This is a genomic window from Pseudomonas sp. S1(2024), from assembly GCF_046557535.1.
The window spans coordinates 1-51,045 of sequence record NZ_JBKGFP010000067.1 but is presented as its reverse complement, the minus strand read 5'-3'; the positions used below and the strand labels follow the sequence as shown (position 1 = coordinate 51,045).

Here is a 51,045-nt window from a genome sequence, read left to right as displayed (position 1 = left end):
ACCCACAAAGGCCCCCCCCTTGTGACCAGAGTTTTCCCTTCCCCCCCCCCACCCCCCCCCAGGGGCGGCTTCAGTTCCAGGGATGGCGCGGCGGCTTGATGCCGTTAAGCAGGTAGTTGCCGATGATGTGGTATTTCCAGCGCACGGGGTCGTGTAGGGTGTGTACCCGGGCATTGCGCCAGTGACGGTCGAGGGCGTATTCCTCCAGGGTCGAGCGGGTGCCGGCCAGCTCGAACAGGCGGTTGCTGGCGAGTATGGCCACCTCGGTGGTCAACACCTTTGCTTCCGCCGTGCGGATGGAGGCCTCGGCCACGCTCTCCTCGCTGGGTTCGCGTAGCGCCTGGTCGATGGCATCCGCCGCCAGGTCCAGCACTGCCTCGGCAGCGCGCAGACGAATCTGCAGATCGCCCAGTTGCTGGAGTATGTAAGGGTCATCGGTGGCCTTCTCCAGCCCCGAGTCAATCCAGGGGCGGGTATGCCGGCGCACGTAGTCCAGGGTGTCGGCCAACGCTCCTCGGGCCAACCCTGCATCGATGGCCGCCTGGATGAACTGCGAGATCGCCCCGCCAGCCGTGGGGCGGTCGAAGGCTTGCCAGATCGGCACTACCTGGCTGGCCGGCACGCGGACCTGCTCGATCAGCACCGTGCCGCTCGCCGTGGTGCGCTGGCCGAAGCTGGACCAGTCATTGATCACCTTGAGCCCTTCGGTTTCCCGTGGCACGACGGCCAGGTGCGGGCGCCCCTGATCGTCCACGCTGACGATGGGAATCCAGTGCGCCAGCAGGGCACCGGTGGAGAAGAATTTCTGCCCGTTGACCAGGTAGTCGTCGCCAGCGTGAGTGATCCGGGTCTGGAAGTCCGCGACGTGCTTGCCATTGCGCTCGGAGAAGGCATTGCCGAAACGTGTGCCGGACAGGGCGAGATCGAAGAAGAAACGCTTCTGCTCCTCGCTGGCGTCGAAACCGAGGTGGGCGAGGATGACGAAGTGGTTCTGCGGCAACTGGCCGAGTGAACCGTCGGCTGCCGAGATGATCTTGAACACCTCGCCGACGGTGCGGTAACTGGCGCCCAGGCCGCCATAGGCTTGGGGCACGATGATGCTCCAGAGGCCGCTTTGCGAGTAGGCCTCCAGCTCCGCCAGGGGCAGGCGGCGTTCGCGATCACGGGCGGCGGCTTCGCGGCGGAAGTCTTGAGCCAGGGCGTGCGCTGCCTCGATGGCTTCGCGCTCGCTGCCAAGACGGTGGGCTGGGATGCTGGATTGGCGCAGCACGATGGTTTCATCACGCTGCTGCAGGTGGTTTTCGCTCATTGATGGGCTCCTTCAGAAACGGTAGGCGAGGTTGAGGCTGTAGATGAAAGGGTCGACGTCGACGCTGCCGACCTTCTGCCCGTCGATCTTCACGCTGCTGTCGATCCGGGCGTAACGCACATCGCCGCCCAGGCTCCACTGCTTGTCGAGGGCAAAGTCGAGGCCGGCCTGGAGCGCGGCGCCCCAAGAGTCGGAGAGTTCAAGTTTGGCGCCGTTGTCCAGGTGCTCGTCGTAGAAGTAGGTGTAATTCAGCCCCACGCCGACGAAGGGGCGCACCTTGGCGCCCGGTGCGAAGTGCCATTGCAGGGATACGATCGGCGGCAGGTGCTTGGTGCTGCCGACCTTGCCGCCGTTGAGCTGGATGTTGTGCTTGAACGGCAAACCGCCCAGGACGTCCAGCGCCAGGTTGGGGGTAAAGAAATAGGCGACGTTGAAACTCGGGCCGGTATCGTTGTCGATGTCGATCTTGCCGGGGGTGATGTTGCCGGGGTGGGAGGTCGGGACGATCTTGCTGATGCCGGCGCGAATCAGCCAGGGGCTCTCGGCAGCGAGTATCGGGGTACTAAGCCCCAGGAGCAGACCGCCGAGCAGAGCAGGGCGGGACCAGGGTGCGGAGAGACGCATGCAAGGCTTCCTTTCGAAGTGTGAGGTCGATGCCGCCTCCGTGCGTTCGGTTGGCGTGGCACAGTCCTCTTTTCATTTTTCGTGCCACGCTATAAGTTGCTGAAATTAAAGGAAATGTGTCTTTTGTGGAGTGTTTGGTGGGAGGCAGATTTCGTAAGTACTGCTGCTGCACGAACAGGTCATCAGGCACGGCCTTTGGCCGTAGTGGCGCACTGAAAAAATACGCCCACCCGCGAGCCAGGCTCGGGGTGGGCGTGATTGCAGCGGGCGTGGAGAGGTGTTTTCAGCGCTGCTTGGCGCCACCGCCGATCTGCCAGACATAGGGCGGTTCGCTGCCATTGACGTGCCAGTCACCGATGATGCGTTCCTTGTAGATCACCGGGTTGTGCGAGGCGGCGGTACGGGCGTTACGCCAGTGGCGGTCAAGTTGCCTGGTGGTACTTGTGCCAGACGCGCCCAGGGTGTTGAACAGGTCGCTGGTGGCGCGCAGCACCAGTTCCACGGCGGCCACCTGGGCCTGGGCCGATTCCAGTTCGGCGGCGATGTTGGCTTGGCGCTCGGCGGTTTCGTCATTGTCGAAGCGCGCCAGGTAAGCCTGCTGCGCGGCCTCGCTGGCGCGCAGGGTGCCGGCCTCGGCGGCATAGATCAGCCCCGAAGCCCTGCCGATAACCTGCAACACCTGTGGATCCTCACTTACTGCTGCACCATTGCCATGGCTGAACACACGCGAACGCTTGCCGGTTTCCTGGCTGAAATCGCGCACAGCTGCTCGGCCTGAGCCGACGATGACGGCGAGCAGCACCAGTTGGTAGAAGGCCGTCTGGTATTTGAAACGGGTGGCGAAGTCTAAGATGTTCTCTTCCTCGACCACCGCGTTCTCGAACACCGAGGTGCCACTGCCGGTGGTGCGCTGGCCGAAGCCATCCCAGTCGTCGCTCTGGGTGATGCCGGGCTGCTGGGTACGGATTGCCGCGATCACGTCGGCGCCGGTGTCGTCGCGGCGGGCGAACAGGTCGATCCAGTCGGAGAAGAGGCTGCCGGTGCTGTAGTACTTGGTACCGTTGACCACCCACTGGTCACCCTGGCGCGAGACACGGGTGATGACGTCGCCAATTTTCACCGCACCTACCTCCGTCCAGGCGCAGCCCACCAGATCGCCTTCGACGAAGCGTTTGAACCAGACGTGCTGCGGTGCGCTGGCATGGGCATTGAGACGATCCTCGACAAAGGCGAAGTGCCCACGCAGCGCCTGCGGCACGTTGGAGTCGGCTTCGGCCAGTTCGATCAGCAGCTGGAACAATTGCGGCAGTGAGGCCCCCGCACCGCCGTGCTCGACGGGTACGCGCACGGCGCCGAAGCCGGCTTCCTTGAGCCAGCGAATGGGCTCGAAGGGCAGACTGCGGGTGCGTTCGCGCTCCACGCTGCCTTCGGCGATACGCGCGAAGACCGGGCGGAAGCGGGCGGCAAGGGATGGGTAGTCGGTGCCGGTAGATAGATGTGGCACATGGGCTTGAGCGGTCATCGCGGTTCTCCTCGATTGGTGCGATTACGGACCGTGGGGCCCTCGCAAACTCTGTGCCTTTCCAAATAAAACCTTTTAAATCAGATGCTTATGTTTTATCGCCGACACTCAGACTGTACCGTTGGCAACAGCCTGTTGAACGGTTGTTGCCAGGCGGTCAGCTGGGCCTTTTGGCGTCATTGTTGCCTGGCGGTCATTCATCCAACAGCTTGCTTGCGCAGGTGCAGCAAGAGCTGTTTGATAAATCGTTCAACCTATTGATTTAAAACATTTTCATGGGGTGGCACGGTTGCTGCTCAAGTACTCCCGAACGTAGCCCATACGGGCAGGAGGGATGTACATGAGCGCAAGCGTCATCAAAGTCGTGGTGGTATCTGGCAGCCTGCGTGCGCCATCACGAACTCATGGGCTGCTACAGGCCCTGGTGGCAAGGTTGCAGGCAAGGTTGCCGAACCTGGACGTGCATTGGGTGCGTATCGCCGCGCTGGCCGACGTATTGTCGGGCTCGCTCGAGCGCGACAGCGCCTCTGCCGCGTTGCAACCGCATCTGCAGGCGATCGAGCAGGCTGATCTGCTGCTTGTCGGCAGCCCGGTCTACCGGGCGTCCTACACCGGCCTGTTCAAGCATCTGTTCGACCTGGTCGACCATCAGTCACTCAAGGGCGTGCCGGTCGTGCTGGCCGCCACCGGTGGTAGCGAGCGCCATGCGCTGATGATCGATCACCAGCTACGCCCACTGTTCGCCTTCTTCCAGGCCCACACCCTGCCGTATGGCCTGTACGCCAGCGTCGAGGCCTTCGACCAGCATCGCCTGGTCGAGCCCGCGCAGTTCGAACGCATTGAGCGGGTAATCGATACCGTCAACACCTTCTTCCAGATCCCGGTCGCCACGGCGGCCTGACTTTCCGTGCTACAGGAGATATCGTCATGAGCCAACCGATCAAATTTGCCTACTGGGTACCCAATGTCAGCGGCGGCCTCGTCGTCAGCAAGATCGAGCAACGTACCCATTGGGACATCGACTACAACCGCAAACTAGCGCAAATCGCCGAACGTTCCGGGTTCGAGTACGCGTTGTCGCAGATCCGCTTCACGGCTGGCTATGGCGCTGACAATCAGCATGAGTCGGTGACTATCAGCCACGCCCTGCTGGCCGCCACCGAAAAGCTCAAGGTGATCGCCGCGATTCTGCCGGGGCCGTGGACGCCGGTACTGGCAGCCAAGCAACTGGCGACCATCGACCAGTTCACCGGTGGTCGTGTCGCCATCAACGTGGTGTCCGGCTGGTTCAAAGGAGAGTTCCGTGCCATCGGCGAGCCCTGGCTGGACCATGACGAGCGCTACCGCCGCTCCGAGGAATTCATCCGTGCCCTCAAGGGTATCTGGACCCAGGACAACTTCAGCTTCCACGGCGACTTCTACCGCTTCCACGACTACAGCCTCAAGCCCAAGCCGCTGCAGCGTCCGCATCCGGAAATCTTCCAGGGCGGCAGCTCGCGAGCCGCGCGTGACATGGCTTCACGGGTATCGGACTGGTATTTCACCAACGGCAACACAGCCGAGGGGATCAAGGCTCAAGTCGAAGATATCCGCAACAAGGCGGCCGCCAACGGCCATTCGGTAAAGATCGGGGTGAACGCTTTCATCATTGCCCGCGACACCGAGGAAGAAGCCCGCGCTGTGCTGGCGGAGATCATCGCCAAAGCCGACCCGGAAGCGGTCAACGGCTTCGGCAGCGAAGTGAAGAATGCTGGCTCGGCCAGCCCCGAAGGCGAGGGCAACTGGGCCAAATCCACCTTCGAGGATCTGGTGCAGTACAACGACGGCTTCAAGACCAACCTGATCGGCACGCCACGGCAAATCGCCGAGCGCATCGTCGAGCTCAAGGCAATTGGCGTTGATCTGATCCTCTCCGGTTTCCTGCACTTTCAGGAAGAGGTCGAGTACTTCGGCAAGCATGTACTGCCGCTGGTGCGCGAACTGGAGCAGGCGAAGGCCGCATCATTGGCCTTGGCCTGAGGCGCCGCACCATGCACGAGGAACTCGCGGACAACCTGCCGGCCAGCCTGCTGGCCCGCGCGCGCCAGCGCGCAGGAGATGTAGCGCTGCGCCACAAGCACCTGGGTTTGTGGCAGCAACGGAGTTGGAGGCAACTGCTGGCCGAGGTCCAGGGGCTGGCCACGAGCCTGCGCACAGCCGGTTTTGCGGTTGGTGACAGCCTGGTTATCCTCAGCCGTCCACGCCCCGAGGCGTTGCTGGCGAGCCTGGCGGCGCAGTGGCTGGGTGGTGTCGCGGCACTGCTCGACCCGTTGGCCGCAGGCGATGAGCAGGTGACCTTGCTGCGTGAGCTGGGGAGCGCTTTCGTCTTCGCCGAGGGCCAGGAGGAGGTCGAGCGGGTGCGCCAGGCGGGCCTGAGCCCCCGCCTGCTGTTCTACGCCGATGCGCGTGGCCTGTCGGCATCCGGCGTGGATAGCTACGCCAGCCTGGTCGCGCAGCCGCTGCAAGGTGACTTGCCGATCCTGGCCCATGGCGAGCTCCCTGCGTTCAGCTTCCATCGCCTGGAAGCCGGGCAGGCCCAGCAGCATTGGCTCTTGCACGCGCAACTGCTCGATGAAGGGTTGCGCCTGATCGAACAGGAACGCCTGAGTTCGGCCGAGGAAGCCCTTGCGGCGCGTAGCTTCGCCGCCAGCGGGCAGGCGCGCTACCTGCTGGCGCCCTGGCTGCTGGCCGGGTTTCGCCTGAATTTCCCGGAAAGCCTGGCGACCCGTGACAACGACCGCCGCGAGCTGGGCCCAACCCTGGTGCTCGGTACCCACGACAGCTACGGCAGGCTGTTTGGAGTGGCGCAGCAGCGCCTGCCGCTGCCCGGCAGCCTGCTCCGGCGCTGGCTCGATTGGGCCCTGGACGGTCGCGGCGGGGTGCTGCGCAACAGCTTTGGCCATTGGCTGCTGCGCCGGCCGCTGCGCGACGTACTGGGGCTGAGCCGCACTCGAGTGCCGTTGCTGGTCGGCGAGGCCTTGCCAGCTGAGGCCCAAGCGTTCTTCGCCGCCCTTGGCGTTGCACCACGGGCCTGGCCGGAAGCCCCGCTGTGGCAGGCCGCGCAGCGCCTGCGCCCATCCACCGCCTGGCCGCTGGGCCAGGTTCAGCCTGCGTGAGTGCTACCCATGTCGAAACCTCCATTGCTCGAGCTGGAAGGCATCAACCTGTCGTTCCAGGGCGTCAAGGCCATCACCGATATCGGTTTCAGCGTCGCCGAAGGGGAGATCTGCGCGCTGATCGGCCCCAATGGTGCCGGCAAGAGTTCGCTGCTGAACATCATCAATGGTGTCTACCAGGCGCAGCAGGGGCGCATTCGTTTCGCTGGCCAGGAGCGGCGGGCGATGCAGCCGCACGCGGCGGCCCTTGGCGGCATCGCGCGTACCTTCCAGAACATCGCGCTGTTCAAGGGCATGAGCGTGCTCGACAACGTGCTCACCGGGCGCAACCTCAAGCGTCGCAGCTCCTGGCTGGAACAGGCGTTGCGTTTCGGCCGCGCACCCGCCGAAGACGACCGCCAGCGTGCCGCCGCCGAGCGGGTGATTGAGTTCCTGCGCATTCAGCCATGGCGCGACGAGGTCGTCGGTACCTTGCCATACGGCCTGCAGAAGCGCGTCGAGCTGGCCCGTGCGCTGGCCGCCGAGCCACGCCTGTTGCTGCTCGACGAGCCGATGGCCGGCATGAATGCACAGGAGAAGCGCGAGATGAGCCGCTTCATCGTCGAGATCAATCGCGAGTTCGGCACCACCGTGGTGTTGATCGAGCACGACATCGGCGTGGTCATGGATATTTCCCACCACGTGGTGGTGCTCGACTATGGGCGCAAGATCGGCGACGGCACGCCCGATCAGGTTCGCAATGACCCCGACGTTATCGCCGCCTACCTGGGCGTGCGCCCGGCCGCGGCCTAGCCCGAGTACAGGAGCGTTCCATGGAGTTCTTTCTCGAAGTGTTGATTGGTGGCCTGTTGGCCGGGGTGATGTATTCCCTGGTGGCCATCGGTTTCGTGCTGATCTACAAGGCCAGCGGTGTGTTCAATTTCGCCCAAGGGGCGATGGTGTTGTTCGCCGCGCTGACCTTCGTCAGCCTGCTGGAACGCGGTGTGCCGTTCTGGCTGGCATTTCTCCTCACCCTGGCGGCGATGGTGCTGTTGGCCCTGCTGATCGAGCGCGCCGTGCTGCGCCCCTTGGTCGGCCGCTCGCCTATCACCCTGTTCATGGCCACCCTCGGCCTTGCCTACATCATCGAAGGCGCCGCTCAGGCGTTGTGGGGGGGCCAGGTGCATGGCCTTGAGCTGGGCATCAGCGACGAGCCGCTGGAGCTGGGCGGCCTGCTGCTGTCGCAGTTCGACCTGTTCGCCGCCGCCACGGCGGCGACCCTGGTGCTGCTGTTGTCGCTGCTGTTCAACCGTACCCGCATTGGCCTGTCATTGCGTGCGGTGGCGGACGATCCACGTGCGGCCATGGCCATCGGCATCCGCCTGCCCAAAGTGTGGGCAGTGGTATGGGCCGTCGCCGGTTTCGTCGGGCTGGTCGCCGGGCTGCTCTGGGGCGCGCGCCTGGGGGTGCAGTTCTCGCTCTCGCTGGTGGTACTCAAGGCTTTGCCGGTGCTGATCATCGGCGGTTTCACCTCGATCGCGGGCGCCATCGTCGGCGGCCTGATCATCGGGGCCTCAGAAAAGCTCGCCGAGGTCTACCTCGGGCCGATCATCGGTGGTGGCCTTGAAAACTGGTTTCCCTATGTGCTGGCCCTGCTGTTCCTGCTGGTGCGTCCGGCCGGGCTGTTCGGCGAGCGCGCCATCGAACGGGTTTGAGGAGAGTCGAGCATGTTGTATCGAGAAGCTGGCCAGTTCAGCCTGCGTTATGCCGATGACCGTCGGTTTTTCCGCCTGCGCCAGGCTCGCCTGGGGCTGGCAGCCTTGCTGGTATTCGCCTTCGTCGGCATGCCACTGTTGGGCAATGACTACTGGTTCAGCGCCATCCTGATTCCTTTTCTGGTGCTATCGCTGGCAGGGCTCGGGTTGAACCTGCTGACCGGCTATGCTGGGCAATTGTCACTGGGGTCGGCGGCCTTCATGGCAGTGGGCGCCTTCGCCGCCTACAACTTCGAGTTGCGCGTGGCGGGCCTGCCACTGCTCGCCAGCCTGCTGCTCGGCGGCCTGGTGGCGGCGCTGGTGGCGATCATCTTCGGCCTGCCGAGCCTGCGCATCAAGGGCTTCTACCTGTTGGTATCGACCCTGGCGGCGCAGTTCTTCGTGCAATGGGCGCTGACGCGTTTTAGCTGGTTCAGCAATGACAGCGCCTCCGGGGTGATCAGCGCACCGCCACTGATGGTGGCCGGCCATGACCTGTCGTCGCCGGCAGGGCGCTACCTGCTGACGCTTGCAGTGGTCAGTGCGCTGTTCTGGCTGGGCGCCAACCTGGCACGCAGCGAGCTGGGGCGCAACTGGATGGCGGTGCGCGACATGGATACCGCTGCTGCGGTGATCGGCATTCCCTTGCTCAAGACCAAGCTGCTGGCGTTCGCCATCAGCGGCTTCTTGCTCGGCATCGCCGGTTCGCTCTGGGCTTTCACCTACCTGGGTACGGTGGAGCCGCATGGCTTCGACCTGAATCGTTCGTTTCAGATCCTGTTCATCATCATCATCGGCGGCCTGGGCAGCATCCTCGGCAACTTCCTCGGCGCCGCCTTCATCGTGCTGTTCCCCATCCTGCTGTCGAACCTGGCTGCGCTGTTGCCGGCCGGGCTGATCGACGCCGGGCAGGTAGAGAACCTGCAGAAGATCGTCTTCGGCACGTTGATCATCGTTTTCCTGATCAAGGAACCGGAGGGCCTGGCGCGCCTCTGGCAACGTTTTCGCGAGCGCGCACGGCGTTGGCCATTGCGCTACTGAGCGAACCCTCGAAGCGGGCGGGCAGCCGCCCGCGCCCCAAACATTGCCCACTGATTTGCAAAGGATAAACACGATGTCGACCCGATCCGTCCTCGGCCGCCTGGCGCTGGCCGTGAGTCTCGCTGCGGGTGCACTCAACGTGCACGCGGCTAACGAACAATACTTTCCTCTGCAGAGCTACCGCGTCGGCCCCTATGCCGCCGGGGGTACCGGCTTCTTTGGCGGCTTCATCGATTACCTCAAGTACGTCAACGCCAACGGCGGCGTGAATGGCGTCAAGCTGACCTGGAGCGAGTGCGAAACCGAATACGTGGTGGAGAAGGGCGTGGAGTGCTATGAGCGCCTCAAGGGTGGCCTCAACGGCGCGCCGGCTGCCGCCACCAACCCGCTGTCGGTGGGCATTGCTTACGCCACCCTGGATCGCTCGACGGCTGACAAGCTGCCGCTGATCACCATCAACCACGGGCGCACCGACTCCACCGATGGCAGCGTGTTTCCCTATGTTTTCCCGCTGCAACTGAACCCCTATTCGGAGGTGTCGGCCATCGTCAACTGGATCGCCCAGCAAGCCGGCGGCGAGCAGGGCCTGAAGGGCAAGAAGATCGCCACCTTGTACCATGGCTCGCCCTACGGCAAGGAAACCAACGAGGTGCTGCAGACTCTGGCCGACAAGTACGGTTTCGAGCTTACCCTGCTGGAAGTGCCGCACCCGGGCAACGAACAGCAGTCGCAGTGGCTGAATATTCGCCGGCTCAAGCCGGACTGGGTGATCCTGCGTGGTTGGGGCGTGATGAACCCTGTGGCGCTGAAGACCGCGCAGAAGGTCGGTTTCCCCGCTGATCACATCATCGGCAACATCTGGAGCAACTCGGAAGAGGATGCAGCACCGGCCGGCGCCGCCGCCAAGGGTTTCATCTCCATCACCACGCACCCGTCCGGCACCGGCTTCCCGGTGCTGCAGGGCATCAAGCAGCAGGTGGTGGACAAGGGGCAGGGTGACCTGGCCGATCCCAAACGCTTCGGCACGGTGTACTACAACCTCGGGGTGGTCAACGGCATCCTCAACGTCGAGGCGCTGCGCCTGGCGCAGGAAAAGTTCGGTCAGCAGCCTCTGACTGGCGAGCAGGTGCGCTGGGGCTTCGAGCACCTCAACCTGGACGACGCACGCCTGCAGGCCCTCGGCGCCCAGGGCCTGGTGCAGCCGCTGAAACTGTCGTGCTCCGACCACGAAGGTGGCGGTGCGGTGCGTTTCCAGCAGTGGGACGGGCAGAAGTGGAACCTTATCAGCGACTGGGTGCAGGCCGACCGCGCGTTGCTGCGGCCGATCATTGAGGCGTCATCGCACACTTACGCCAAGGAGAAGGGCATCACCCCGCGCGATTGCAGCCAGGAAGGCTGATGGAGCAGGGCTGGCCGAGGCGAATGCCTCGGCCAGTTCGTTCCCTCAAGCATTTATCGTAGAGCGCCTAGCCAAGCTTGAACAAGCGTTGGGCATTACTACTGAAGAACTTCTCCACCACCTCGTCCTTGAGCCCCAGGCGCTGGGCGTCCTCGATGCTCTGGCGGATCGGGCGGAACGTGTAGGACGATCCGAACAGCAATTGCTCGGCGAGGAAACCGTTGGCCGCCTGTACGTAGCCCTCGCTGCCGGGCAGGAACAGGTACATATCCGGCACCAGGTGGATGTTCTCGTAGCGGAAGGCCAGGCCGATTGCCTGTTGCACGTTGGGCCAGTAGCCGTGGTAGACCACGATCCTGAGATCAGGAAAGGCGCGGCCTACAGCGGCCAGGCGCGCAGGGTCGTTGTAGCTTGGGTCCGGCGTGGTCGGGCCGCTCATCAGAAACAGCGGGATGCCACGCTTTTGCAGGTGTTCGTAGATCGGCCAGTACAGCGTATCGTCGGGGTGTCGCGCCGGCTCGGCGAAACCGGGTTCCAGGTCGATGCCGGCGAGGCCGAGTACATCGATGGCGCGGTCGATTTCCTTCAGCGCGGCGTCTATTCCCTGCTGGGCCGGCTCCACCGCGCCGATGCCGAGCAGTTCGGCATGGCCATGGACGATGCCGTGGATCGTATCGTTGGGCAGGTGCTGGCTCGGTGTGTGGCGGCCGACCACAACGGCCTTGTGCAGGCCCGCCTCGCGTACTTCGGCCAGGAAGCCTTCGGGCGTCAGCGAGCGCTCGAAGTGATCGTCCGCGCCACGGGTGCCGACGCGGCGATTGAGCCAACGGGCAACGTCATGTTCGGGCGAGCCGGGTACGCCACCGAAGAAGGGGTGCAGGTAGGCTGGGCGACAGCGCAGGTCGATGACCTTCATGCGACTTTCTCCTTGCCGGCACGCACGTCGAACGCACCACCGGTGAAGGCACCTTCGACGGTGACCTTGACCTTGCCGGGTAGCAGCGGGAACACCAGTTCGGCAAAGCGATAGGCTTCTTCCAGGTGGGGGTAACCGGATAGCACGAAACTGTCGACACCAAGGTCGGCGTATTCCAGCAGGCGTGCGGCGACCGTTTCCGCATCGCCCACCAGCGCGGTGCCGGCGCCGCCGCGTACCAGGCCGACACCGGCCCAGAGGTTGGGCGCGACCTCCAGTTTATTGCGCTCGCCACCGTGCAGCGCGGCCATGCGGCGCTGGCCCTCGGAGTCCATCTTGGCGTAGTTGGCCTGGGCGGCGGCGATGGTGGCATCGTCCAGATGACTGATCAGCTCGTCGGCGGCGGCCCAGGCCTTCTCGCTGGTTTCGCGCACGATCACATGCAGGCGCACACCGAAGCGCACCGTGCGCCCGAGCTTGGCGGCGCGAGCGCGCACGTCGGCGATCTTTTCGGCCACGGCGGCGGGTGGCTCGCCCCAGGTCAGGTAGGCATCGACGTGCTTGGCCGCCAGTTCGTGGGCGGCAGCGGAGGAGCCGCCGAAATACAGCGGCGGGTAGGGCTTCTGCACCGATTCGAAGAAGTTCTGCGCGCCGCGCACCTTGAGGTGTGTGCCGTCGAAATCGACCTTCTCGCCCTGCAACAGGCGGCGCCAGATGCTGAGAAATTCGTCAGAGGCGGCGTAGCGCTCGTCGTGGGCGAGGAAGACACCATCGGCCTCCAGCTCGGTGGCGTCGCCGCCTGGCACCACGTTGAGCAGCAGGCGCCCACCGCTGGCTTGATCCAGGCTGGCGGCCTGGCGTGCGGAAGCTGTGGGATTGCCCAGCGAGGTGCGCAGTGCCACCAGCAGCTTGATGCGCTGGGTGACTGGCACCAGGCTGGCAGCGGTGACCCAGGGATCCAGGCAACTCGCACCGGTGGGAATCAGCAAACCGTCATAGCCGAGCTGGTCGGCTGCCACGGCGATCTGCCGCATGTAGGCGTTGGTGGCGGGGCGGCCACTGGCGGAGTGACCGATGTAGCGGGTGTCGCCCGATGTGGGCAAGAACCAGAAGATATCCAGGCTCATGGGAATCAATCCTTGTGCGGTTGGGCGTCTGGAAGGGCCTGAGGTTCCCGCTCGGAAGCGCACGTGCGGGCAGGCCTTGCGTGTTCGTTATCAGATTGACAATTGCACGGCCCGATCGGGATGGACCTGCGTCTGCGGCCGGCGTCGATTGACCACCAGCTCACCGATGGCGATCAGCCGCGCGCGGGTGATGTTGCGGCTCAGGCCCAGCAGGCTGGCCGTGTGCACCTGGTTGTAGTGGCAGAAGCGATAGGCCGCGCGCAGCAGGCTGTCCTCGACCTTCTCGTGCAAGCCACCGGCTTGCTCCTCGAACAAGCGGTGGAAGGCACGCAGCAATTGCTCGTCGGCGTTCTCCACGGGCAAGAGCTGTGGCTGTTCCTGGCGCTCGATGCGCAGGTGCGACAGGCGCAGGTCGTCGTCCTGCACCAGGCCGTTGCGGCACACCAGCAGGGTGTGGTGGATGACGTTCTCCAGCTCGCGGATGTTGCCCGGCCAGTCGTAGCTCACCAACTTGCGCTCGGCCTCGGGGGACAGGCGTACTTCGCCGTAACCCAGGCGGTTGCAGTAGGTTTTGATGAAGTGGCGGGTCAGCGGCAGGATGTCGCCTGGACGTTCGCGCAGCGGGTAGAGCTGCAGACTGACGACGTTGAGTCGGTAGTAGAGGTCCTCGCGGAAGTTGCCGGCGCCGATGGCCTTGTCCAGTTGCACGTTGGTGGCGGCGACCACGCGCACGTTGATCGGGATGCTCTTGCGCGAGCCCAGGCGTACCACCTCGCGCTCCTGCAACACGCGCAGCAGCTTGACCTGGATGGCCATGGGCAGGTCGCCTATTTCGTCGAGGAACAGCGTGCCGCCATTGGCCTCCTCGAACCAGCCGGCCTTGGCCGCCAGGGCGCCGGTGAAGGCGCCTTTCTCGTGGCCGAACAGTTCTGCCTCCACCAGCGATTCGGAGAAGGCTCCGCAGTTGACCGCGACGAAGGGGCCGTTGCGCCGGCCACTGAGGTTGTGGATATGGCGTGCAACCAACTCCTTGCCTGTGCCGGTCTCACCGATGATCAGGACGCTGGCCTCGCTGGGGGCGACCTGTTGCAAGTGGGCGAGCAGCGCCTGCGATCTAGGGTCTTCGAAGACCTGTGCGGTCGCCCGGATCGAGGTAGCCAGTGTCGGCGAAGGGGGGAGAGTCAGCAGTTGCATGGGAATCCCTATGAATAGAAGGTGGGCGTAGGCCGCGTCTGGTTCAGCGCCCACTCACCCAGCTCATGGAGCTTGTAGTCCAGTGGGTCGTGCAGGCTCTGGGTGCGCAGATTGCGCCAGTAACGGTCGAAGCGGAGCGAGGCGTGGGTGGCGCGCGCGCCGATCACTTCGAACAGCCGGTTGCAGATGTCCAGGCCGGTGCGCACCGCCGCTACCTTGGCGGTGGCTATGGCCAGCGCCAGTTGTGCGCGCTCTTCGGCACCCAGGGCGTGTTCCTTGTGCCAGGCGGCATCGAGCTGCTCGGCAGCACGCTCCACCAGCAGGCGCACGCCTTCCAAACCGACCCAGAATTCGCCGTAATGGCGCAGGATGTAAGGGTCTTCGCTGACGTGCTGGGCTTTGGAGCGGAACCACGGGCGCCCCTCCTTGAGGGTATACTGGCGTGCGTCTTCCAGGGCGCCTTCGGTGATGCCAAGGAAGATGTAGGCAAAATGCAGTTGGGCGATCAGCGGGCGCAGGCACGCGAACGGCGTACTCAGCGGGCCAGGATCGAGCAGCAGTTCGTTCGCCTCCACGCGTACGCGTTCGAAGGTGGCGCTGCCGCTGTCGGTCTGGCGTTGGCCCATGTTGTTCCAGTCGCTGTGCAGGGTGATGCCGGTGCGTGCGCTGGGAATCGCGGCAATCAGCAGCTTGCCCCCGACACCCTCGTCGATCGCCGACGCGATCAGCATTTCTGAATCGCTGGCACCGGAGCAGAAGCTCTTCTTACCGGAGAACTCGAACCAGCCATCGTAGCGCTTGAGCACGGTACGGGTGTCCAGCGGGTTGAGGGCATTGCCCCAGAACCAGTTCTTGCGCGCGGTCTGCTCGAACCAGGGTTGCCACTGATCCGGTCGGGAAAACAGGCGTACGGTCGCCAGCATCAGGTGCTGGAAGCCGAAGACGTGGGCGATGGAGCTGTCGACCTTGGCGAACTCGCGTACCACGCCGAAGGTTTCGCTCCAGCTGGCACCGAGGCCGCCGAACTCAGTCGGGATACTCAGGGCCAGCAGACCGCTCTGACGGATGGCATCGCGCTGTTGCTTGGGCGTGCCACCGGCCTCGTCGCGCTCGACGGCAGTCTCGGCGAACTCTGCTGCCAGCCGGCGGGCGGACTGCAGAGGGCTGAGCACGGTGTGTTGCTGATGGGTTCTCATGCGTCCGCGCTCCTCAGGCAATTTTGCGCAGGGCATGCGCCCGATTGCTGAACACGCCAGCGGCGCGCTCGGCCGCCAGCTCGACACGTGCCTGTAACGCCGGGCTGACGATGCGGTAGTCGGCGAAATCGGCTTCGCTGGCGTAGACGCCGATGGGCAGGGTCAGCGACTGGAAGAAGCTCAGCAGCGGGCGCAACTGGTGATCGAGCACCAGAGCATGGCGTTCGCTGCCACCGGTGGCGGCGAGCAGCACTGGGGTGTCTATCAGTGCGTCCTGGCCGATCAGGTCGAACAGGTGCTTGAACAGCCCCGGGTAGGTGCCGCGATAGACCGGCGTGGCGACGATCAACAGGTCGGCGGATTCGATCTGTTGCAGCTCGTGTTCGACGGTTTCCGGCAACTCCTTGCGCCACAACGCGCTGCCTAGCGGGCGGGCAATGTTGCCCAACTCGATCAGGTGCGTATCGATGTTCAGATGCTGGCCTATCTCACTGACGATGGCTTCGGTCAAGGCCAGGGTGCGCGAGGGGCGGGCGGTGCCGCCAGAGACGGCAACGACTTTCAGTGGGGTGCTCATCCGGTAAGTTCCTGTAGGGCTGTTGGTGTGGACACAAGCCCTTGAGCAAGCCCTGTACCAAGAGCAGAACCCACGTAAAAACTGGGCCACAGGCCTGATGACACAAACAGGCCTGTTGCCCTGGCGGAAGGTTTGTTGAATTGCTGTTGCCGGACGAACAGATGGTCGCCTGTTGCTCTGGCAACAGTGGCGGCAGCAGCAGCGGGTCGAGGGTTGACGGGTGTGGGAATAGGCATGTCGACACCTGAAGCGGGATCGAGGCGCTGGATGCGTCCCGGAAAGCTCTCTTATAGAGATATTTCGCTATTTCTAAAAAGAATAATAATAAATATTTATATCAGATTAGGTTATATAGTGGCTTGTAACGCTGTCTGGACTTGACCTCGTCAGGCAGTGGCCAGATGAAATATACGGGGGGCTGAGAAGTGGGGCGGTACTGTTAATGGGTGAACAGTGGGCTTGTTCCTGCCCGGCCATTCGACTTGTTTCCCTAAATCGGGAAATGGCTGGTGCTTGCCAGGGGGCACGGTTATATCCCACTTCTGGAACTATCGTGCTGTTTCAAGCAATCGATTTTGTCATTTTACGATCCCTCTGCAAGCACCATTGAGCTGCATAAATCAAAGGTTCCAGGGCGCGTCGGGATTTCTCGCAAAAAGCAATGCTGGCGCGTTGACTCTCCCCTTAGGGGGAGACTTTAGACTCCCGGCCCTCGATATATCTGGCCTGAAAACAGCATTTTTTGGCCCGATGAATTTATTCATTCAATGCGGCTTTTGTAGGGAAACAATCAATGAACAATCCCTTGGAATTGGACAGCGTTATCAGCAGTACACAGGAGATTCTTGCGCAGTTGCTGGTGTTGGACCGGGCCGACGTGGCAGAGCACAGCAGTATCGTTGACGACCTCGGCGCCGACTCGCTGGACATCGTCGACCTGAGCTTCCAGTTGGGCCGTCAGTACGGTTGCACCTTGCCGAAAACCAGCGTGCTGGATCACGCGGTAGCGGTGTTCGGCGACGCCACCCGGTTTGTCGAAAAAGGCCGAATCACGCAGGACGGCGTGGCCTTGCTGGAACAGAGCCTCAGCGCTTATGCGCCGGGCCAGTTGCACGCGGGCATGCAGCCGGGCGATGTCTTCTCGGCCACCACCGTGCGTAACTGGGCGCAGCAATGCCATAACGTTTTCAACTACCTCCCCGAGACCTGCCCTGAGTGTGGCGCGGTGCATGCCCAACTCAATGAACGCAAACAAGTGGTGTGTGGCGGTTGCAGTGCTCGTCTGACCCCTCTGGACGGTGACTCGATCTCGCGTCTGTTGGTTGAGCAGTACGCAGCCACCCAGTTGAAGGCTTCGGTGTAGGGGTTGCCTTGATGCAGGCCCGAGAGGTTCTGGTCACCGGCTATGGCCTGGTGGCTCCCACGGCACTGGATGCAGCCTCGCTGTTCACGACGATCAGCGAAAACCGTTCCTGCATTCGCCAGCACCCGGCGTTTGTCGAACTGGGCTTTGCGAGCCCGGCGGCCGGGTTTATCGATGAGCAACAATGGCAGGTGATCGCTGCGGCCTTTCCGGGTGATCTGCAGACCACCTCCCGCCAGGAATGGCTGGCGCATTACGTGGCCCGTCAGGCGTTGGCCCATGCCGGGTTGGCCGACGGCGCATTTGCCCGGGTCGCCAGCGGTATTTTCGTCGGGGCCAATAAATACTGCATGAGCGGTGATTTGCGGGACGCCAGCCGTTACATGGACGATCAGGGGCGGGTCGATCTTGACCAGTACCTGGATAACCACACCCTCAGCGGTGGGGCGTTCGCTCGGCGGGTTGATCAGCAAACCCGCCATCTCGCCGAATGGCTGGGTGTACGTGACCATATCTCCACACATTCCGATGCCTGTGCCGCTGGCACCATGGCCATCGGCAGCGCCTATCGAGCGATCGCCCGTGGCGAGATCGACCTGGCGTTGTGTGGCGCGGTGGAGTTGATGGCCCATGAATTGTCCTACTACAGCTTTGATGGGCTGGGCGCACTGTGCCAGCGAGTGGACTTTTCCCCACAAGAACAGAGCCGGCCGTTCATGCCAGACCGCTGCGGTTTTGTGCTGAGTGAAGGGGCGGCGCTGTTGGTGCTGGAATCCCGCGAGCATGCCGAGCGTCGTCAGGCCCGCTCGCTGGGCCGGGTGCTGGGTTACGCGAATCTGTGCGAGGCAGAGAAAATCACCTCCAGCAGCCGCGATGGCAGCAAGTACGCCGCCTGCATGACCGCGGCCCTGGCCGATGCCGAACTGCCCAGTGCGGCTGTGGACCATGTGAATGTTCACGGTACGTCGACACAGGCCAATGACCGTTGCGAGGCCCTGGGCATGGCGCAGGTGTTCGGCGAAACCCTGGAGCAGATGACGTTCACCGCCAACAAATCTGCCGTAGGGCATTCGTTGGCCGGCAGTGGTGCCATTGAGGCGGTGCTGTCGTTGATGAGCATTCAGTTGGGCGTGGCTTTGCCGACCCTCAATTTTCAGCCGGAAAAATCCGAATTTCCGGAGTTGAAATTCCTTTGCGAACCGTTGCAGCAACCGATCAATGTCGTGCTCTCAAACTCCTTCGGGTTTGGTGGCGTGAACAGTTCGTTGGTGCTGGGCAGGGCATGACATGACCAGATCCAATTCAACTGCTGTTTATATCACTGCAGCGTCGGTACTCAACGCCGCCGGTACTGAATGTGCGCCTCGTGACAGTCAACCTCAGGCCGCGCAACCGCTGGATTTCGACCCGGCACGCCTGGCCCGTTGCGTCGCAGCGCCCGCCTTGCCGGCTGGTGTGTATGACCGCAAATTGTCCCGCAGCCTCGAGCCTCAGGGCGCGCGCCTGCTGTATTGCGCCGGCCGCCTCGCCGAGGCCTTGCGTGAGCTGGAACTGCCCGATGAGCGGATCGCATTGACCGCTGCCATTCCGGAAGTGGATGGCCCCAGCTCGTGCTGGGATGCAGTGCAGGCCATTGGCGCACAACCGGCGGATCTGTTGGCGCAATTCTTTGCCCACACACCGCCGCTGCATGCGCTGATGATGCTCAACAGCAGCGTCATGGCCCACGCGGCTGAGGCCTTGCATTGCAAGGGCCCCATGGGCGGTTTTTGCTCCCAGGGCAATGCAGGACTGGATGCTTTGATGGAGGCCGCCGCCCATCTGAGCGAAGGCCGTGCCGATGCTGCCGTCGTCGTCAGTAGCAGCCCGAACATCACCCCGGCGTTGTACCTGCGTGACGCTACACACCCACCTGTGAACCCCGGCCCGTGGGTTTTCGGCGAAGGTGCTGCGGCACTGTTGCTGACGACCATGCCGGGCCGCGGTGCTCAATCTGCGTTGCGCATTGCCGGGTTTGCCCGTGGTTACAGCGCGCAACCCGAGCGTGGGCTGGCGGTTGGTCGCGACGTCATCGAGCGTGCTTTGAGCAACGAAAAACTATGCCTCAGCGATGTCGGGCAAGTCGTCGCCGATGCACAGGACCCGCAGATTGCCGCGTTGTTCACCCTATCGGGGCACACCCTCGAACACTCCAAGGCGTTGGTAGGTGACTTGGGCGCCAGTGCCTTGCTCAGCGAAATCGCTGTGACCTGGGCACTGGATTGCAGCCGTTACACGCTGTTGCTCGAACATAGCCGAGGTGGGCATTGGGGCGCGGTGCTGCTGGCCAGAACGTCGTCGGACACAGAGACTATGGAGAGTTACCCATGAGCCCCAGACGGATCGTGATCACGGGCATGGGCGCTGTCACCGGCTTCGGTTTCGAGTGGCAGTCCATGTGGCAAAGAATGTTGGCCGGCGAGCATTGCATTCGGCCATGGCAACCGGAAGGCGTCGAGGCGGGTGCGTTCCCTGTGCGTTACGCAGCACCCGTGGATATGGGCTTGATGCCGGCACACTTGAAAGACCATCCTGCCTGGGGATTGTCGCTGGAAAAACGCACCCGTTTTGGTTGGGTCGCGGCCACCCAAGCCATTTCCGACAGTGGCCTGAGCCCCGAACAGTTGCGTGGCGCGGCGGTATTGTCAGCGTCCGGCGCACCTGCTCATCGTTTGCAGGACATGCTGCTCAGCCTGGCGGATGACCCGGCGCAGGCACCGTCCTGGGCTCAATTGATGGCGCGACAGGCGCAGGTCGATCCTGACAGTTCACTGTGTCAGAGCAACGACCGCCTTGCGCGGGTGATTGCCGATGGCATCGGCAGTGAAGGCCCGGTGATCAATATCAGCAGCGCTTGCGCGGGAGCATCCCAGGCCATCGGCAATGCATTCCAGATGATCCGTCGCGGCGAGGTCGAGCTGGCCATTGCCGGGGGCGCCGATTCGGTGCTGAGCCTGGACACCATGACCGCGCTGTATCTGCTCGGCGCCGCCAGCAGCGAGCAGCGTTGGGGCACCGAACTGTGTCGGCCGTTCGACCGCCATCGCAGTGGCTTGATTGCGGGTGAAGGCGGTGGTTTTGTCGTGCTCGAAACCCTCGAACGGGCGCTCGCCCGAGGGGCAACGCCGTACGCCGAAGTGCTGGGTTTCGGCAGCAGCCTGGATGCCTACAAAATCACCGCACCCGACCCGCAGGGCCGGGGAGCGGTGCTGGCGATGCAGGCGGCCCTGACAGATGCCGGGCTGGAGCCGCAACAGGTCGATCTGATCAATGCCCACGGTACGTCGACACCGCTCAACGATGCCGCCGAAACCCTGGCGATCAAGACCCTGTTCGCCGAGCGCGAACATTATCGGCGGTTGCTGGTGACGGCCAACAAATCCCAGTTCGGCCACCTGATTGCGGCCGCCGGAGCACCAGAGTTCATGCTCACGGCCCTGGCCTGCCGGGATGATCGGGTCACGCCGACCCTGAACCTGCATGATGCCGATGAACAATGCGACCTCGACTACTGCGCCCATCAAGCGGTCAAGCGCAAGGTCGACGTTGCCCTGAGCAACTCCTTCGGTTTCGGCGGCCTCAACACTTCACTGGCGCTGGGCAAGTACCGGGAGGCACCGCGATGAAACAGGCGGTCGCGATTGCCGGTGCGGGTTGCGTGTTGCCCAGCGGCTGGGGTGTCGAATCTTTCTGGGCGGCTGCGAACGAGGGGCGCAGTGCAATTACGGCGCTGAACGCCCGAAGGTTCAGCAGCGAACGCGTGGTGGCGTTCGGGCAAATTCAGGATCAGGACCACCAACGCAGCCGACAAGACCTTGCGCAAAACCTTCAGCGTTACTGCACGCCGGCAGTGATCTGGGGTGTCAGCGCGGTACGTCAGGCGTTGGCAGAAGCAGGCCTGGCCGATGAGCAGGCGGATGTCCGTTTCGGTTTGTATTGCTGTCAGGGCGGCTACACCCATCCGTCTCTGGAATCCTATGCCGAGTTGTTGCTCGGCTGTCGGCAGGACGGCGTCGCCGACATGGCGGCGTTCGCCAAACGGATCCTGCAAGACCGTGCCCAGGACCCTTTTCTGGTGCTCAAAGGCTTGAGCAACTGCTTGCTCGGTGTCACCAGCCTGGCGCTGAAACTGGTGGGTGAGTGCAACGCCTATATGCAAGGTGTCGCCGGCAACCTGGCAGCCTTGCGTGAGGCTACGGCCGCTTTGCAGGATGGCCGAATCGACGCGGCAATCGTTGTCGGTGCGGGCAGCGAACTGGACGCCCTGGCGCTGTCCGGGTTGGTCCAGGCGGGGGTCATCAGCGCCAACGGCTCGAACACTCTGCTGCCGTTTGACCTTCGGGGCACCGGCGGCATTGCCGGGGAGGGCGCGGCAGCATTGGTGCTGCGCCGTCGCGAAGACCTGCCGGCCGGTCCTCAGGTGTGCCTCGCCGACATGACGGCCCATGCCACCCTCGGTCGCTTGAGCCTGCCCGACAGCCCAACCGATCTATTGGTGTGCAGCGGCACCGGCGATGCGCACAAAGACCGCGTGTTGTGCCAGACGCTGGCCCTTGCGCGCGCCTCGCACATCACCAGCGGGTTGGCGATAAACGGCATTCTCAGCGCAGCGCCGAGCCTGGTGGATCTGATGCTTGCGCGTTGCGCATTACAGGCCCAAAGCGTGCCGCCGATTGCCGGTTTGCAGCAGCCAGTGGCAAACCTGCCGTTTATTCAGGGCGCGCCCCACGCCGCGAGCCTTGAGCATTGCCTGGTGCTGAACCGCGACGACAACGGATTCAGCGCCGCCTATCAAGTGCTCTACAGCGCAAAGGTCACTCAAGACTGACGCTGACTACCGCCTATTTTTTACTTTCAGGGATATGACAGTCATGGATTATCGCGATTTCGTTCGGCCCAAATTCGTCGGCTTGCTCCAGGCACTGGGCCTGGAGTGTGAGTTTCAGCGCGCCCTCGGTAGCCAGTTGTTCTACCGCAACCCCAAGGGCGACATGGTCACGGTCACCGACTTTCTCGGCGGTTATGGTGCGGCACTGTTCGGCCACAACGACCCACAGTTTGTCGATCAGCTCTGTGCGCTGCTGCGCAGTGACGTGCCGTTCAACGCACAAATGTCGATCCGCGGTGCGGCCGGGCAATTGGGGCGAGAGCTCAGCGACGCCTTCAATCGCGAACTGAAGAACACCGAACGTTACATTTCGACTTTCTCCAACAGTGGCGCGGAGGCGGTGGAAATTGCCGTCAAGCACGCGGAGTTCCGTCGCCAGAAGAGCCTGCAAAAGCAATTCGACGACATCGATTTCACCCTGGCCAGCCTGACCGCCAGCGAACGCGCCTACCGCGAGCTGGATGTGGCCGACCTCGACCTGCCTGCAGGTGTCCTGCCGGCTACCCTGAACAGCGTGACTTTGCGTCAGGTGGTTGAAGCCGTTCGGCAACACAACCTGGCGCAGTTGCACATCGAACCGGTATTCATCGCCCTGCGCGGCAGCTTCCACGGCAAATTGGTCAATACCGTGCAACTGACCTATGGCCGCCAGTACCGCGCGCCGTTTGCCCGTTTTGGTCTGAACGTCGAGTTCATCGACCCCCAGCAGCCCCATCAGTTGCAGGAATTGCCGGCCCGGCACACGCACCATTGGCTGAGCCTGCAATGGGACGGCGAACACCTGAACGTGCTGAAACTGCCGTTCAGCGCGATTACCGCCGTGTTGATGGAGCCGATTCAGGGCGAAGGCGGTATCAACGAGTTCGCGGCCGAGTTCTACCTGGGGCTGCGCAAGCTTTGTAACGAGCAACAATGCCCGCTGGTCATCGATGAAGTGCAGTCAGGTTTTGGTCGCGCCGGGACGTTTCTTGCCAGCAGCCAGTTCAACCTGCAAGGCGACTACTACTGCCTGTCCAAGGCCCTCGGCGGCGGCTTGATGAAAATCGCCGCGACGGTGATCCGCAGCAGCCACTACGAAGGCGAGTTCAGCTACATCCACAGCTCGACCTTCGCCGAGGACGATCCGTCCTGCCATATCGCGCTGTCGGCATTGCGCCGGTTGTTCGCCAATGACGACGCGATGCTCAAAGACATACGCACCAAGGGCGCCTACCTCAAAGCCTCGCTCAATGAACTGAAGATGGCCTATCCGGATGTGATCGCCGACGTGCGCGGGCGCGGCTTGCTGGTGGGTTTGGAATTGCACGACCTGAGTGTCAGCAGCTCGCTGGTACAGGCGTCGGCCCAGTACAACGATGCCTTGGGTTACTTGATCGCCGGCTACCTGTTGCAATTCGAAGCGTTGCGGGTAGCACCGTCGGGCAGCAACTCCAACGTGATTCGCCTGGAGCCGCCAGCCTGTATCACCCTGAGCGAAATCGACGGGCTGATCGGTGCCTTGCAACGGGTCTGTGACATGCTGCGCCGTGGCGATGCGTTGCCGTTGGCGGCGGGTATCTGCGCGGACTCGATTCCCGCCGTGCCAGCCCGTCAGGACGATTTTCGGATGGCCGAGCCCGTTGAAAACATCGATGCCAAGGTCGAAGTCGTCGCCCGGGTAGCGTTCATCAACCACCTGATCGATGCCGATATCCTCGGTGACGTCGATCCCTCGCTGGCAGCCCTGAGCCCGGAACAGAAACGCACGTTCATCAACCGCACCAAGCCTGAACGCCGCGCTGCGCCAGTCGGCCCGGTGATCATTCGGTCGCGCCTGGGCATGGCGGTGGAGTTCACGTTGTACCCGCTGTGCATGGATTCGGATGCCATGGCCGAGTACATCCTCAGCGGTGACCTGGACAGCATTCGCGAAGAAGTCGGCAGGCGTGTCACCGATGCCCGCGCCGATGGCTGCAGCATCGCCGGCCTCGGGATGTACACCTCGATCGTCACCAACAATTGTCAGGCGCTGAAGATTGCCGACATGGCGCTGACGTCCGGCAATGCCCTGACCATCGGCATGGGGCTCGAAGCCATCGAGCAAGGCTGTGTACAGCAAGGCCTGGCACTGCGCGAGCAAACCGCTGCCGTTGTTGGTGCCGCCGGTAACGTTGCCTCGACCTATGCCTCGGTGCTGTCCGCCACCGTCGATCACCTGATTCTGATTGGCAGCGGTCGTGACGGCTCGGTTCGGCGCCTGGAGAAAACTGCCCAACTGATTTACGCCGACGCGGCCCGTTCGATCCTCAAGGGCACAGCCGAACACGACCGGTTGGCGCAGCGACTGCTGAGCCTTGATGGTTTTTGTGACTTGTTGCGCTCACATGGACAAAAAGCCGACCTCGGTTTGCACATCGCCCGTCTGGTGGATGAGCGCCTTGGCGCGAACGCCTTCATCACGGTCACCAACGATCTCGACGCCCTCAAGGGCGCACGGGTTGTCCTGTGCGCGGCCAATGCGCCTCAGCCATTCCTCGGCGCCGAACATTTCGCCGAGCGCAGCGTGATTTGCGATATCGCCGTGCCGCTGAACGTTCATCAAGACATGCCGAGCCAACGCGAAGACGTGCTCTACATGCACGGCGGCATCGTCCAGACGCCGTTCGACGACGGCCTGGCGCCCAACGTGCGGGCATACCTGAAAAAAGGTCAGCTGTATGCGTGCATGGCCGAGTCGGTGTTGATGGGCTTGTCTGGCATGAGCCAGCACGGCTCCTACGGCGATATCAGCCGTGAGCAAGTTCAGCAGGTCCGCGCACTGGCCGCGACCCACGGCTTCACCCTCGCGCAATTCAAAACTCAAAACTCGCTTTAAGGAGCGGTCATGACTCAGAAAATAGCCGTCGTGACCGGCGGCAGTCGCGGCATTGGCAAGTCCGTCGTGCTGGCCCTGGCCGGCGCGGGTTATCAGGTTGCCTTCAGTTATGTCCGTGACGAGGCGTCAGCTGCTGCCTTGCAGGCACAGGTCGAAGGGCTCGGCCGGGAGTGCCTGGCTGTGCAGTGTGATGTCAAGGATGCGCAGAGCATTCAGGCGTTTTTTGAACGGGTCGAGCAGCGTTTCGAGCGTATCGACTTGTTGATCAACAACGCCGGTATTACCCGTGACGGTTTGCTCGCCGCGCAATCGTTGAGCGACATCACCGAGGTCATCCAGACCAACCTGATCGGCACGTTGTTGTGCTGTCAGCAGGTGCTGCCCTGCATGATGCGCCAACGCAGCGGGTGCATCGTCAACCTCAGTTCGGTGGCCGCGCAAAAGCCCGGCAAGGGCCAGAGCAACTACGCCGCGGCCAAAGGCGGTGTAGAAGCATTGACGCGCGCACTGGCGGTGGAGTTGGCGCCGCGCAACATCCGGGTCAACGCGGTGGCGCCCGGCATCGTCAGCACCGACATGAGCGAAGCCCTGGTCGGCGCCCATGAGCAGGAAATCCAGTCGCGGCTGTTGATCAAACGGTTCGCCCGGCCTGAAGAAATTGCCGACGCGGTGCTGTATCTGGCCGAGCGCGGCCTGTACGTCACGGGCGAAGTGTTGTCCGTCAACGGCGGATTGAAAATGCTATGAGCCAGGCACGCACGATTGTGATCACCGGCGCGGCCAATGGTATTGGCCGCGCCGTCGCGGAAAGTTTTGCAGCCCAGGCCGAGCACCTTTTGATCTTGCTTGATCGGGATCTGGCAACCTTGCAGAGGTGGGTCACCGAGGGCGAATTTGCCGCTCGCATCGAAACCCATCAAGCGAACATCGCCGATCTGGCCAGCCTGCAACTTCTGTTCAAGGGCCTGGCCAACCGGGTCGGCTTTGTCGATGTGCTGGTCAACAGCGCCGGGGTTTGCGACGAGAACGAGCCCGAAGACCTCGACAACTGGCACAAGGTGATTTCGATCAACCTCAACGGCACCTTTTACGTCACCTCGTTGTGCCTGCCACTGATGGCGGATGGTGGGCGGATCGTCAACATGTCGTCGATCCTCGGCCGAGCGGGCAAGGTCCGCAACACCGCTTACTGCGCCTCCAAGCACGGCATCATCGGCATGACCAAAGCCTTGGCGCTGGACCTGGCGCCACGGCGAATCACCGTCAATGCCATCCTGCCCGCCTGGATCGATACCCCGATGCTGCAAGGCGAATTGGCGGCTCAGGCGCGCATCGCCGGGATCACCCACGAGCAAATCCTGCGCAATGCCAAGAAGAAGTTGCCCCTGCGGCGCTTCATTCAGGGCGACGAAGTGGCGGCCATGGTCCGTTATCTGGCGAGCCCGCAGGCGAGTGGTGTCACAGCGCAAAGCCTGATGATCGACGGCGGTGCCGGGTTGGGAATGTAGCCATGGCTCGACTGGGATTGAACCGCGGCCTTTTGGCCGCGCTGGTCAGCCTCGGCTCGCCGGTAGCGATCGCCGAGTGGTTGCCGGAGCATCATGAAGCGGAGATCGGCGTTGCCACGGCCGTGCGTCTGCACGGTGACGACCAGGTCACGCAAAAGGCCGTGTACCTCAAGTTCAGCCTGGAGGATGCTTGGGACAGCGGCTACTACAAGGCCAAGGGCCGAGCCCGTTACGACTTCCGTTATGACGGCAACAACCCCTACAGTGCGCAAGCCCGGGACGATTACCGGGCGACCGCCGATTGGCGGCACCTTTACTGGGGGCTCTACGTTGGTGACGGCGAGCTGACGGTGGGCTGGCAGCAGGTGGTGTGGGGGCGTGCAGATGAATTACGGGTGCTCGATCAGATCAACCCGCTGGACTATCGCGAGGGGGTGATCGGTCTGTTGGAAGACAGCCGCATCGCGGTGCCGATGATTCGCCTGGTGCAGCCGGTCGCCGAGTGGGAGCTGGAAGCGCTGGTGATCACTGATTTCGTGAAAAACCAGGCGCCGGCCGTCGGCAGCGAGTTCGATGCACCGATTTTTGCCACACCCGATCCGCAGATGTTTGTGGTCGATTCGCGGCCCGGCTATGACGGTCACAGTGGCTTCGGTTATGGCGCCAGTGCCAACGGCCGGATCGGCACGGTGGATGTCAGCTTCGTTGCCCTCAACGCCCGCCAGCAGGACCCGGTTTACGCCGTCGAAGGCCAGACCGAAGAGGGCCTGATTCGCCTCGAACGGCAATTCCCGCGCTATTCCATGGGCGGCGCCAGTGTGGCCATCGATGCCGGCCACAGCATCGTGGTACGCAGTGAAGTCGCCTACTTCGACAATTGGCGCGTCACCAATCCTTACCGCGCTTACGGCAGCGACCAGACGGCGATGACCAAGTCGCTGCTGGGCGTCGATTACCTGTTGCGGGACTGGCTGATCTCGACGCAGTGGCAACATCAGCGGCTGCTCGACTGGCAGCCCGGCATGGTCCAGGACAAACGCGACGACCTGTTCACCGTGTCTGCCGAGGGCTCGCAGTTCCAGGATCGCCTCAAGACCCGTCTGGTTTTCGGCATGTCGCCGCCAGCGCAGGACGATAGCTTCGTTCAGGGGATCTTCACCTACAAACCGGTGGACTGGCTCAAGTTGGGGCTCGAAGTCGATGTGTTCTTCGGCAAGCCCGACCGCCAGTTCGGTGCTTACGCCAACCGCGATCAGGTGCGCTTGTCCGCGGGTTATCTGTTCTGACCACACCGGTGCCGGTGTGCGAACCACTCAAACAATGAAAAGGAAATCGCGATGTTGCCCATCTTCAAGACCCTGACTGTAAGCGCACTGTTGCTGAGCACCGCTGCCGCCATGGCAGCTGAAACACGCACGGCCGACGACATCATTCGCCAGGCCCGGGACCGCGATGACGGCAAGAGCTTCATGTCCCAGGTGTCCCTGATCCTGATCGACAAGCAAGGTAACAGCCGCATCCGCGAGTTCAGCTACCTGCAAAAGGATTACCCGGACAGCGACAAATTCACCATGTATTTCTCCGCGCCGAGTGATGTGCGTGACGTCGCCTTCCACATCGAAAACCCGCGCGAGGCCCTGGGCCTCGAAGACAGCCAATGGATGTATTTGCCGGTCAGCCGACAGACCCGAAGGATTTCCACCACCGACAAACGCGGGGCGTTCATGGGTAGCGACTACTCCTATGCCGACCTCGACAAGATTCGCGCCGAAGACTATCGCCAAACGCTGGTTGGCGAAGAGCAGTTGCAGGGCCGCGATTGCTACGTGATCGAGCGTGAGCCGGCGACGCCTGCCGTGCTGGCCAAGACCGGCTACAACAAGCTCAAGGTCTGGGTTGACAAGAAAAACTCACTGGTGCTGCGCCAGGACTTCTTCGATGTAAAAGGTGTGATGTTCAAGCAGATGCGCACTCTGAAGACTGAAACCATCGACCAGATCGACAGCATTACCTTCAGCGAAACCGAAGACTTCATCGCCGGTACGCGCTCTCAGCTGCGCTTCAACCAGTTGCAGTACAACGTCGCACTGGACGACCGCCTGTTCACGCAGACCGCGATCAAGCGTGGGCTGAAAGCCGGCGACTTGCCGGAATACGCCGTGTCTGCCCGCTAAGCGCCGCTCTCGATTCATCTGGAACCCTCATTCATGGAAAGATACCTGAACTTCGTCGAGCGCTATGCGCGGGCAATTGTGTTCGTGCTGGTGGCGATCACCGCCTACTTCACCTACACCCTCGGCGCGCTGATGTCGGACACCAATCCGTATCTGCTCAAGGACACTCACCCGGCGCGCAAGACGATCATTGATTTGCAGCGTGAGTTCACCGGCACATATGACTCGGTCATGGTGGCGCTGAGCAACCCCGAGAGTGTCTTCAACACCACGTCGCTGAACGCGCAGTTCGAGTTGTCCCAGGCCATACGCCGGCTGATGCTGGCGAACGATGAGGACCGTGTCGAACTGCAGCGCATCGTTGGCCTCCACAGTGGCGATCCCGATGCCCAGGCCTTGCTGGTGCAGATCCTCGCCGAAGGTTTTTCGCAGAACGATTACGCTGCCGCCAAAGCGCTGCGCGACCATGGGATTGCCCGGCACTGGGACAGCCACGACCTGCAGTTCCTGAGCTTTCTTGCCGAGCGGCTCAACCCGATCCAGGAAATGGCCTCGATGGCTGACCTGGAAAACATCAGCTTGAGTACCGATGGCGAGTTGTGGATCCACAAGACCCTGCACGCCCTGGATATGGACCCGAGCAAGGTCGAAGCGCAGATCATGGGCAACGAGCAGATGGTTGGTGGCGTCGTCTCGGCGGACAAGAAAGTCGCCATGGTCGTCGCCGAACTGGGCACCAAACAGGACGACGCTCAGGCCCAGTTGCGTGCCTATCACCAGGTCCGCGAGATCATCGCGAAGTACCAGGCCGCTCACCCGGAGTTCACCGATGAGGTGTTCATCGCCGGCATGCCGATCTTCATTGCGGCCCAGCAGGAAATCATCGATCACGACCTGGCGATGCTGTTCCCGATCGTGTTCCTGTTGGTGACCTCTCTGCTGGTTTTCTTCTTTCGCAAACCACTTGGCGTGGTGCTGCCGCTGTTCAATATCCTGTTCTGCACCATCTGGACCCTTGGCCTGATGGCGCTGCTGCGTGTGCCGATGGACTTGCTCACCAGTGTCTTGCCGGTGTTCCTGTTCACCATCTGTTGTGCCGATGCGATCCACGTCATGGCCGAGTATTACGAACAGCTCAATTCGGGCAAGTCTTTCCGCGAAGCCAACCGTGAAACCCAGCGCCTGATGGTCACGCCCGTAGTTCTGACAACGGTCACGACTATTGCGACGTTCTTGATTTCCACCACCAACAACATTGTCAGCATCCGCAACTTTGGCGTGTTCATGTCCATTGGCCTGACGGCGGCGTTGATCATCTCGTTGCTACTGATCCCGGCGTGGATTTCGATCTGGGGCAAAGATGCCGTCCCGCGCAAAGTGCAACTCAAAGAGTCGCTGATCTCCCACTATCTGGTGGTGTTCTGTGCCTGGCTGATTCGCTGGCGCAAGCCGGTATTGCTGGTGACCCTGCCGTTGTTGGCGATGATGACGGTGTTCACGTTCAAGGTGGATATCGAAGACTCGGGCATTGCCTACTTCAAGAAGGACAGCCCGGTGCGGATGTCTGACGAGTTCATCAACCGGGCCGGGGTCGCGGGTACGTCGCCGGGCTGGATCGCTTTCGACACCAAGACTCCGCGTGGCGCGCTGACCACTGAAACCGTGCAGTTCCTGGAACGTCTGGACCAGTTCATCAGGGCCCAGCCGAACGTGAGTTACACCTATTCGGTGGCGACCTACATCAAGCGCATGAATCTCGTGCTCAACGACATGAACCCTGCTTTCCTGCGGGTGCCGCAGGCGGTGGAGCAGGTGACGGTGGTCGATGATGACGGGAAACCGGAGACCTTCGATGTCGATGGCAACTCGCTCATCGAACAACACATCATGATGTTCGAGAACGGTGGCGGCACCGACTTGCAGAACGTGCTCAATGCCGATTACTCGAAGGCGGTGACGCTGTTCACCATGACCTCCTCTGTGGCGGGCGATTACCAGGCGATGCTCGATAAACTGGACGCCTGGCTGGCGATCAACAAACCGGCCAACCTGCAAGTCACCCATGCCGGTACGCCGTACATATGGACCGGGGTGTTGCAGGAAATCACCCAGGGTCAGGTGCTGAGCTTCTCGCTGGCGTTGCTGGCCGTGACCTTGATGATGATGTTCTGGCTCAAGTCAGTACGCCTGGGCATCCTCGGCATGCTGACGTTGCTGACCACGTCGGTGACGGTGTACGGCAGCATGTACCTGTTGGATATCGAGTTGAACATCGGTACCACACTGGTGACGTTCCTGGTGGTGGGCGTCGTGGATTACGCCGTTCACCTGCTGTCACGGATCAAGATGCTGGTGCAGAAGGGCGCCGAGATCGACGAGGCCATCCTGGCGGCCATGCAGGGCGTCGGGCGTTCGACGGTGGTCAATGTCGTGATCTTCTCGATGGGCTTTGTCGCGCTGCTGTTCTCCGCCTACAAACCCGTCATTGACCTGGGTGTACTGGTGATACTGGCGCTGTCATCCAGTGGCTTCATGACCATTTTGTTGGTCACGCTGATTTCGCCGTGGTTCTTTGCCTCGATTGTGCCGCAACCAGCAGTGCAAGAGGGCGAGCAGCCGCGGGGTGAGGCTGTGCCAGGCTAAATCGCTGGGGCGCCTGCGTGTTGAAAACGGCACGGGGCGCCATGGCCGTTCAGGGGCGGCGGTGCGGATTCAGCGGGCTTTTTCCAGGTGTTCGAACTGGCATTGCATCTGAGCCTCTTTGAGGCTCAGCTCAAACTCGACCAAGCCGTCATGCACTTTCTGCAACGCCTGGATCTGCCCCATCAATTCCTGCTTTTTGTTATCGATGGCCTGCATGGCCAGATCCCAGGGCAGCTCCTGGCCGCGATGATCCTGCAGAATGGCCTGCATTTCCTTGAGCTTGAAACCGAGTTGTTGAGCACATTTGATGAAGGTCAGCAGCTCTACGCTTTGCTGGCTGTAGATGCGGTACTTGCCTTCGCGTTGCGGGGGGGGCAACAGGCCGATTTCTTCGTAATGTCGAATGCTTTTGACGGTGGTGCCCGACAGCTGGGCGGCTTTGCCGATGTACATGAAAATCCCTTTTTGACGCATCAGAAGCGAAAAGATGTCGCGCGCTCGCACAGGCGCGCGACATCTTTGCACAAGCGTCAGGGGGTTGGAAGCCAGTTTGGACAAGGTGTCGCAGCAGGTAGGCTCGGTTGGGCAGTGCAGGGGCACGGCACGACCGGGGCCGATCAGCGGCTGGCGACTGCCTGGACTTGTTTGAGCCAGGCTTCACGCTGTTCCGGCTTGGAGCCCAATACCGGACCGAAGGTCAGGGTTTTCAGGGGCTTTATGCCGCAGAATTCCAGGGTGGTCTTGCGCATTTGGTGCAGGCCCGGCATGCGATACACCCATCGGTAGTACCACGGCGGCGTGTCCATGGTCACCAAAAGGTGAGCCGTGCGACCCTTGAGCAGCTTATCCGGGAAGGGCGAGCCCTTGCGGTACTTGAAGGCAAAACCGGGCAGAAACACGCGGTCGAAGAACCCCTTGAGCAACGCCGGAATGCCGCCCCACCAGATCGGGTACACAAATGTCAGGTGTTCGGCCCAGGTAATGTCGTTCTGTGCGGCGATCAAATCGGGCTCAAGCAACTGGACCTGGTTATAGCCATCGTGCAGGACCGGATCGAAATCCAGGGTGTCCAGGCGCAGCAAGCGCACCTCATGGCCTGCTTGCGTGGCGGCCTCGACGTAACGTTCGGACACAGCGCCGCAAAAGCTGTCGTTCGAAGGGTGGCCGAGGATTACGAGCATGCGTTTGCTCTTCATGACAAACTCCAGGTAATGAAGTGCCAAGGGTAAAGTCTGCCCCTTACGGTAGAGTCAAGCCTTGCCGGTTAGCGGTAGAGACAAACAGTTCAGCAGCGCTCGGGTGTAGCCCGGCAAACCGTCGAATGAGTGGGCGCAGGAACGTAATGTGTCAGGGGCCCCCGAAGAACATTTGGACAGGGCTCTGTGGCGGCATTTTTGCTTGATGGAAGCAGAAATGTACCCCCAGAAATACCCTTCGATACCCTCATCAGAATGCGCGATCGAGAACGGCGATTTCTGACAGCTTTCGAACAGGCCCTCGCTGGACCTTAGTGTGCCTCCACGGTTGTGTGGCCGATAACGGGGCAGGGCTGGGTCCGTTTGGGAATGCATTCACGAACGGCTGCTATCGACCCATTGCAGACGCTCGCAGAGCGAAGACTGCGGCAAAATCTTCGTGCTTTGCCAAGCCCCAGTTTCGATGTCTGCGCTCGCAGTCAGCTTGCTGCATGAGGTAGCGGCGTCAAGCCACTATCTTTGATCGCTGCGTCGGCTTGTGGCGATGCCAGATAGTCGAGGAGCGCCTGGGCTGCGGCGTGATGCTGGCTCTTGGTGACGACAGCGCCAGAATACATCGTCATTTTCTGCGCTTCAGCCGGGATCAGGCCAACGATGTCGATCCCCTTTACTGGCTTAAGTTCACTGAGCTGTTGGAAGCCGATCTGTGCTTCGCCGCGAGCGATCACCGCGCCGACAGGCTCGGCAGGTATCATGTGAGCCTTGGCTACGAACTGGTCACCGAGCTGCAGGCGAGGGAACAGGGTCTTGGAAAGATAGACGCCGCTTGCGCTGTCGGAGTACGCGACAGAGCTGCTATTTTGCAGCACTTTGCGCAAGGCCTGCATGGTGCCTATGTCCGGCTTCGATTCGCCTTTGCGAACGGCCATGGCAATGAAAGACTTTCCGAGATCAATTCGGCTAGTCTTATCGGCTAGACCGCTGGCGACCAGGTTGTCGAGCGCCGAACCTACCATTAGAACTACATCCGCCTGCTCACCGCGGGCGAGCCTATTCGGGACGGCCTGTGGGGTTTCCCCCATCGAAGGCGCGGCTAGAACTTTCAGCTTAACGCCGTATGTCTTCTCATAAGCTGGCGCCACTTCCCGGATAGCGCCCATGATACCGCCGGAACTAAGAACGGTCAGCGTTTCCTCACCACCTTGTACAACGTCAGCAGCCGAGCAGACGAATGAGGTGGTTAAGAGGGTGGCACAGAACAGCATTCGAAGCATCTGAGCTTTCTCCACTAGTAAAGGCGCGGAATCTTACCGGGGCGAAGCTCAAGCTTTTGATTAATCAACGATTAAGAATGTTTTACTTTTTCACCCGCAATTGGCGTGTATGGGGCGAAAGCAGGCCGCGCCTGACCGTTTTCGACCCATTGAGGACACTCGGAGGGGCGCGATGACGGGCAGATCAGACCGACTCTATGGTCGGCGTGAGGAGAAGCTTACCTAAGCACTAGGCAAGCAAAGGGCGCAGGAAGCTTCTCTCGTAGCTCACGATGAACTTCAATTCGGACGCTTCCTCAACCAAACGCACGCATTCAGGATCAATTGCGGCTTCTTGCCGATACCGTTCGTAGTCGGCAAGGCTGGAGAAGCTAAAGAGGCAATACGCGACGTTATTTGCCCCTTCAGCCGGGAGGAAGTAGCCGTGATGCTGTCCACCCATCCGGGTGACTACTGGAATCCAAGAGCGGGAATAGCTTTCAAACGCATCGATCTGATATCCGAGTCAGTTCCATGCGATTAGGCATAGCCCTCAACTCCCGTTCCAGAAAATGGAATTCTCAAATCCTAACACTTCCATTCTCTGACGAATAAAACCAGCGCAGACTGCAGTCTCCATACCGACAGGTCTCAACAGGAGCGCTGAATATGAGTAAGAACATCCAGGATAAGGTGGTCGTCATCACGGGTGCGAGTAGCGGTCTAGGCGAAGCAACGGCGCGTCATCTGGCGGCGCTCGGCGCCCTTGTGGTGCTTGGCGCCAGGCGCCAGGACCGTCTGGACGCGATTGTCGCGGTGATCGCCACTGCAGGCGGCAAGGCGATTGCTCATCCGACCGATGTGACACGCAAGGAGGACTTGTCTGCGCTGGTTGCCAAGGCAGTCGAGGTATTCGGTCGCATCGATGTAATGATCAACAACGCAGGGTTGATGGCGATCTCTCCGATTTCGCAACTGCGCACCGACGAGTGGGATCGTATGATCGATATCAACATCAAGGGCGTATTGTATGGCATCGCGGCCGCATTGCCGTTTTTCGAACAACAAGCCCGGTGTGAATCATCGTGCAATCGGAGGTGTTCGATAGAGGAAGCCAGGGCCCCCATGGTGCTGCCAATGATGGGCATCGCTCACAAAGCAGCAAGAGGATATCAACCCGTCAAACTGAGGAAATGACCATGGCAATGTTGGTTTTTGACGGTACGGAAGACGCCATCGTCGAAGCCCGTATTCTGGTCGGGGCGCTGAATGAATGGTTGGCGGAACAGCAACCCTGTTGCCCCCTAAAATCCGTTCATGTGCAATTTTGCTATCGACCCGATGGCACGCTGGATTCTGTATTGACCGTTGTAACAGACGTGGCCGTGGACTAATGACTGCTTTGATTGAACGGGCACTTGGTGCGGGTATGCCCTTGGCCGCAGATCCAGCAGGGTTTTGCTGTCGGTCGCCCGGTAGATCAGATCTGCTCGACGTTGGTCGACGAAGGCTGAAAACGCTGCATGAGTGGAATCGATCTTTTGGTTATTAAATAAACCTGTTAATTATAGGTTATCTGATCGGCCAAGAAAAACCTGAGTGCCTCATGCGACATGGGTCTAGCAAAGTAATATCCCTGGAAAATATCGCATCGACCACGGTCCAGGAAGTCCACCTGAGCCGCAGTTTCCACGCCTTCCGCGACCACTGACAGGCTGAGGTGATGGGCCATGGAAATAATGCCTTGAGTAATTGCTGCATCGTGTGGGTTAGCCGAGATATCCCGGATGAAAGAGCGATCAATCTTGATTTTGTCGATGGGCAAACACTTGAGATAACTGAGGCTAGAAAATCCTGTACCGAAATCATCCAGCGCAATGCGTACACCCAAGTTTTTAAGGCGGTGCAAGGTTTCAATTGCGATTTCAACGTTGTGCAGCAGGAGCGACTCAGTTATCTCCAATTCCAATTGCCCTGCGCTAAGCCCGTATTTGTTCAGCACTGCCTGGATACATTCAACGAACTGACCGCGCTGAAAATGCACCGGCGAAATATTTACGGCCATCGAGATGCCGTTGAAACCCTGATCACATAGATTGCGCAACTGCGCGCACGCCGTATCGAGTACCCAGAGGCTCAGCGGGATAATTTGACCACTGTCCTCTGCCACCGGTACAAACACCGCTGGAGAGATGTATCCTTTGATCGGATGCGTCCAACGCAACAACGCTTCGATTCCGACCACCCGACGCGTGTGGGCCTCTATTTGCGGTTGATAATGCAGGCTGAACGATTGAGTTTCGATAGCCTTTTGTAGGTCATTACGTAGGCTTCGGTGCTCGCAAACTCGATCGTTAAGATCGCTGGTGTACCACTGAAAGTTGTTCCTACCTTGTTGCTTGGCTTTGTACATGGCCATGTCAGCCTGCTGGATCAGCTGCATCGGCTGTTCGAGGTGACCATCGCTTAGCGTAATACCGATACTTGCACTGACGTGCAGGTCAATGCCCTGGATACAGTAGGGTTTGCCAATGCTTTCCAGCAGTCGCTCGGCCACCGGGACAACGTCTTCGTCACGAAGCAGGTCCGTCAGCAGAACGACAAACTCATCGCCGCCCATGCGCACGACGGCATCAGCCGGACGGACTTGCTGGGTCATGCGCTGTGCCACCTCGATCAGCACCTGATCGCCGAAGTAGTGCCCGATGGAGTCGTTGATGGATTTGAATCCATCCAGGTCGATGTACATGACCGCCAGTTGACGCTTACGTTGAAGGCTGCTGCGACACTCTAGGACAAGCCGGTCTTCCAGGGACAGGCGGTTAAGCAAACCGGTCAGCCCGTCATGGCTGGCACTGATACTCAGCTGGCGCTCGTAATGCTTCTGCTCGCTGATATCCCGAGCGATACCGAATACCCCGACGATCTCTCCATTTACCATGATCGGCAGGTTTGCGATATCCATGGTCAACTGCTTGTCGTCGCTCTCGTCGCGCACCCTTGCCTCGAATCGCTGCGGCTCACCGGCGCGGGCCGCGGAAAAATGCTGATTCACTCGCGGCAGGTCTTCTTCGAAAACGAGGTGGGAGAAATGTTGACCGACAAGATCAGTTGCCGCGCCAGCTTTAAGCTTCAGGCCAGCCGGGTTCACACTCTGGATGTTGCCCGCCATGTCGAGGGCGAAAACCGGGTTGGGGTTGTAGGTGAACAATGAGCGAAACCGTTGTTCACTTTCCTCCAGGCGTTGGCCGTCACGCTCATGCCGGATAGCAATGGCAGCCAGTTGCGCCGCGCAGGTCAACCTTTGGATCTGCATCTCGCTTGGCGCAATCGCCTGATCTTGGTACAGCGCAAATGTCCCAAGTACGGAGCCCTGATGCGAGAGTAATGGCAACGACCAGCAGGAGCGCAGATTGTACCCTAGCGCCAGGCTGCGAAAACGCTCCCAGCTTGGATCCCGGGCTATATCTGCGGTCACCACCAGCTCGCGCCGGAATGCAGCCGTGCCACACGTGCCTTCCTGAGGACCGATGGGCATGCCATGGATCGCCTCGCTGTATGCAGGCGGCAGGCCAGGCGCGGCACCTTTGAGCAAATGCTTGCCTTGGGCATCGGTGAGCAGTATGGAACACAGCGTACCGGGATCCTGGGCGTCGATCATCAAGCAGATGGCGGTGAGGATGTCGTGCAGTTGATGATTGGTCGCGATCATACCGAGTATGTCGCGCTGAGACTCGGGAAGCGCCATGCTGTGATAGCTCGTGCAGAAGGTGTTCATGGTGGGATTCCTGAGTGCTTGCGAGGCCTTCCGGTTCCCTGAGCGTCTGCAGAAGTGAGTGCTGGGCGCAGTCCGATCGCCCCCGATCGCGAAATCTTATAAAGCAGTGGGCCTGTCACGAAAAAGGCTCAGGTGATCGATAAAAGATCGTATCAGATGGCGCGCATGCGGCTGAATTGGGCTTGCAGCGGCCTGACCACCGTCCGCTGACTTTCTCTGAGCAAACCGCAGATACTTCTTGACTTCCGCACTACCAGGCGCAGACTTTAGCGAGTATTGCAAACTTCCCTTGGGCTGGCCGCATCTGTTTGCGGCGCGCGCCCTCCCGCGCTTACCTGCCAGGCATGCTGAAGCGGGCGCTGGACATCACGGATGCAGTGCTGGCTTTCCTTCGAATTGCCTGGTCTCAAGGAAAGAACATCCCGATCACGCCTTTTGCTACGAGAACAGCAGAAGGGCGCCTTCCCTCGTGCTGAACGCTACAACGGCTGTTGCCCGCGACCCTTGAACCTGCCTGACGATGCCGATCAGGTGTTGATCAAACGCCCATTCGACAATGGGCTGCTGACGATCATCTTCGACGAGCGCGAAGCGTGTGCATCGAAGCACAGCCGTTTGATTCCGAATTGAAGCTGACTTGGAGATTCCATAGCAGTCGTCACGAAGGCCCACCAGCAGACGAGGAGCTGCGGCTGGCTCCACTTCGTCGCCACAATGATTCAAGGAGCGTCCGCATGGCCAGCAAACAGTGCCAGGTCTGTGGCCAACCCGCCACGACACGGGTGGAAGCCAAGGTCAATGGCCGCCACAGCACAATGCTGTTGTGTGATGATCACTATCGCCAATTGGTGCGCCAGCAAAAGCGCACCCTTTCACCACTGGAGGCCCTTTTCGGCTCGCGCAGCGGTTTGTTTGAGGATTTCATCGGCAGCGATTTCTTCCGCAACCCAGGAGACTCAGTATCCGTTGCCGCGGGTGCCGATGATGTGGCCGAAGCGTCGTCTGGCGAACCTGCGCCCGCAGGGGCCGGCACGCCGCGGCGTCGCGGCAGCGGGCTGGCCAGCCGCATCAGCGAACACTCCGAGTCCCTGTTGCAGGAAGCTGCCAAGCGTGCCACGGAGTTCGGTCGGCCAGAAGTCGATACTGAACACCTGCTGCTGGCACTGGCCGACAGCGACGTGGTGAAGACCGTCCTCAGCCAGTTCAAGATCAAGGTCGATGACCTCAAACGCCAGATCGAGGCCGAGGCCAAGCGCGGCGACAAACCGTTTGAAGGAGAAATCGGCGTGTCGCCTCGCGTAAAGGATGCGCTCAGTCGCGCCTTTGTCGCCTCGAATGAATTAGGCCACGCTTACGTCGGACCCGAGCACCTCCTGATCGGGCTAGCAGAGGAGGGCGAAGGGCTGGCCGCCAACTTGCTGCGCCGCTATGGCCTCACGCCGCAGGCCCTGCGCCAGCGGGTCAACAAAGTGATTGGCAAAGGGGCGGAGGATGGCCGCGCTGAGGCGCTGACGAATACGCCGGAGCTCGACAAGTATTCGCGCGATCTCACCAAGATGGCGCGTTAGGGCAAGCTGGACCCGGTCATCGGACGCGCGCAGGAAATCGAAATCACCATCGAGGTGCTGGCGCGGCGCAAGAAGAACAACCCCGTGTTGATCGGCGAGCCTGGCGTGGGCAAGACGGCCATCGTCGAGGGATTGGCACAGCGTATGGTGGCCGGCGAGGTGCCCGAGACGTTGCGTGACAAGCGCCTGGTAGAGCTGAACATCAATTCCATGGTGGCCGGCGCGAAGTACCGGGGCGAGTTCGAGGAACGCGTGCACAAGGTGCTCAAGGAAATCTCCGAGCACCAGGGCGAGCTGATTCTCTTCATCGACGAGGTGCACACCATTGTGGGTGCAGGCCAGGGCGGTGGAGAAGGCGGCTTGGACGTCGCCAACGTCTTCAAACCGATGATGGCGCGTGGTGAGCTGAACCTGATCGGCGCGACCACGCTCAACGAGTACCAGAAGTACATCGAGCAGGACGCTGCGCTGGAGCGGCGTTTCCAGCCGGTCATGGTGCCCGAGCCAACGGTGGCGCAGACCATCATGATCCTGCGCGGCCTGCGCGATACCTTTGAAGCGCACCACAAGGTCAGCATCACCGAGGACGCGATCATCGCTGCCGCCGAACTGTCCGACCGCTACGTCACCGCGCGCTTCCTGCCGGACAAGGCCATCGACTTGCTCGATCAGGCTGCCGCCCGCGTGAAGCTGTCGGCGACGGCCCGCCCGGTTGCGGTGCAGGAGTTGGAGTCCGAACTGCACCAGTTGCGCCGGGAGCAGAACTACGCGGCTTCCCGCAAGCAATATGACAATGCGGCGCAGATCAGCAAGCGCATCGAAGCCAAGGAGGCCGAACTCAAGGAGCGCGTCGCGGACTGGGAGCGCGAGCGTGGTTCGGGCAGCGCCGAAGTCAAGGCGGAGCACGTTGCACAGATCGTCTCGCGGCTGACCGGCATCCCGGTCAATGAGCTGACGGTGGAGGAGCGCGAGAAACTGCTGCACCTGGAGCAGCGGCTGCATGAGCGCCTGGTTGGGCAGGACGAGGCGGTACGCGCTGTGGCGGATGCGGTGCGGCTGTCGCGCGCGGGGCTGCGCGAAGGTAACAAGCCCGTGGCCACGTTCCTGTTCCTGGGTTCCACTGGCGTCGGCAAGACTGAGCTCGCCAAGGCGCTGGCGGAATCCATCTACGGCGACGAGGGCGCCCTGTTGCGCATCGACATGTCGGAGTATGGCGAGCGCCATTCCGTGGCTCGGCTGGTGGGCGCGCCCCCCGGCTACGTCGGTTATGACGAAGGTGGCCAGCTTACCGAAAAGGTCCGGCGCAAGCCCTATAGCGTGCTGCTGCTCGACGAGATCGAGAAGGCCCACCCCGACGTCTACAACATCCTGCTGCAGGTGTTCGACGACGGGCGACTGACCGATGGTAAGGGGCGCGTGGTGGACTTCACCAACACCATTATCATCGCCACGTCCAACCTGGGCTCCGACATCATTCAGCGCCGGCTGAATGCGCCCGGAGCGGCTGGCGAGGAATACGAGAAGACCAAGGCCGAGGTGATGGACGTGCTGCGCGGGCACTTTCGCCCAGAGTTCCTCAACCGCATCGACGAAATCATCGTCTTCCATGCTCTGGGCAAGCAAGAGATCCGCCACATCGTCGGCCTGCAACTCGATCGCGTGGCCCGTAATGCCGCGAGCCAGGGCGTGACGCTGACGTTCGACGAGACGCTGGTCGATCACTTGGCGGAAGAGGGCTACAAACCCGAATTCGGTGCCCGCGAGCTCAAGCGACTGATCCGCAGCGAGCTGGAGACGGCACTGGCGCGTGAAATACTCGGCGGCGGCATTGGCAAGGGTGATCAGGCCCATGCGCGCTGGGACGACAAGGCGGAGCGGGTCGGGTTCGACCGGCGGCAAGCCGTGCCGGTCAAAGAGCTCGACAGTGAAAACGCGTGAAGCGCTGCCGAAGGCTGCACTTTCTCGTTGCAATGATCTTGCTGCTGAAGAGGTGAGGCATGAAGGACAGCAATGAGCCTGAGACCACACGCATGCGACTGCGTCGCGAGTGGGCGGTGTTGACGTTTTACGAGCGTTTCGAGCAGATCGTCGCCCACATTCTTTCGCTGGTGATCGCGGTGGTTATCGTGGTGTCGCTGGTGCAACTGATCCAGATAGTCTTCAGCCTGCTGATCATCGAAGCGTTCAATCCGCTGGATCACCGGATCTTCCAGCATGTGTTCGGCATGGTCATGACGCTGCTGATCGCGATGGAGTTCAAGCATTCCATCGTGCGCGTTGTCTTGCGCCGTGACAGCATCATTCAGGTCAAGACGGTCCTGTTGATCGGGTTGATCGCGCTGTCCCGCAAGATCGTGATCCTTGATCCCGATGTCAGCCCGGCCAAAGTCGCGGCGCTCGCTGGCGCTACCCTGGCCCTGGGGCTGACCTATTGGCTGTTGCGTGAGCGCGATGATCGAGTTGCCTAGGCTCTGTGTGAATGGCGCCAAGGCAAAGATTCAAGGGGAAAAAGAGCGCGGATCTGTAATTCCATATTCGTTCGAACCGGGGCTTGAAAACCTCGAAATCGCTTACATAATTCCGTCGTCAGGGGCCGCAGCCCGGCGCTTCGTGCCTCCTGTTGGAGATCATTTCAGTCAGCTTGAAGGAGGATTGTCATGTACGAGTCCCTTCTTAATCTGTCGAGCGATCCCATTGCCGAGTTCGAGAGGCTGCAGCGCGAACTGCAACATGTGCTGGGAACGGGTCTGGGGCGCCCAGGCAGTATTCGTGCCTTGGCCAGTGGTGCTTTTCCTGCCATCAATGTCGCGAGCACGCCGTCCAGCCTGGAGGTCTACGCCTTCGTTCCCGGCGTCGACCCGAGCGACCTCGATCTGCAGATTCACCGAGGGTTGCTGTCGATTTCCGGTGAGCGCCGGCCGGCGCGCAGCGCACAGGAGGGCAATTGCTCGGTGTACGCCAACGAGCGTTTTTCCGGACGGTTCAAGCGTACCGTGAGCCTCAATGATCAGGTCGATACCGACAAGGTCGAAGCTCACTGTTGCGACGGTGTTCTGCGCATTTCGCTACCGCGGCGCGAAGCGCTGCAGCCCAAGCGCATAGCCATTCAGTAACAGCAACGGTTTGAAGGAGGAATCACCATGAACGACAAGCAAGCGGTCGTGCTCGGCGAAACTGAAACCCAAACACTGCTGCCGCGTGTCGATGTATTTGAAGACGAAAACGGAATCCAACTGTTTGCGGACCTACCGGGCGTGCCCAAGGACCATCTCGTGGTCAATGTGGACGGTGACACGCTTGTGCTGGAAGGGGAGATCATGCCGCAGTTGAGCGAACAGTTGGAGGCCGTCTACGCTGAGGTCCAGCTGTCGCGATTCAGGCGGGCCTTCACCTTGAGCTCCGAGCTGGACACGACCCGGATCGACGCTGAGCTACGGGACGGCGTGCTGAACGTGCGCGTTCCCAAACATGCACATGCCCAGCCGCGCAAGATCGTCGTGAAAAGCGAGTAGGGCCTTGAGCGTGTGGAGGACGACCCATGGACAAACTAGCTGAACTCAAACATGGCCTGGAGGAAACCTGGCATTCGCTGGGCGAGGGCTGGCGTCAGCTTCGCGATCGCACCAGCGAGGCCCTGACGCGCTTCACGCCTGTCAACCGGAGCAGGAGCGTCTCGGAGGATGCTACTTCAGCACCGGCACTTGCCTCGAACTGGGGATTGCTGGCCGGCGATCTTTACGAGGATGGCGACCAGGTCGTCATTCGCCTCGAGGTGCCCGGAATGGTGAAGGAGGATCTGAATCTGGAAGTGCTGGGCGATACCTTGATCATTCGCGGTGAAAAACGCATCGAGCAGGAGCAGGGCAATGGGCGTTATCGCGTCCGGCAGTGCACCTTCGGCAGTTTCCGCCGCGCCCTCCAGCTTCCCGCTCCGGTCATTGCCGCGAAGGCCAGAGCCATATGCAGCAACGGTGTGCTGCGTGTCGAACTGCCCAAGGAAGAGCGTGCGCGTGGCCGGCGCATTGAGGTCCGCTCGGGTTGATACTGCCACTGCATGTTCTTTGCGCAGACAAGGTACAACCCTCGTCGCCTGAACTACCCGCCCGCGAAAAACTCGCGGGCGGGTAGTTCTTCGGTTGCTCAACGGGAAGAACGGTAGCCGCCCCCTGCAATGGACATTGCACTTCTCTGTCGAGCTGAGACGCCCAGCGATAGTTCATCCGGATTTTTTCCCATAACCGGTCCTGCAAAGGGCTGAAGGTCGAGACTATGTCCGCTGAAGGCAACGCAGGACTTTTGTTGGGTGTTATCACTTTGCTCACCGCCGCCGTGGTGGCCGTGCCGCTGCTCAAGCGCATCGGGTTCGGCTCAGTGATGGGCTACCTGTTGGCAGGGATGATGATCGGACCTTTCGGGCTGCAAGTGATCAATGACCCCCACACCATCATTGATGTGGGCGAGTTGGGTGTGGTGATGTTTCTTTTCGTGATTGGCCTGGAGCTCAAACCCTCGCATCTATGGGACCTGCGTGGGCAGATCTTTGGGCTGGGCAGCCTGCAGGTGGTGATCTGTGCCGTTCTGCTCACCGTCGTCGGCAAGGCCTTTGGTTTCCCTTGGCAGGTGTCATTCGTTTGCGCGGCCGGTTTTGTGCTCACATCCACGGCGATTGTCATGCAAGTTCTCTCGGAGCGGGGTGACTTGACCGAGCCGAGGGGCCAACGCATCGTCTCCATTCTGCTGTTTGAAGACCTGTTGATAGTGCCGTTGCTGGCGGTGGTGGCATTTCTGGCACCTACTGCATCGGTGCCCGAACCCAGCTCCCCCCTGTGGCAGCGCATGGCGACCGCAGCGCTGTCCCTGAGCGCACTGGTGGTCATCGGGTTGTGGTTGCTCAACCCTCTGTTTCGGGTATTGGCCCAAGCCAGGGCGCGCGAGGTGATGACTGCTGCCGCGCTGCTGGTGGTGCTGGGAGCAGCGCTGCTGATGGAAATCGGCGGCCTGTCAATGGCGATGGGCGCGTTCGTTGCCGGTGTGCTGCTGTCGGAGTCCACCTTCCGCCACCAGCTTGAGGCTGACATAGAACCGTTTCGCGGGTTGTTGCTGGGGCTGTTTTTCCTCGGCGTCGGCATGGCGCTGGATCTGCACGTGGTGGCCGCGAACTGGCTGCTGATCACCTCTGGCGTGCTGGCGCTGATGATGGTCAAGGCGCTGTGTATCTATGGGGTCGCGCGCCTCGCGAAAAGCCAGCATGGTGATGCGCTGGACCGCGCCGTGCTGATGGCGCAGGGTGGTGAATTTGCGTTCGTGCTGTTTGCCGAAGCGCTGAAACTCAAGGTCGTCAGTGCCGAAATCAACGCCAACATGACGGCTATCGTGGTGTTGTCCATGGCCGTTACGCCGGTCAACCTTCTGTTGTACAAGCGATTCGCGCGGCCCCGGGCGGTTTCCATGGCCGGTGTGGAGCCGGCACAGAATCTCCAAGGCCATATCCTGATCATAGGGTTTGGTCGTGTCGGCCAGATCGCTTGCCAGGCACCACTCGCTCATGGCGCCAAGCTTTCGATCATCGACATGGACCCGGAGGTGATCCGCGCCGTCGAGCCTTATGGTTTCAAGGTCTATTACGGTGATGGTGCCCGGCACGACCTGTTGCATGCTGCCGGGGCCCATCACGCCCGTACCATAATTGTGTGCGTGAATGACAAGAAGGCCGCGACACGCATCGTCGAAAGCACGCGGCACTATTGCCCGCAGGTGAAGGTGCTGGTGCGCGCCTTCGACCGCGAGCACGCGTTGGAACTGGTCAAGCACGACGCCGACTACATCGTGCGGGAAACCTTTGAATCCGCCTTGCTGCTTGGCCACCAGGCCGTGCTGACCCTGGGTGCCTCAGCGCACGAAGCCGACGCGGTGACCGACGAGGTGCGCACCCGCGATGCTGAACGTTTTGCCCTGGAAACATCCGGGGGGCTATTTGCCGGGCGAGCGTTGGTCCTGGGAAATATCGAGCGCATTGATCCGCCGAAGCCTGAAGCACGGGATGCTCATTGAGCATGAAAACCTGACGGCAATACGCACACTCACGCTATCGCAGGCACGCACACAACTGCGGGCGATTATTTTCTGCCGCTTCGTGGGCGATGTGTAGTTTCCTGGATGGCGAGACAGATTAAATCTTCATGGGATGCGGGGATTGCACATTAAACATTGCCCTTGCCCTGGTGATTATCAATGGCCTCGATGAAATTCTTGATCAACGGCGACTGCTGATTTTTTCGCCAGACGAAATAGATATCGCTTGAATCCAGGCTCGGCACATGATCGGCCTGAAAGGTATCTGCCTGGCTCGCGAAACGGTCGATATAACTCTCTGGCACGCAAGCAAAGCCAATTTCCTGTGCGATGCAGGCAAAAATACTGGGATACGATTCGATTTCCAGTATCGCCCGAGGCTGGATGCCGCTGCGTTCTAGCCAGTTATCGACCTGTTGCCTGTAGTGACACGTGCGACCGAATACATACAGTTCGAGCCCAGCCAGGTCTTCCGGGGTGGGCGAGGAAAAGGCCTTCGGTACAACTCTCAACAAGCGCTCACGGAACGCTAAGCGGCTTTCAAGCAAAGGATGCTCGATGGGGCCATCAGTGAGGATCAAATCAAGCTCGCCATCCATCAACAGCCGCTCCAGGAGTAGCGAGTGCTCCGGACGGATGTGCAGTTCTACCCCAGGCGCCTCAAGGCGGTACCGTACCAGAAGCGGAGGGAGATGATTGGCCAGCGCTACGTCAAGCGCCCCAACGCGAAGCACGCCATGCATGGAATCGGTTGAAAACAGCGAGCGTGTTTCAGCTGCCAGGTCGAGGATCTGTTTGGCTTTGCGGTAGACCAGCCTACCTTCGGGGGTGACAAGTAACCGGTTATTTTCGCGATTGAACAAGACGACGCCGAGCTGAGTTTCTAGTTCTCGCAGTCTTGCTGTGATGTTCGAGGGCACGCAATGCAGCTGTGCAGCTGCTGCGGCTATCGTACCGTGCTCTACGACAGCGCAAAAAAAACCAAGCTGTGAAAGCTTCAAGATGCTCTCCTTTTGTGATGGCATAGCTCACATCTGATCACTTTTAGTGATGCGTGTGTCAGCTTAACATTGCCCGGGCAAACGCATCCAATCACCTCGACAGCCTAGCCTCATGGGCTTGCGGTGGTAGGGCCTGGATGCACGGACTTTCGTCGTTGTCGGGGAAAGCCTTCTAGGAAATGTTGGCCTTGCGAAGGGCTGAAGCTGCAGCGGAGAATCGATGCGCATACTACATACCATGCTACGTGTGGTGGATCTGGATAAAACCATTCACTTCTACACTAAAGTGCTCGGCATGAGCCTCTTGAGACGCAAAGACTATCCGGAGGGCAAATTCACCCTTGCTTTCCTCGGATATGGCCTGGAGACAGAAACTGCTGTTCTGGAGCTGACGCGAAATTGGGGACAAGATAGCTATGAGATTGGCGATGCTTACGGGCATGTAGCTATCGAGGTTGAGGATGCAGAAGCTGTGTGCAGCCGTGCTGCTATCATGGGATATCGTGTTCCTCGACCAGCAGGTGTCATGAAACATGGACGCACAATAATCGCGTTCATTGAAGATCCCAACGGGTACAAGGTCGAGCTGATACAAAAAGGCACGCAATTCGACTGATCAAGCGAGGGAAGGCGCGAGGCAGGGCTTGGAGTGGCGAAAGTGCTTTTGTGCTCTTTACCGAAGCTCGGTCTTCAAGGCCCTGAACTCATCATAGCTGTTGGCCGTACAGGTCGGGTTGCTTGTCAGGCGCCGCTCGCACAGGGAGCTAAACTTTAGAATATCGATGTAAATCCGCAACTGATTCGCACCGTGGAGCCCTCTGGTCTCAAGCTCCATCACGGTGATGGTGACCGCTCTGACACATTGAGCGGTTCATACACGATGCCGACTACCTAGGGCGGGAAACCTTTAATCCGCACTGTAGCTCGGCCGTCAAGCCGTGCTGACGCTGGGCGCGTTGGGGGTCGAAACCGACGCGGTGCGCATACACGATACCTAACGAAGTGGCGAAGGTGTCCGTTGTCATAGGACATACCCAGTTTTTTTTCAGCACCCTCATCCAGGTTCTGATGTAAGTAGGAGGGCGCATGTTCACTCCGAATTCCATTCCCTATCAGCGACAACCGGGCTTTCAGCGCACTTACCGTCAAGGTCGGTTGAGCCTGGGCCTTTTCCTCCCCCTCGAAGCCTTTAGCGATGATATGCCGAGTATGGCTGGCCAGGTGAGCCTGGCCCAAAGAGCCGAAAAGCTAGGTTTCGCTGCCCTTTGGTTTCGCGATGTACCGTTACGTGACCCTAGTTTCGGTGATACCGGTCAGGTCTTCGATCCTTGGGTCTACCTGGGTTTCATGGCGGCACACACGCATTCGATTGCGCTGGGTACCGCCTCGGTCATCCTGCCAATCCGCAACCCTCTTCACACCGCGAAGGCGGCCACCAGTGTAGATCAACTCAGTGGTGGCCGCCTGTTATTAGGCGTGGCTTCCGGGGACCGACCTGTAGAGTTTCCCGCATTCGGTGTAGACCCGGAGCAGCGTGACAGAATGTTCCGCGAATACCTAGAGGTATTTCGCCAGGTTCAGCGCAGCAGTTTCGTGCCTTTGATCTGGTCCGGCGGCACGCTTGAGGGCTGCGATCTGATTCCCAAGCCGACCACAGCGGAAATTCCATTCTTCGTCACCGGTCATAGCCGCCAGACGCTGGATTGGATTGCCCGCTGCAGTCATGGCTGGATCAGTTATCCGCGTGCGCCGAAGACTCAGCAACTGATTGTCGAGAACTGGCGCACTGCAGTGCGTACCGAATGTGGTGAGCTGTTCAAACCCTTCACCCAGTCGCTATACATCGACCTGACGGACAACTCGCAGATACCCCCTCGACCGATCCACCTCGGCTATCAATTAGGGCGATATCATCTGATCTCACTGCTGCAACACTTACAGGAGATCGGCGTCAACCATGTGATCATCAACTTGAAGTACGGGCAACGCCCCGCTGGCGAGGTCCTCGAGGAGCTCGGTCAGTTCGTTCTGCCTGACTTCATCCTGTCTACGTGAGGCGGCACGGGGCACGAATGCTACGCCCCGAGCTTTCTATCCGGTCACCGCGCCGGGCGCGAGACGGCGACATGGCCGCCGCCACACCCGGTGACCAATACCTAGTGAAAGAAGGCCAGGGTACGAACTTCGATACTTTCGCGTGGCGGGGCTCCCGGCGGCGTATGGGGGAGCTGGAAGGCGGCATGGGGGGTGAAGCGGGCACGGCCGTCGTGACGCGAGTCATAACCCTTGATCAGCAAGACTTCGTCACGGCGCATCTCCGGAAAATAGTACCAGCGCTGGTGAGTATTGTAGGCGAGGTGATAAATCTCCCCGATGCGATCCGGATAGACCAAGTCGGTAGCCAGCAGATCATTGGGGTCGAGCGTCGAGGCGTCCAGCACCGCCAACGGCGAGCGCTTGACAGGGCCGCTTATCGGGCGCCAGACGTTGATCTGAGCGACTGACATCGCTGCCATTGCGGCGGCTTGTTCCGCGCCCAGTACTTCGCGGATACGCTCAGGCCCCGAGTGTTCGGTGTAGTCATTGTGCACACGGCTGGCTGGGCCGCGAAAATCCCGCCGTTCGGCGTCACTGCGCCTGGTGTGGTCGAAGATCACGACCCGGCTCGCGCCCGTCAATTGCTTGATCAAGGCCTTTATCTCGTCATAGTAGACCTTTACTACCGAGGTATCGTCGTAGAGATCGTCTACCACCGTCTCTCGCCGGTGGAGTTCAAACCCCTGCTTGTCCAGTGAAAGGCTGTCGGCTAACGGACGTCCGTTTTGTATCTTGACTTCGCGCTCCTCCTGCTCGGCAAAGTAGTGAGCCTCACTGTCACCGGTCAAAGCCTCGGTATGTATATAGGGCTTTGCATTTTGCCTGACCAGGTAGGTGAGTTTCGTGAGAACGCTATCGGGCATATCAGTTGTGCATTTCAAGTAATGCCTCCCGTTCTGCTGGCCGTACTCGGCGTGGTGGCGCTGTGGCGGCGATGTGGCTGGCATGTAGGCTCGCTCTCAATCATATGCCCTCGAACAGACGCATTAAATGCCCTCCAGGCGCAAGCCCTCCAAGAGTGACAAGTGGCCATCCACAACTTTGCTGTCAGCAGGAGAAAGCTTGGAATCTGCAAGAGGCGGATACTTGCCCAGGCCTTCCCCCGTTTCGTGAGTCGAAAGGATGGCACCACTGCTGTTCACGTACATGCCGTGTAGCATGACCTGCGTGTCTGCGGCGGAAGCTTCGTTAGCACCCATTTTCAATGGTTTGCCCAATTGACAGCGCGTGTTCCAGTCAGGTGCGTGCTGATTAGCCCCGGCCCTGCAAATGGTGGATCTCACCATGAACGACATATGCCGCCATGGGGGAGCCGTCGAGCACCAGCAGGTCGGCCTGCTTACCTGGCTCGAGCGGGCAGACTGGTATGGGTGCCAGCGGCGCAGTAGATCACTGAGTGTCCATCTTTGGTGGGCGCTCAGCACATGCTGAGTGGAGGAAGTGCAAACAGATTGGCGCAACGACGTTTTCAGTGGTCCCGCTCTTTGTGTGCTGAAAAGCCACGCCTTTGGGGTCGAAAGCGGCCGGTTGCGCATGACCGCTATCGACCCAGGCTGTGAAAAAAACCTGCGATTATCTAACCTTCTGATCGTCGAGATCGTGGCGGGGACGATCATGAAGCGGTTCATTGAGGGTGAGGCCCGGACGCAAGTCACGCTGCTGCCGGAGTGCCTGGATGATTACATCACCGAAGAAAACCCTGTTCGAGTGGTTGACGTTTTCGTCGATGAACTCGACCTCGGAGCGCTCGGATTCGAGGGTGTCGATCCGGCTGCTACGGGTCGTCCGGCCTACCATCCAGCAGTCCTGCTGAAAATCTACATCTATGGCTACCTCAATCGGATTCAGTCCAGCCGCCGGCTTGAGCGCGAGGCAGAGCGCAACGTCGAGCTGATGTGGTTAACGGGCCGGTTGGCTCCTGACTTCAAAACGATTGCTGACTTTCGTCGAGACAACGGTAAAGCTATTCGCGGCGTGTGCCGGCAATTCGTAGTGCTGTGCCGCAACCTCAATCTTTTCTCCCAGTCGATCATTGCCATCGACGGCAGCAAATTCAAAGCCGTAAATAACCGCGACCGCAACTTCACCCAGGGCAAGATCAAGGCGCGCATGCAGCAGATCGAGCAGAGCATTGACCGCTATCTTGCGGCGCTGGATTCGGCGGATCGGGCGGCGCCCGAGGTCGCCGAGGCCAAGGCTGAACGGCTGAGCGAAAAAATAGAAAAGCTGAAACAGCAGATGACAAAGCTAAAGGACATTGAAGCGCAGCTTCACGCCAGCCCAGATCAGCAAATCTCTCTTACCGATCCTGATGCACGCTCAATGGCCACGAGTGGCCGAGGTACTGGCACGGTTGGCTACAACGTACAAACAGCAGTCGATGACAAATACCATCTGATCATTGCTCATGAAGTCACCAATGTTGGCAATGACCGAACGCAGCTAAGCAATATGGCGAACCTGGCACGCGAAGAGATCGGCGCTGAGTCGCTGACAGTGGTAGCCGACCGAGGCTATTACAAAGGTCCGGAAATCCTTGCTTGCGAGCAGGCCGGGATCACCACTTTTGTCCCGAAGCCGCTGACATCAAGCAGCAAAGCGCAAGGCCGATTCGGTAAGCAGGACTTCATCTACATTGCTGCATCGGATGAATACCGATGCCCTGCGGGTCGGCTACTGACCCGCAGGCACTCTTCGATCGAGGACGGCATGTTGCTGCACTCCTACGGGTTCTCTGGCTGCCAAAGTTGCTCCATGCAGAAGCAGTGTACGACGGGTAAGGAACGCCGGTTGAAGCGCTGGGAGCATGAAACGGTAG

43 protein-coding genes and 2 pseudogenes are annotated in these 51,045 nt (G+C 60.7%); 30 read left to right on the top strand and 15 right to left on the bottom strand.

Going from position 1 to position 51,045, the window contains the following annotated elements; genetic code table 11:
• Positions 1-70 precede the first annotated feature (70 nt).
• The 3 genes from ACLCGK_RS18550 to ACLCGK_RS18540 all read right to left on the bottom strand — a co-directional run bounded on the left by ACLCGK_RS18550 (position 71) and on the right by ACLCGK_RS18540 (position 3,455).
• A complete protein-coding gene (locus tag ACLCGK_RS18550) occupies positions 71-1,309 on the bottom strand; it encodes an SfnB family sulfur acquisition oxidoreductase (protein WP_410952626.1) in 1,239 nt (412 codons plus the stop codon).
• 12 nt (positions 1,310-1,321) lie between these two features.
• On the bottom strand, positions 1,322-1,933 hold the full coding sequence (locus ACLCGK_RS18545; RefSeq protein ID WP_410952625.1) for an OmpW/AlkL family protein: 612 nt from the start codon (positions 1,931-1,933) through the stop codon (positions 1,322-1,324).
• Positions 1,934-2,216: 283 nt separating this feature from the next.
• Entirely contained in the window at positions 2,217-3,455 is a 1,239-nt protein-coding gene (locus tag ACLCGK_RS18540) for an acyl-CoA dehydrogenase family protein (RefSeq protein ID WP_182328785.1), read from the bottom strand.
• A 340-nt stretch (positions 3,456-3,795) separates the two neighbouring features.
• On the opposite strand from ACLCGK_RS18540, the gene msuE (ACLCGK_RS18535) reads away from it, so the two are divergent.
• The 7 genes from msuE (ACLCGK_RS18535) (at position 3,796) to ACLCGK_RS18505 (ending at position 10,783) form a co-directional block, all read left to right on the top strand.
• Entirely contained in the window at positions 3,796-4,356 is a 561-nt protein-coding gene (gene msuE / locus ACLCGK_RS18535; RefSeq protein ID WP_410952624.1) for an FMN reductase, read from the top strand.
• A 26-nt stretch (positions 4,357-4,382) separates the two neighbouring features.
• Entirely contained in the window at positions 4,383-5,474 is a 1,092-nt protein-coding gene (sfnG, locus tag ACLCGK_RS18530; protein ID WP_061552144.1) for a dimethylsulfone monooxygenase SfnG, read from the top strand.
• An 11-nt stretch (positions 5,475-5,485) separates the two neighbouring features.
• Positions 5,486-6,610 (top strand): AMP-binding protein, encoded by a 1,125-nt coding sequence (locus ACLCGK_RS18525; protein WP_410952623.1) that lies wholly within the window; start codon positions 5,486-5,488, stop codon positions 6,608-6,610.
• Between the two features lie 9 nt (positions 6,611-6,619).
• On the top strand, positions 6,620-7,402 hold the full coding sequence (locus ACLCGK_RS18520; protein WP_182328789.1) for an ABC transporter ATP-binding protein: 783 nt from the start codon (positions 6,620-6,622) through the stop codon (positions 7,400-7,402).
• 20 nt (positions 7,403-7,422) lie between these two features.
• Positions 7,423-8,304 (top strand): branched-chain amino acid ABC transporter permease, encoded by an 882-nt coding sequence (locus tag ACLCGK_RS18515; RefSeq protein ID WP_410952622.1) that lies wholly within the window; start codon positions 7,423-7,425, stop codon positions 8,302-8,304.
• A 12-nt stretch (positions 8,305-8,316) separates the two neighbouring features.
• Positions 8,317-9,384: a branched-chain amino acid ABC transporter permease gene (locus ACLCGK_RS18510; protein ID WP_061552148.1), complete on the top strand. Its 1,068-nt coding sequence runs from the start codon at positions 8,317-8,319 to the stop codon at positions 9,382-9,384.
• Positions 9,385-9,457: 73 nt separating this feature from the next.
• Positions 9,458-10,783, top strand: a complete 1,326-nt coding sequence (locus tag ACLCGK_RS18505) for an ABC transporter substrate-binding protein (RefSeq protein WP_371033728.1) — start codon at positions 9,458-9,460, stop codon at positions 10,781-10,783.
• A gap of 67 nt (positions 10,784-10,850) precedes the next feature.
• Here ACLCGK_RS18505 and ACLCGK_RS18500 read toward each other — a convergent pair whose 3' ends face one another.
• The 5 genes from ACLCGK_RS18500 to msuE (ACLCGK_RS18480) form a co-directional block, all read right to left on the bottom strand.
• Positions 10,851-11,699, bottom strand: a complete 849-nt coding sequence (locus tag ACLCGK_RS18500) for an amidohydrolase family protein (RefSeq protein ID WP_371033729.1) — start codon at positions 11,697-11,699, stop codon at positions 10,851-10,853.
• The gene (gene ssuD / locus ACLCGK_RS18495; protein WP_410952621.1) at positions 11,696-12,826 is read right to left on the bottom strand and encodes an FMNH2-dependent alkanesulfonate monooxygenase; all 1,131 of its coding nucleotides are present in this window, start codon (positions 12,824-12,826) and stop codon (positions 11,696-11,698) included. The genes ACLCGK_RS18500 and ssuD overlap by 4 nt, the downstream gene beginning before the upstream one ends.
• 90 nt (positions 12,827-12,916) lie before the next feature.
• Complete coding sequence (locus ACLCGK_RS18490; RefSeq protein ID WP_410952620.1) at positions 12,917-14,020, bottom strand: sigma-54 interaction domain-containing protein; 1,104 nt, start codon at positions 14,018-14,020, stop codon at positions 12,917-12,919.
• A gap of 8 nt (positions 14,021-14,028) precedes the next feature.
• A complete protein-coding gene (locus ACLCGK_RS18485) occupies positions 14,029-15,216 on the bottom strand; it encodes an acyl-CoA dehydrogenase family protein (protein WP_182328794.1) in 1,188 nt (395 codons plus the stop codon).
• Positions 15,217-15,229: 13 nt separating this feature from the next.
• Positions 15,230-15,793: an FMN reductase gene (gene msuE / locus ACLCGK_RS18480; protein WP_061552154.1), complete on the bottom strand. Its 564-nt coding sequence runs from the start codon at positions 15,791-15,793 to the stop codon at positions 15,230-15,232.
• Positions 15,794-16,586: 793 nt separating this feature from the next.
• Here msuE (ACLCGK_RS18480) and ACLCGK_RS18475 point away from each other — a divergent pair.
• From ACLCGK_RS18475 to ACLCGK_RS18425, 11 genes are all read left to right on the top strand, one after another.
• Entirely contained in the window at positions 16,587-17,156 is a 570-nt protein-coding gene (locus ACLCGK_RS18475; RefSeq protein WP_137137435.1) for an acyl carrier protein, read from the top strand.
• Positions 17,157-17,167: 11 nt separating this feature from the next.
• On the top strand, positions 17,168-18,442 hold the full coding sequence (locus ACLCGK_RS18470) for a beta-ketoacyl-[acyl-carrier-protein] synthase family protein (RefSeq protein WP_410952619.1): 1,275 nt from the start codon (positions 17,168-17,170) through the stop codon (positions 18,440-18,442).
• Between the two features lie 157 nt (positions 18,443-18,599).
• A complete protein-coding gene (locus tag ACLCGK_RS18465) occupies positions 18,600-19,526 on the top strand; it encodes a beta-ketoacyl synthase (protein WP_410952629.1) in 927 nt (308 codons plus the stop codon).
• A complete protein-coding gene (locus tag ACLCGK_RS18460; protein WP_039612915.1) occupies positions 19,523-20,821 on the top strand; it encodes a beta-ketoacyl-[acyl-carrier-protein] synthase family protein in 1,299 nt (432 codons plus the stop codon). The genes ACLCGK_RS18465 and ACLCGK_RS18460 overlap by 4 nt, the downstream gene beginning before the upstream one ends.
• Positions 20,818-22,023: a beta-ketoacyl synthase N-terminal-like domain-containing protein gene (locus ACLCGK_RS18455; RefSeq protein ID WP_410952618.1), complete on the top strand. Its 1,206-nt coding sequence runs from the start codon at positions 20,818-20,820 to the stop codon at positions 22,021-22,023. Before ACLCGK_RS18460 ends, ACLCGK_RS18455 begins: the two co-directional genes overlap by 4 nt.
• A 43-nt stretch (positions 22,024-22,066) precedes the next feature.
• Positions 22,067-24,937: an aminotransferase class III-fold pyridoxal phosphate-dependent enzyme gene (locus ACLCGK_RS18450; RefSeq protein WP_031325564.1), complete on the top strand. Its 2,871-nt coding sequence runs from the start codon at positions 22,067-22,069 to the stop codon at positions 24,935-24,937.
• A gap of 9 nt (positions 24,938-24,946) precedes the next feature.
• Complete coding sequence (locus tag ACLCGK_RS18445; protein WP_023662731.1) at positions 24,947-25,684, top strand: SDR family NAD(P)-dependent oxidoreductase; 738 nt, start codon at positions 24,947-24,949, stop codon at positions 25,682-25,684.
• Positions 25,681-26,445: an SDR family NAD(P)-dependent oxidoreductase gene (locus ACLCGK_RS18440; protein ID WP_023662732.1), complete on the top strand. Its 765-nt coding sequence runs from the start codon at positions 25,681-25,683 to the stop codon at positions 26,443-26,445. Before ACLCGK_RS18445 ends, ACLCGK_RS18440 begins: the two co-directional genes overlap by 4 nt.
• A gap of 2 nt (positions 26,446-26,447) precedes the next feature.
• Entirely contained in the window at positions 26,448-27,731 is a 1,284-nt protein-coding gene (locus tag ACLCGK_RS18435; RefSeq protein WP_023662733.1) for a DUF1302 family protein, read from the top strand.
• Between the two features lie 51 nt (positions 27,732-27,782).
• Positions 27,783-28,619 (top strand): outer membrane lipoprotein-sorting protein, encoded by an 837-nt coding sequence (locus ACLCGK_RS18430; protein WP_100413528.1) that lies wholly within the window; start codon positions 27,783-27,785, stop codon positions 28,617-28,619.
• Positions 28,620-28,652: 33 nt separating this feature from the next.
• On the top strand, positions 28,653-31,262 hold the full coding sequence (locus tag ACLCGK_RS18425) for an efflux RND transporter permease subunit (RefSeq protein WP_410952617.1): 2,610 nt from the start codon (positions 28,653-28,655) through the stop codon (positions 31,260-31,262).
• A gap of 69 nt (positions 31,263-31,331) precedes the next feature.
• On the opposite strand, the gene ACLCGK_RS18420 is transcribed toward ACLCGK_RS18425, so the two are convergent.
• The 4 genes from ACLCGK_RS18420 to ACLCGK_RS18405 all read right to left on the bottom strand — a co-directional run bounded on the left by ACLCGK_RS18420 (position 31,332) and on the right by ACLCGK_RS18405 (position 34,225).
• The gene (locus ACLCGK_RS18420) at positions 31,332-31,715 is read right to left on the bottom strand and encodes a MerR family transcriptional regulator (RefSeq protein WP_410952616.1); all 384 of its coding nucleotides are present in this window, start codon (positions 31,713-31,715) and stop codon (positions 31,332-31,334) included.
• A gap of 164 nt (positions 31,716-31,879) precedes the next feature.
• Positions 31,880-32,458, bottom strand: a complete 579-nt coding sequence (locus tag ACLCGK_RS18415; protein ID WP_039612922.1) for an NAD(P)H-dependent oxidoreductase — start codon at positions 32,456-32,458, stop codon at positions 31,880-31,882.
• Positions 32,459-32,937: 479 nt separating this feature from the next.
• Positions 32,938-33,732, bottom strand: a complete 795-nt coding sequence (locus ACLCGK_RS18410; protein ID WP_410952615.1) for a substrate-binding domain-containing protein — start codon at positions 33,730-33,732, stop codon at positions 32,938-32,940.
• Positions 33,733-33,961: 229 nt separating this feature from the next.
• Positions 33,962-34,225 carry an NIPSNAP family protein gene (locus ACLCGK_RS18405; RefSeq protein WP_410952628.1) on the bottom strand — a complete coding sequence of 88 codons (264 nt, stop codon included), beginning with the start codon at positions 34,223-34,225 and terminating at the stop codon, positions 33,962-33,964.
• 155 nt (positions 34,226-34,380) lie between these two features.
• Here ACLCGK_RS18405 and ACLCGK_RS18400 point away from each other — a divergent pair.
• Both ACLCGK_RS18400 and ACLCGK_RS18395 read left to right on the top strand, forming a co-directional pair.
• Positions 34,381-34,779: pseudogene (locus tag ACLCGK_RS18400) on the top strand (SDR family oxidoreductase); the annotation flags it as partial.
• 131 nt (positions 34,780-34,910) lie between these two features.
• A complete protein-coding gene (locus tag ACLCGK_RS18395; protein ID WP_021782310.1) occupies positions 34,911-35,105 on the top strand; it encodes a hypothetical protein in 195 nt (64 codons plus the stop codon).
• A 167-nt stretch (positions 35,106-35,272) separates the two neighbouring features.
• Here the strand turns inward: ACLCGK_RS18395 and ACLCGK_RS18390 are convergent, their stop codons facing one another.
• Positions 35,273-37,489 (bottom strand): putative bifunctional diguanylate cyclase/phosphodiesterase, encoded by a 2,217-nt coding sequence (locus ACLCGK_RS18390; protein WP_410952614.1) that lies wholly within the window; start codon positions 37,487-37,489, stop codon positions 35,273-35,275.
• A gap of 372 nt (positions 37,490-37,861) precedes the next feature.
• Between ACLCGK_RS18390 and ACLCGK_RS18385 the strand changes: the two genes are divergently transcribed.
• From ACLCGK_RS18385 to ACLCGK_RS18355, 7 genes and pseudogenes are all read left to right on the top strand, one after another.
• A complete protein-coding gene (locus tag ACLCGK_RS18385; RefSeq protein ID WP_410952613.1) occupies positions 37,862-38,119 on the top strand; it encodes an Hsp20 family protein in 258 nt (85 codons plus the stop codon).
• 104 nt (positions 38,120-38,223) lie between these two features.
• A pseudogene (clpK, locus tag ACLCGK_RS18380) lies at positions 38,224-40,995 on the top strand (heat shock survival AAA family ATPase ClpK).
• Positions 40,996-41,054: 59 nt separating this feature from the next.
• Positions 41,055-41,525 (top strand): phosphate-starvation-inducible PsiE family protein, encoded by a 471-nt coding sequence (locus ACLCGK_RS18375; protein WP_284384086.1) that lies wholly within the window; start codon positions 41,055-41,057, stop codon positions 41,523-41,525.
• A gap of 189 nt (positions 41,526-41,714) precedes the next feature.
• Positions 41,715-42,170, top strand: coding sequence for an Hsp20/alpha crystallin family protein (locus tag ACLCGK_RS18370; RefSeq protein ID WP_021782314.1), 456 nt, complete (start codon positions 41,715-41,717; stop codon positions 42,168-42,170).
• Positions 42,171-42,197: 27 nt separating this feature from the next.
• A complete protein-coding gene (locus ACLCGK_RS18365) occupies positions 42,198-42,569 on the top strand; it encodes an Hsp20/alpha crystallin family protein (RefSeq protein ID WP_284384082.1) in 372 nt (123 codons plus the stop codon).
• Between the two features lie 26 nt (positions 42,570-42,595).
• Positions 42,596-43,099, top strand: coding sequence for an Hsp20/alpha crystallin family protein (locus ACLCGK_RS18360; RefSeq protein WP_410952612.1), 504 nt, complete (start codon positions 42,596-42,598; stop codon positions 43,097-43,099).
• A gap of 227 nt (positions 43,100-43,326) precedes the next feature.
• On the top strand, positions 43,327-45,108 hold the full coding sequence (locus tag ACLCGK_RS18355; protein ID WP_284384079.1) for a monovalent cation:proton antiporter-2 (CPA2) family protein: 1,782 nt from the start codon (positions 43,327-43,329) through the stop codon (positions 45,106-45,108).
• A gap of 149 nt (positions 45,109-45,257) precedes the next feature.
• On the opposite strand, the gene ACLCGK_RS18350 is transcribed toward ACLCGK_RS18355, so the two are convergent.
• Positions 45,258-46,130: a LysR family transcriptional regulator gene (locus ACLCGK_RS18350; RefSeq protein WP_410952611.1), complete on the bottom strand. Its 873-nt coding sequence runs from the start codon at positions 46,128-46,130 to the stop codon at positions 45,258-45,260.
• 220 nt (positions 46,131-46,350) lie between these two features.
• Between ACLCGK_RS18350 and gloA the strand changes: the two genes are divergently transcribed.
• Entirely contained in the window at positions 46,351-46,746 is a 396-nt protein-coding gene (gene gloA / locus ACLCGK_RS18345) for a lactoylglutathione lyase (RefSeq protein ID WP_284384075.1), read from the top strand.
• A gap of 470 nt (positions 46,747-47,216) precedes the next feature.
• The gene (locus tag ACLCGK_RS18340) at positions 47,217-48,185 is read left to right on the top strand and encodes an LLM class oxidoreductase (protein ID WP_410952610.1); all 969 of its coding nucleotides are present in this window, start codon (positions 47,217-47,219) and stop codon (positions 48,183-48,185) included.
• Positions 48,186-48,286: 101 nt separating this feature from the next.
• On the opposite strand, the gene ACLCGK_RS18335 is transcribed toward ACLCGK_RS18340, so the two are convergent.
• Positions 48,287-49,108 carry a CmcJ/NvfI family oxidoreductase gene (locus ACLCGK_RS18335; RefSeq protein WP_284384071.1) on the bottom strand — a complete coding sequence of 274 codons (822 nt, stop codon included), beginning with the start codon at positions 49,106-49,108 and terminating at the stop codon, positions 48,287-48,289.
• A gap of 733 nt (positions 49,109-49,841) precedes the next feature.
• On the opposite strand from ACLCGK_RS18335, the gene ACLCGK_RS18330 reads away from it, so the two are divergent.
• A partial coding sequence (locus tag ACLCGK_RS18330; RefSeq protein WP_410952627.1) for an IS1182 family transposase occupies positions 49,842-51,045 on the top strand: 1,204 nt, incomplete at its 3' end.

Coding starts and splice junctions, on each gene's coding strand:
- ACLCGK_RS18470 (WP_410952619.1), top strand. CDS start 17,168: ATGCAGGCCCGAGAGGTTCTGGTCACCGGCTATGGCCTGGTGGCTCCC.
- gloA (WP_284384075.1), top strand. CDS start 46,351: ATGCGCATACTACATACCATGCTACGTGTGGTGGATCTGGATAAAACC.
- ACLCGK_RS18525 (WP_410952623.1), top strand. CDS start 5,486: ATGCACGAGGAACTCGCGGACAACCTGCCGGCCAGCCTGCTGGCCCGC.
- ACLCGK_RS18455 (WP_410952618.1), top strand. CDS start 20,818: ATGAAACAGGCGGTCGCGATTGCCGGTGCGGGTTGCGTGTTGCCCAGC.
- ACLCGK_RS18385 (WP_410952613.1), top strand. CDS start 37,862: ATGCAGTGCTGGCTTTCCTTCGAATTGCCTGGTCTCAAGGAAAGAACA.
- msuE (WP_410952624.1), top strand. CDS start 3,796: ATGAGCGCAAGCGTCATCAAAGTCGTGGTGGTATCTGGCAGCCTGCGT.
- ACLCGK_RS18540 (WP_182328785.1), bottom strand. CDS start 3,455: ATGACCGCTCAAGCCCATGTGCCACATCTATCTACCGGCACCGACTAC.
- ACLCGK_RS18415 (WP_039612922.1), bottom strand. CDS start 32,458: ATGAAGAGCAAACGCATGCTCGTAATCCTCGGCCACCCTTCGAACGAC.
- ssuD (WP_410952621.1), bottom strand. CDS start 12,826: ATGAGCCTGGATATCTTCTGGTTCTTGCCCACATCGGGCGACACCCGC.
- ACLCGK_RS18410 (WP_410952615.1), bottom strand. CDS start 33,732: ATGCTTCGAATGCTGTTCTGTGCCACCCTCTTAACCACCTCATTCGTC.
- ACLCGK_RS18515 (WP_410952622.1), top strand. CDS start 7,423: ATGGAGTTCTTTCTCGAAGTGTTGATTGGTGGCCTGTTGGCCGGGGTG.
- ACLCGK_RS18505 (WP_371033728.1), top strand. CDS start 9,458: ATGTCGACCCGATCCGTCCTCGGCCGCCTGGCGCTGGCCGTGAGTCTC.
- sfnG (WP_061552144.1), top strand. CDS start 4,383: ATGAGCCAACCGATCAAATTTGCCTACTGGGTACCCAATGTCAGCGGC.
- msuE (WP_061552154.1), bottom strand. CDS start 15,793: ATGAGCACCCCACTGAAAGTCGTTGCCGTCTCTGGCGGCACCGCCCGC.
- ACLCGK_RS18365 (WP_284384082.1), top strand. CDS start 42,198: ATGAACGACAAGCAAGCGGTCGTGCTCGGCGAAACTGAAACCCAAACA.
- ACLCGK_RS18355 (WP_284384079.1), top strand. CDS start 43,327: ATGTCCGCTGAAGGCAACGCAGGACTTTTGTTGGGTGTTATCACTTTG.
- ACLCGK_RS18500 (WP_371033729.1), bottom strand. CDS start 11,699: ATGAAGGTCATCGACCTGCGCTGTCGCCCAGCCTACCTGCACCCCTTC.
- ACLCGK_RS18450 (WP_031325564.1), top strand. CDS start 22,067: ATGGATTATCGCGATTTCGTTCGGCCCAAATTCGTCGGCTTGCTCCAG.
- ACLCGK_RS18360 (WP_410952612.1), top strand. CDS start 42,596: ATGGACAAACTAGCTGAACTCAAACATGGCCTGGAGGAAACCTGGCAT.
- ACLCGK_RS18395 (WP_021782310.1), top strand. CDS start 34,911: ATGGCAATGTTGGTTTTTGACGGTACGGAAGACGCCATCGTCGAAGCC.
- ACLCGK_RS18460 (WP_039612915.1), top strand. CDS start 19,523: ATGAGCCCCAGACGGATCGTGATCACGGGCATGGGCGCTGTCACCGGC.
- ACLCGK_RS18370 (WP_021782314.1), top strand. CDS start 41,715: ATGTACGAGTCCCTTCTTAATCTGTCGAGCGATCCCATTGCCGAGTTC.
- ACLCGK_RS18340 (WP_410952610.1), top strand. CDS start 47,217: ATGTTCACTCCGAATTCCATTCCCTATCAGCGACAACCGGGCTTTCAG.
- ACLCGK_RS18445 (WP_023662731.1), top strand. CDS start 24,947: ATGACTCAGAAAATAGCCGTCGTGACCGGCGGCAGTCGCGGCATTGGC.
- ACLCGK_RS18485 (WP_182328794.1), bottom strand. CDS start 15,216: ATGAGAACCCATCAGCAACACACCGTGCTCAGCCCTCTGCAGTCCGCC.
- ACLCGK_RS18545 (WP_410952625.1), bottom strand. CDS start 1,933: ATGCGTCTCTCCGCACCCTGGTCCCGCCCTGCTCTGCTCGGCGGTCTG.
- ACLCGK_RS18425 (WP_410952617.1), top strand. CDS start 28,653: ATGGAAAGATACCTGAACTTCGTCGAGCGCTATGCGCGGGCAATTGTG.
- ACLCGK_RS18390 (WP_410952614.1), bottom strand. CDS start 37,489: ATGAACACCTTCTGCACGAGCTATCACAGCATGGCGCTTCCCGAGTCT.
- ACLCGK_RS18550 (WP_410952626.1), bottom strand. CDS start 1,309: ATGAGCGAAAACCACCTGCAGCAGCGTGATGAAACCATCGTGCTGCGC.
- ACLCGK_RS18475 (WP_137137435.1), top strand. CDS start 16,587: ATGAACAATCCCTTGGAATTGGACAGCGTTATCAGCAGTACACAGGAG.
- ACLCGK_RS18510 (WP_061552148.1), top strand. CDS start 8,317: ATGTTGTATCGAGAAGCTGGCCAGTTCAGCCTGCGTTATGCCGATGAC.
- ACLCGK_RS18490 (WP_410952620.1), bottom strand. CDS start 14,020: ATGCAACTGCTGACTCTCCCCCCTTCGCCGACACTGGCTACCTCGATC.
- ACLCGK_RS18430 (WP_100413528.1), top strand. CDS start 27,783: ATGTTGCCCATCTTCAAGACCCTGACTGTAAGCGCACTGTTGCTGAGC.
- ACLCGK_RS18420 (WP_410952616.1), bottom strand. CDS start 31,715: ATGTACATCGGCAAAGCCGCCCAGCTGTCGGGCACCACCGTCAAAAGC.
- ACLCGK_RS18435 (WP_023662733.1), top strand. CDS start 26,448: ATGGCTCGACTGGGATTGAACCGCGGCCTTTTGGCCGCGCTGGTCAGC.
- ACLCGK_RS18520 (WP_182328789.1), top strand. CDS start 6,620: ATGTCGAAACCTCCATTGCTCGAGCTGGAAGGCATCAACCTGTCGTTC.
- ACLCGK_RS18440 (WP_023662732.1), top strand. CDS start 25,681: ATGAGCCAGGCACGCACGATTGTGATCACCGGCGCGGCCAATGGTATT.
- ACLCGK_RS18375 (WP_284384086.1), top strand. CDS start 41,055: ATGAAGGACAGCAATGAGCCTGAGACCACACGCATGCGACTGCGTCGC.